This window comes from Thalassobius vesicularis, assembly GCF_004799325.1.
Taxonomy (GTDB): Bacteria; Pseudomonadota; Alphaproteobacteria; order Rhodobacterales; family Rhodobacteraceae; genus Thalassobius; species Thalassobius vesicularis.
On record NZ_SSMD01000011.1, the window covers coordinates 1 to 57,472 of the forward strand.

Sequence of the window (57,472 nt, forward strand, 5' to 3'; positions counted from 1 at the left end):
AAGCGCTTTTTTCATATTTCCCAATCTTTTTTCAAAAAACCGTCACAACACAATAAAATCAATAACTTACACCAAACCAACACCCCAAAATCACCGCAATGCCGCATTTGCATTGCCGCATCGCGGCGATTCCGGTCGATTCAGTAGATCAGCACCTGGAACGGGCTGCCCGTCAGCTCTTGTCCGCCATAGCCGAAATTGCAGCCGTTGAACCCGGGGCGGGTTTTGCCCAGCTGCCAGTCGCCGTTGTATTCAGTCCGGCAGGCATAGAGCGGGGTGCCGTCCGCCTCGTTGCCGATGGCCATCGCGGTGTCGGGAATCGAGTTGAACAGAGCCGGCAGCCAGCGCTGTTTGCCGATGATCATGCGGTAGGTCGGGTTCTTCCATTCCTGACCGCCATAGCCGAAGAAGCAGGCCTTCAGATCCCAGGACACTTTACCGGGGTGGCTGCCACCGTTGTGATCGACCGTGCAGACATGCAGGAAGCCCACGTTCAGATCAAATCCCGCACGGGGCGAGCGCGGATCGATAGAGCCGTTCGACAGCGTGACCCAATCCCACCAGTCCTGCGGCAGGTCGTCGGTCCGGGCCGGTTGACCCCAGGCGCATTGCCACAGCAGGTCCAGCATGGACGCAGACCCGCCCAGCGTATAGGGCAGCATGTCCTCGGCAAATCTCAGGTCCAGAGAGAAGCCATTGCGGATCGCCTCTTCGACATCCATGCCGACGTGTGCGGCGATCCCTTGGGGGCTGCGCTGGAAAAACAGGTCATAGGTTCTGTCGTCGATCTGGGCGGGAATCGTGGTGGCGTCCATCAGCCCGTCGGTGACGATGCTCAGGCTGCCATTGATCACCTGGAACCGCAGCATGCGGCCACCGCGATCCGGCTTGGTCACGTCAATCAAGTCGGCATGGCACATGCCGGGGCCATCGCGCGTGATGACCCAGGGCAAGGTACGGGCAAAGACGTTATCCCCTGCCGAAGCGATCTGGGGGGTGACCATCAGGCCAGCCGCAACCGAAGCGGCCGAAAGCGCACGCCAAAGCGCGCCGGAAAGTTTGTTGAACATAGGGTATCCTCGAAGTGAAAAAGGCGGCCGCATTGGCCGCGCACAGCCGGACTGCAAAGCGGGCCGCCCCTGAGGACGGCCCGAAACGTTATCGCGCGGCGCAGATGGTGGCGCGGGCATTCACCCAGCAGCCGCCTGTGGATTGGCGGAAATCCTCGCCCAGAAAGGCCTGCGCATGGGTCGATCCGCGCATCCCGTTCCAGTGACCACCCGCAAAGCCATTCCCGAACGGAGAGATCTCGGCAAAGTATTCACCCAGATAGGTGTCGCGGTTGGTGTTGATCCAGAACGTGCCGGTGCCGTCATTGGCCATCCAGATCGGGCAGTTGTTCGGCATGTTCACATAGGTCTGCCCGTCCACGATCAGCTTGCACGAGCCCAGAAGCACGTAGGGCTCTTTGGCCGGTTTGGGCTGGTTGGCCAGACCCGCGCATTCCAGCATCGAGTCGATGGCCCGCGACGACCCCGACAGCGTGTATTCCGGGCCTTCAGGATCAAAGTTCAGGTTCAACCGGTTGCCCCGTTGCACCGCGGCCAGGAAATTCCGATCGACCGGGGTGCTGGTGGTGTCGCCGATGATCGACAGGGTCATCGGATAGAACTGGCCGTCGATCAGAGCGGCTGCGGGGAAAGTGTCGGACAGCTGGTCCGACAGCAGCCAGAAACCGTTGTAGTCAGCGTCAAAGCGCAGCATCCGGCCGCCGCCTTGGCCCTTGGAGTAATCGGTCAGCTGGGCGCTGCAGGCGCCGGTCGGCCAATAGATGACCTCCCAATTGCCGAATTGCGCGTAGGTCCGGCTGCCTTCCGGGCGCGGCTCGGGCGCGGGATTGCCACCGGCATTGCCATAGCCGTTGCTGTTGCCATTCCCCTGCCCCGAGCATTGCGCGGCCAGATTGCGGATATGGTCGGCAGCCCCCCAAACGGTGTCGCGGCTGTTGCGCAGGCACCAGTCGTAATGCATCGCGTAGATGCCGTGAACGCCACGGCTGAAATCCTGACATTCCGGATTGCGAGCGATCGCCTCATTGGCGACGTCGGCGGTCGAGCTGGCGTATTGCTTGCAGAACCGGTCATCGGTTCGCTGGCTGTCCTGTGCATAGGCTGCGCTTACGCCGCAGACCGTCAGGACAAGGCCCACAAGGGCGGATTTGAAATGATGTGCTCTATTAAACATAGATGAACCTTCATGGTACTAAGGCCGCCGCTTTCCGAAGCCTGCGCAAAGGTCAGTTGCGCAATCCGGGTTACTGCGACCGTTACTGGGAACAAGTTACTCTGGTGTCGCAAACGACCCCCATAGCCTATTAAAAGTAAAGAGAAAAACTTTGACCGAGGTTAAGAAACTCGATCTGACGTAGGGTGAGCTTCACCTGCCGGAACACCGAGTGGTGAAAGATTGGGCAATTGATCTGCCCTCGCCTGCCCTTTGGTGCGAATCCGGGAACGGGCCGCTCAGCGCAGCCCGTTTCGGGCGATGAAAACCGCCAGATCCTGCACGATTTGCCCCCGTGCGGCGGCCATCGCCTGCGCATCCCCAGGTGCTGCAATCGGCACCGACAGCGAGAAGAACCGCGCACGCGGCCGCCCGCCCTCTTCGGTTGGCGAGACGAAGATCTGCCCCGACAGGCGGAACATGTTCTGGCGGTCCGCCAGCATCTGCTCGATCCGGACATCGACGCGGGCGTCTGGGGTGCTTTCGAACGGCCAGGGCTGCGAGGCCACGGTCAGCCCGGTGATCTGGCTCAGGTGGCGGGTCAGCTCCAGCGTGACCGCGCGCACCGGGTTATCGGCCCACAGTTGGGTTTTCTGGGTGGTGATCCCGCCCTCGGGGGTTTCGACCGCCATCTCGGCCAGGGTCGCGTATTCCGGCAGCGACACCTCGCGCAGCTCGACCGAGCCATAGGCCCCCACGCGCACCTTTTGCGCCGGTTGCAGGTCCGGCACCGGATAGCGCAGCGGATCGCCCTGCAAGGCAGAACAGGCGGATAGGCCCAGCACGGCCAGAAACAGCGGAAAGCGGGTCAGGTTCAGCATGGTTCAGCGCCCTATAATGATCGAGTTGGGCCGGCGCTCCAACGCGCGGGCCAGGCTGGCGACCGCATCCGCGGCCTCCTGTATCTTGCGCATGGCGCCGCGCACGTCGCGGTTCACGCCCGAGTTCTCGCCAAAGCCCGCCAGCGTCGCGTTGGCCTGATTGACCAGATCGTTCAGGCGGGCGGCGATTTCCGGCAGATCCTTGGTGGCCTGCGCCACCGCATCCGCCGCACTGGCGGTCGAGGCCAGCGTCTTGTTGGCATTGTCGATCAGCCCGCCGTCGCGCAATTGCGCAAGGGTCTGCTGCAAGTCGGCCAGCGCGGCATTCAGCGACTTCGGCAGGCTCTTGGCCCCGTCCGACGCCAGCAAGGTGCTGGTCGAGGCGGCCACCGCCTCCAGTTCTTTCAGCAAGCTGTCCAGCGGGAGAGAGTTGATCTTGGCGGTCAGGCCGGACAACTGGTCCACCAGCTGAGGCACACCGGCGACGGAATTGCCCGCCTGCTCCGACGCAGCCCCCACCGCATCAATCGCGGCCAACAGCCGGTTGATCGCGTCAGCCTCGTTCAGCTTGGCCAATGTGGCGCGCAGATCCTCGGTCGTGGCTTGCAGGCTGACCAGCAGCGCATCGACGCTGGCAGGCAGTTTCTGAACCTGCTCTGACCCGACCACGTTGCGCGCATCCGACAGCAGCCCGTTGACCTGGCCGGGGATGGATTTGACATCCTTGTCGTTCAGCAGGCTGGACGCGTTGTCGAGGAAGTTGATGGTGGAGGCCATCACCTCTTCGATCGGCAGATCGTTGACGCGTTTCAGCACACCCTGCGCCGTGGCGGCCACGTCCTGCACATTATTCGCGGTGGTCGGCAGCACCGGCACACCATCGACCGGAGCCTCCAGCGTAGCGGGCGGCGCGTTCTCGACCTGCAACAGCTCGACCTTCAGGCCGCCGGTCAGGATGCTTTCGGTGGCCAGACGTGCGCGCAGCCCTTCGGCAACGCGGTCCGCCAGAAAGGCCATCGCCTCTTCGGGCAGGATCGCGGCGTCCAGACCCAGGCGTTCGGGCTTGATCTCCAGCGCCACCAGCAGGCGCACGCGGGCATCGCCAAAGCGCGCCTCGTCCACCAATCCGCGCAGGCTGGTGACCTCACCGACGCGCACGCCGCCATATTCGACGGGGGCATGGGTGGTCAGCCCGCTGATGTTTTCACGGAACACCACGGCCAGTTGCAGCCCCGGCGCCGAGGCATCACTGAACAGGCTGGCGCGGGCGGTTTCCTCGTCCTCATAGACATCAAAGGTAAAGCCCTCGGTCACCGGCATCCCGCCCGAGACGATGGTCTCGAAGGTCAGCCCGCCGGAAATCAGCGTGGCGAGCGAGGTAAAGTCCAGCTCGGCCCCGTTCGCGCCCAGCGAAAAGCTGAAGCCGGACGTATCCCAGAACCGCGTCGCGCTGTTGATCAGCGTGTCATAAGGCGCGCGCACGATGGCGTCGGAGGTCACCTGCGCACCGTCGGGCGACAGGTGCGGCTTGCCGGTGCGGCCGACCTCGATCCCTTTATACAGTAGCGGGGTGTTCTCACTCAGGATCGTCTCACCGCTGGCGCGCAGGGTGATGATCGTGCCCGTCTCGCCCGCGCGTTGCAGCGGCGCGTCCTTGCGGCCCAGATGGTCGCGCTGCAAGCCATCTGCGGTGGTGTTCCAGATGCCCTCGATGAACACGCCGGACAGCACGGTATCCAGCCCCGACACGCCCTGAACCGAGACTTCGGGCCGCACCACCCAGAACTGGGCGTCCGCGTCGATATAGGGGGCGATGTCCTTGTCGACCCGCACCGTCACCTCGACCTGTTCCAGGCTGGGGGAAAAGCCCACCGTCTCGACGATGCCGACGGTGACATCGCGATAGCGCAGCACGGTTTCCCGCGCCTTGACGCCCGAGGCACTGTCAAAGGTGATCACGATCACCGGGCCGCGATCCGTCCACGATTGCCAGCCCACGCCCAGCGCGATCAGCAACGCGGCGACCGGCACCAGCCAGACGACGCTGACGCGTTCCCAGATGCTGCGCCGGATCGGGCGGATCGGAATTTCGGGGGGATTGGTCATTCGGGATCACCGTTCGTGGCGCGGTCTTCGTCCCAGATCAGTCGCGGATCAATGGATTGGGCAGAAAACATCGTGAAAATGACAGACAGGGCAAAGGTCAGACTGGCAGGCCCCGGCTTGATCGAGGCAACCACACTCAACTGGACCAAAGAGGCCAGGATTGCCACGACAAAAACGTCGATCATCGACCAGCGGCCCACGTATTCGACGATTTCGAACAGACCGTGGCGCTGATGCTTCGGTAACAGGCCGGGGCGGTCCACGCTGATCGCCAGCAGGGCGATGGACAGGAACTTGCCGATGGGAATCAGGACGCTGGCCACCAGGATCACCACCGCGATGCCGACCGAGCCATGATGGATCAGCTCGATCGCGCCGCCGACGATGGTCGCGTCACTGGTGAACAGCAGCGTGCGCGTTTCCAGCATCGGATACAGGTTGGCGGGCAGATAGCACATGATCCCCGCCAGCCACCACGCCCAGACACGTTGCAGGCTTTTGCGGTCGCGCGACACCAGCCGGGCGCCACAGCGCGCGCATTCCGTCGCCTCCCCCGGCCAGACCGAGGAGCAGCGGCGACAGGCGACCAGCCCGGCCTCGCGCACGGTGATCACGCGCTCTGACTGTCCAGGGATTTCCATATCGACCAACTGCAAATGAAGGTTTCCTGTACCACGACGACGATCACCAGCCCGATGAACATCCAGAAGGCGGGGCCCATCTCGACCCGCGCCAGATCGCCGACCTTGACCAGCGCGACCGCACAGCCGATGGCAAAGATCTCGGCCATCGACCAGGGTTTCAGCACCTCGGACCAGCGGAACGCCCGGCGTGCGCCCGCCAGCGCGGGGCGGTCGAACACGATCGGCACCAGCACGTAGAGCAACAGACCCATCCGCAGCGCCGGGATCAGCAGGATGAACGCGGCCGTCAGTACCGACAGCACAGACAGGCGCACATCCGCAAAGGCGAACACCGCATCCATGATCGAGGCCGAATGCGCCAGCCCCTGCACCTCGACCCGCAGGAAGGGAAAGTAGATCGCACCGACCATCAGGATCAGCATCGTCACCGCCATCATGATGATGCGCATGCCTGCGAACCGACGCGGGCGGATCATGACGTGGTGGCAGCGCGCGCAGACTCCCAGCTCTCCGGGGTTGGGATCGACCACGTGATACAGCGCGTCGCACTCGGTGCACGCGATCAGATCTTTCGTATCATGGTAGGTCGGGGCGGCCACGCATCACTCCTTGCGGGCGCGCTCAGGGCTGCCCAAGAAGGCTGGACCATACCGGGCAGGCGCGGATTCGGAAAGGGATCACATTGCCGCCACCCCGCGCCCAGCGGGCGGCCGCCTTCCCTCGCCGCCGCGAACCTGCTTTAGTGGCAGCAACCCAATCGGCGGAGGCCCCCTTGGCATTCACCCTCAGACAGCTTCAGTTCTTTGTCGCCGCGGCCGAGCACGGCAGCGTTCTGGCCGCCTCCAAGGCGCTGTCGATTTCGCAATCCTCGGTGACCGAGGCGATCAAGGCGCTGGAGCTGGACCTGGGCGTGACCCTGTTTGAACGCCGCGCCCGCGGGATGGAGATCACCGTCGCCGGCCACCAGTTCCTGCGCCACGCCCGCAAGATCCGCGATGATGTCTCGGACGCCCGCCGCGCCTTCATGGTCCCGTCCGAGGCCCGCAAGGGCGAGATCAAGCTGGGCGTGACCTCGCTGGTGGCGGGCTACGGGCTGTCCGACGCGCTGGGTCGGTTCAAACGCACCTTTCCGGGCGTCCAGCTCGAGGCGATCGAGGACACTGGCGAATATCTGGAACACCTGCTGATCGGCGGCGAGATCGACGTCGCCTTTCTGATCGTCTCAAACCTGCACAATCGCGCGGCGTTTCAGGTCGAAAGCATCGCCGCCTCGGCCATGCGCCTGTGGCTGCCCTTGGGCCATCCACTGGCCACCCAAGAGGCCGTCAGCCTAGAGGATGTCGCCAAGGAACCGCTGATCATGCTGTCCGTCGAAGAGATCGAGGCAAGCACCCAGACCCTGCTGGCCTCGCTGGGCACGCGGCCCAAGGTGGCATTCCGCACCCGCTCGGTCGAGGCGGTGCGCGCGCTGGTGGCCACCGGAATGGGCGTCGCGATCCTGCCCGACCTGATCTATCGCCCCTGGTCTTTGGAAGGCGACCGGATTGAAATCCGCGACGTATCGGGCGATCTGCCCACCGTTCAGGTCGGCATGGCCTGGCGCCGCGGTGCGCCGCTATCAGATAATGCACGCGATTTCATCCGCTTGGCGCGTAGTTCGTTTCAGGGCACGACCTGAGGTATCGGAAAAACCGAAAATACTAATTTATATTTTGAGATTGCGAATTGTCCGGTGCAGACTGATTGTTTGTGCAACCCCGGCTGGCCGGCGTGGCGGCCTATGCCGGAGGCAAACAAGAACCAACTGGGAGTATAAAAATGTCTGCACGTCTTTTGATGACTGCCGCAGTTACAGCACTGGTCGCGGCGCAGCCCGTTCTGGCGCAGCAAACCTCGCTTGGAAAGGGCGAAGGTCAGGTCGATATCGTTGCCTGGCCAGGCTATATCGAACGCGGTGAAACCGACAAATCCTTTGATTGGGTGACCAAGTTCGAAGAGGCCACCAGCTGCAAGGTCAACGTCAAGACCGCGAACACCTCGGACGAGATGGTGGCGCTGATGAACGAAGGCGGCTTTGACCTTGTCACCGCCTCGGGCGACGCCTCCTTGCGTCTGATCGCGGGCAAGCGGGTGCAGGCGATCAACACCGACCTGATCCCGTCTTGGGGCTCGGTCGATGACCGCCTGAAAAACGCGCCCTGGCACACCGTCGACGGCACCCATTACGGCACGCCCTACATGTGGGGCCCGAACGTGCTGATGTACAACACCGACGTGTTCGGCGACACGCCGCCCACCTCGTGGAACGTCGTGTTCGAGGAAATGACCCTGCCCGACGGCAAGTCGAACAAGGGCCGCGTTCAGGCCTATGACGGCCCGATCCACATCGCCGACGCCGCGCAATACCTGATGGCCCACAAGCCCGAACTGGGTATCAAGTCCCCCTACGAGCTGAACCCCGACCAATACGCCGCCGCTCTGGACCTGCTGCGCCAGCAACGCGGTCTGGTCGGCCGCTACTGGCACGACGCCTTCATCCAGATGGACGACTTCAAGAACGAGGGCGTGGTCGCTTCCGGCTCGTGGCCGTTCCAGGTCAACATCCTGAAAAGCGAAGGCCAGCCCATCGCTTCGGTCATCCCGCAAGAGGGCGCGACCGGCTGGGCGGACACCACGATGATGCACGCCGACGCCGCGCACCCCAACTGCGCCTACATGTGGATGGAGCACACCCTGTCCTCGAACCTGCAATCGGACCTGTCGGTCTGGTTCGGCGCGGTGCCCTCGGTTCCGGCGGCTTGCTCGGACGGGCGCGGGATGCAGACGCAGGAAGGCTGTGACGCCAACGGTCTGGCGGATTTCGAGAAGATCAACTTCTGGACCACGCCGGTCAGCAAATGCGAAAGCCAGGGCGAATGCGTCCCCTACTATCGCTGGGTGTCCGACTACATCGGCGTGATTGGCGGCCGCTAAGCCCCGCCACCACCTGAATGACCAAACCAAACCGGCGGCGCTGACGCGCTGCCGGCCCACCGAGGAATTCTCATGTCATTTGCTGTCGAATTCGACAGGGTTGCCCGCCATTTCGGACAGGTCCGCGCCGTAGACGATGTCTCGTTGCAGATCGCCGAGGGCAGTTTCTTTGCCATGCTGGGGCCGTCCGGGTCCGGCAAGACGACCTGCCTGCGCCTGATCTCGGGGTTCGAACGCCCCACCGCCGGGCAGGTGCGCATTTTCGGGGATCGCGCCGACACGCTGCCCCCCAACCGCCGCCCCGTGAACACGGTGTTCCAGGACTACGCGCTGTTCCCGCATCTCAGCGTGCGCGACAACGTCGCCTACGGGCTGATGGTGCGTGGTCAGAACAAGGCCAGCCGCCGCGACGCCGCCGAAAACATGCTGACCCTGGTCAAGCTGGACGGCTACGGCGACCGCAAGCCCGCACAACTGTCCGGCGGCCAGCGTCAGCGCGTCGCCCTGGCCCGCGCGCTGGTCAACAAACCCAAGGTGCTGCTGCTGGACGAACCGCTTGGCGCGCTGGACCTGAAGCTGCGCGAAGCCATGCAGGACGAGCTGAAAGCCCTGCAGAAATCGCTGGGCATCACCTTTGTCTTCGTCACCCATGATCAGGGCGAGGCGCTCTCGATGGCTGATACCGTGGCCGTGTTCAACGACGGCAAGATCGTCCAGCTGGGCACCCCCGAAGATATCTACCAACGCCCCCGTACCCGGTTCGTCGCCGATTTCGTCGGCTCGGCCAACGTGCTGCCGCCCGAATTCTGCTCCTCGCTTGACCTTGCCCGCAGCTGGGCCAGCCTGCGGGCCGAAGCGATCTCGCTCACCGCACCCGGCCGTGGTCAGGTCGACGGCACCCTCACCGGCACCCGCTATCTGGGCGCGGTGAACCGTCTGTCGGTGCGCGTCGGCAAAACCGAGCTGTCAGCGGACATCCCCGCGCATGCGCCCGTCCCCGCCCCCGGCGCAACAGTCGGTCTGACATGGGACGCACGCGCCCTGCACCGGATGGAGGAAGGATGATGGCCACCCATCGCCTGACCAATCCCCTGTCCGACATGTTCTGGCGACGCCCTCGCGTGTTGCTGGCGCTGCTGCTGGCCCCGCCGCTGCTGTGGCTGGGGGTCGTCTATATCGGCTCGCTCGCCGCGCTGCTGCTGCAAAGCTTCTTTTCCATCGACGAGTTTTCGGGCCTCATCAACTACGAGTTCACCCTGAAAACCTATGGCGAACTGCTGCGCCCGGCCAATTACGACATCGTTTTGCGCACCACGCTGATGGCCGCCGCAGTGACCGTCGCCTCGGCCGTGATCGCCTTTCCGATTGCCTTCTACGCTGCGCGCTATGCAAAGGGCCGGATGAAGGCGTTCTTCTACCTGGCCGTGATGCTGCCGCTGTGGTCCAGCTATCTGGTCAAGGTCTACGCCTGGAAACTGATCCTGGCCAAAGAGGGCATCCTGACCTGGGCCGTGGACGGTATCGGGGCCAGTGCTGCGCTGAACGCGCTGCTGTCGCTGCCGGTGATCGGGGGCAACTCGCTGTCGGTCAGCTATATCGGCACCTTTCTGGTGTTCCTCTATGTCTGGCTGCCCTACATGATCCTGCCGCTTCAGGCGTCGCTGGAACGTGTCCCCGCCAACTTGCTCGAAGCCTCGGACGATCTGGGTGCTTCACGCGGGCAGACCCTGCGACATGTGATCCTGCCGCTGGCAATGCCGGGGATGATTGCCGGCTCGATCTTCACCTTCTCGCTGACGCTTGGGGATTACATCATCCCGCAGATTGTCGGCTCGTCGCGCAACTTCATCGGTCAGGCCGTCTATGCCCATCAGGGCACCGCGGGGAACATCCCGCTGGCCGCAGCCTTTGCGGTGGTGCCCATCGTCATCATGGGGGTCTACCTGTGGATGGCCAAACGGAAGGGGGCGTTCGATGCACTCTGACCGCGCCTCTTTGCTGCTGAAATCGGCGGCCTTTGCCGGGCTCTTGTTCCTGCATCTGCCGATCCTGCTGATCTTTGTCTACGCCTTCACCACCGAGGACCGCACCTACCAGTGGCCGCCGCCCGGCCTGACGCTGAAGTGGTTCGCCGTGACCTGGAACCGCCCCGACGTGTGGGAGGCAATGGCCCTTTCCGTCCGCGTGGCCTCGATCTCGACCGCGATCGCGCTGGTGCTGGGCACCCTGTGCGCCGCCGCCGTCAGCCGGGCCAAGTTCTTCGGGCGCGAGGCCGTGTCCCTGCTGGTGATCCTGCCGATCGCCCTGCCGGGGATCATCACGGGCATCTCTCTGCGCTCGGCCTTCAACATCGGGGGGATTCCCTTCTCGACGCTGACCATCATTCTGGGGCACGCGACCTTCTGCATCGTGGTTGTCTACAACAACGCGGTGGCGCGGTTCCGGCGCATCTCGGGCTCGATGCTCGAAGCGTCCTCCGATCTGGGGGCGAACGGGTTCCAGACCTTCTGGCATGTGGTGCTGCCCAATATCGGCACCGCGCTGCTGGCGGGCGGGATGCTGGCCTTTGCCCTCAGCTTCGACGAGGTGATCGTCACCACCTTCACCGCCGGACAGCAGGCCACCCTGCCGATCTGGATGCTGGAGGAGCTGGTGCGCCCCCGCCAAAGACCCGTCACCAACGTGGTCGCGATGATCGTCGTCCTGGTGACCTTCCTGCCGATCCTCGGCGCCTATTACCTGACCCGCGGCGGCACCGAGACCGCCGGGGGCAGCAAATGACCTGAACAAGCGGAGACCAGACATGGATACCCAACTGCTGATCAACGGTGCCTTCAGCACTGGCACCGGAACCCCGGAAAAGATCGTGAACCCGCGCACCGGCGAAATCATCCTGGACCTGCCCGAAGCCTCGCTCGAACAGGTCGATGCCGCCGTGGCCGCCGCGAACGAGGCGTTCTCGGGCTGGGCGCGCACCACCCCGGTGGAACGCGCCGCCGCCCTGCTGCGCATCGCCGACCGGATCGAGGCCGAGGGCGACGCCTTTGGCGCGCTTGAGGCGCTGAACTGCGGCAAGCCGATCAACGCCGCCACCGGCGACGAGATCCCCGCCATCGTGGACACGTTCCGCTACTTCGCCGGTGCGGTGCGCAACATGCACGGCCCGGTCGCGGGCGAATACCTCGAAGGGTTCACCTCGATGATCCGGCGCGATCCGGTGGGGGTGATCGCCTCGGTCGCGCCGTGGAACTACCCGCTGATGATGATGGCCTGGAAACTGGCCCCCGCCATCGCGGGCGGCAACACCGTGGTGTTCAAACCCTCGGAACAGACCCCGCTGACGGCGTTGAAATTCGCCCATATCCTGGCCGACGAGCTGCCCAAGGGCGTGGTCAACATCGTCACCGGGCGCGGTGAAACCGTCGGCAACGCGCTGGTCACGCACAAGGGCGTGGACATGATCTCGCTGACGGGCGACGTGGCCACCGGCAAGAAGATGCTTCAGGCGGCATCGCGCACCGTCAAGCGCACCCATCTGGAACTGGGCGGCAAGGCCCCCGTCATCGTGTTCGACGACGCCGACATCTCTGAGGTGGTCGAGGGGCTGCGCGCCTTTGGCTATTACAATGCCGGTCAGGATTGCACCGCCGCCTGCCGCATCTACGCCTCCAAGAAGAACTACGACAATCTGGTCGCCGACCTGACCGCCGCCGTCTCCTCGATCGTCTACGACAATGCCGACGACACCCTGAACGAGATCGGCCCGCTGATCTCGGCCCGTCAGCGCGACCGCGTGGCAAGCTTCGTCGAACGCGCCCGCGAGCTGAACCATGTCGAGATCACCACCGGCGGCAGCGTGATGGGCGAGCGTGGCTTCTACTACGCACCCACCATCGTGGCCGGCGCCCAACAGCACGACGAGATCGTCCAGCGCGAGGTGTTTGGCCCCGTCGTGTCCGTCACCCCGTTCAGCGACGTGGACGAGGCCGTCGCATGGGCCAATGACAGCGATTACGGGCTGGCCTCATCGGTCTGGACCAAGGATATCGGCCGCGCCATGTCCACCGCCTCGCGCCTGCGCTACGGCTGCACGTGGATCAACACCCACTTCATGCTGACCACCGAAATGCCCCACGGCGGGCTGAAAGCCTCGGGCTACGGCAAGGACATGTCGATGTACGCGCTAGAGGATTACACCGTCGCCCGCCACGTCATGCTGAAGCACTAAACCCAACAGCGCCTGCCCCCACCGGGGCGGGCGCCCCCGTCCAACGGCTCAGAGCGTCTCCAGATTCCCAAGGAACCGGCGCAGGAAGTCGTTGAACATTTCCACCTCGGCTTCCGAAAATCCCTCCAGCAGCTTCCGCTGCCGCTCCAACGCGGTGTGCAGGATGCGTTCGTGCAGCGCGCGCCCCTTGTCGGTCAGCGTCCAGTCGCGTCGGCGTGGATCGGGCAGCGGGGTCTCTGCCACCGCCAGCCCCGCCTGCTCCAGCCGTGTCAGGCTGCGGCTGACGGCGGCCTTGTCGATGCCGATGGTCTTGCTGGCCAGCGCCACGCTGCATCCGGGCACCCGCGTCAGCATCACCAGCATCCGCCAGTCCATCGCGCCGATCCCGTACTCTTGCTGATAGACCCGCGCCGCGCTGCGCGTGAACCGGTTCGCCGCAAAGGTCAGCAGCACCGTCGGCGAGCGCGAAAAACTCAGCGTCGCCCGCGCCTCGGGCGTGTCATCGTCGGGAAAGGCCAGGAACATCTCGTCCGGCAGCGGGGATGGGGCGTCTGTCACGGGGTCTGTCCGGGCTGCGTTATGTGTTGACATGACAACAGGGAATCGGCTGTCCTGTCAACACATCCACAGGCAGGTATGACATGTCCAACGCCCCGGTATTTCAGATCGACCCCCGCGCCTTCTGGCACGACCCCTACCCCAGCCTGAAACAGATGCGCGCGACCGCGCCCATCGCCTATGTCCCGCAGCTGGACGCCGTGCTGATCACCCGCCGCGACGACATCTTCGAGAATGAAAAGAAGATCGAGGTGTTTTCCTCGGACCAGCCCAACGGGCTGATGACCGTGCTGATGGGCCAGAACATGATGCGCAAGGACGGCGCCCCCCACATGGCCGAGCGTAAGGCGATCTTCCCCACCGTCTCGCCACGCACGGTCAAGGACGTCTGGAAAGCCGCGTTTCAGGCCGACACCACCCGCATTCTGGACGAGCTTGCCCCGCAGGGCCGCGCCGACATGGTGGCCGACATCGCCAAGCGGATCTCGGGCGAGGCGCTGAAACAGGTCACCGGCCTGACCAACATCACGTGGCAGGAAATGGATCGCGTCAGTCAGGGCATGATCGACGGCTGCGCCAATTACGCCGGCGATCCCGCGATCGAGGCGCGCTGCCACGACTGCACCGCCTCCATCGACCGGGCGATTGACGGGATGATCCCGGTGCTCTCTGCGCAGCCCAACCACTCGCTTTTGTCCGTACAGATGCAGGCGGGCCTCAGCGACGCACAGATCCGCGCCAATATCAAACTGGCGATCTCGGGCGGGCAGAACGAGCCGCGCGACGTCATCGCCGGGCTGGTCTGGGCGCTGCTGACCCATCCCGCGCAGCTGCAACTGATCCGCGACGGTCAGGCGACATGGCTGCAAGCGTTCGAGGAATACGTCCGCTGGAACGCCCCTATCGGCATGTCCCCGCGCCGCGTCGCGCAACGGCACGAGTTGCACGGCATCACGTTGGAGCCGGACGACCGCGTTTTCTTCATGTTCGGATCGGGAAACCGGGACGAGCAGGTCTTTGCCCGTCCCGATGAGTTCGACATCACTCAGGATGTCGGCCCCTCGATCGCCTTTGGCGCGGGGCCGCATTTCTGTGCCGGGGCCTGGGCGGCCCGCAGCCTGATCGCCGATGTGGCGCTGCCGATGATCTTTGACCGCCTGCCCGGCCTGCGCCTGGATGGCGAGGCACCGTTCGGCGGCTGGGCGTTCCGGGGCCCGCTCTCCATGCCGGTGGCGTGGTCGGCGGACTGACCGGACCCGATCAGCCCTTGCGACGCGGAGGCGTATCCCCGCCCTTGCCCTTCACCTTGAAGGACGGCTTGTCACCGAATTTCCCCGGAGCGCGATCAGCCTGCTTGCCCTTGCCATAGGGCTTGCTGTCCGACTTGCCGTAGGGCTTGCCTTCCGACTTGCCGTATCCCTTACCCTCGGACTTTCCGTAAGGCTTACCCTCGGATTTCCCGTAAGGCTTACCCTCGGACTTGCCATACCCTTTGCCGTCCGACTTGCCATACGGCTTGCCGTCCGACTTGCCATAGCCCTTACCCTCGGACTTGCCGTAGGGCTTGCCTTCCGACTTCGCGTACGGCTTGCCCTCGGATTTCCCGTAGGGTTTGCCCTCAGACTTGCCATAGGGCTTGCCCTTGCCAGCAGGCTTGTCGCCTGACTTGCCATAGGGCTTGGCCCCCTTGTGCGCGACGCCATCGGCCTCACGCGGGCGGCTGAATCTCCGGTCGTCCGAGGACCGCTCGGCATCGCGACGCGCGCGATCTGCCCCGGTGTGGCGCGGTTTGCGCGCGGGGCGCTCCTCGCCGTCAGCGGCATCCACGGGCTTCGGCTTGGGGCGTTCCATCCGGTCGACACGGCCCGTACGCATTGCAGCGGGCTTGGGACGATCGCCAAAGTCCTTGCGGGCCGGACGCTCGGTACGCTCGGCGCGGGCCGGACGTTCCACAGCCTCGACCGGAGCTTCGACGCGCTCGGCCACGGCGGGCATCTCGGGCGCTTCGGCCGCGGGTTTCGAGGGGCGATCCCACTTCGCGGGCTTGTCGTCGCTTCGCTCGGCACGGTCAGCGCGCGGGCCCTTGCGATGCGCAGCACCGCCAGCAGCACGCGGCTTGCGCGCGGGCGGCGGCAGGTCGGGCTCACCCTCGATCGGGCGCGCCTTGATGCCGTCCTCCAGCACCCCGTCGGCCCCAATGGCCGCCAGGAAGCCGGGGCGCGCGGCCTCGGTCAGCTCGATGAACGTCTCGGTATCCGTCACGCGGATCTTGCCGATCTGGGTCTTTTCCAGATCGCCCGCCCGGCACAGCATCGGCAGCAGCCAGCGCGCCTCGGCGTTGCGGTCGCGGCCCACCGACAGCGCGATCCAGGCCGAGGGCCCGAAATCCGCGCGCGGTGCGCGATCCGACGGTTTGGGCGCGTTCGGCGCGTTCAGCTCTTCGGGGGCGGACAGACGGCCCTGATACAGACGCAGGCAGGCCACGGCGATCTGCTCGGGCGAATACTGCCCCAGCAGGCCGGTCGCAAAGGTCGCCTCATCCGGGGTCGCCTCGTCGGTCCATGCGCTGTCGGACATCAGGCGTTCCTGATCCTTGGCGCGGATATCCTCGGGCGAGGGCGCATAGCCCCATTTCGCTTCGATCTTGGCCCATTTCAGCAGGCGCTCGGCCTTCTTGGTGGCCTTGTCCGGCACGATCAGCGCCGAGATCCCCTTGCGCCCTGCCCGGCCAGTCCGGCCCGAGCGGTGCAGCAGCGCCTCGGTGTTGGTCGGCAGGTCGGCATGGACGACCAGTTCCAGGTTCGGCAGGTCGATGCCGCGTGCGGCCACATCGGTGGCCACGCACACCCGCGCACGTCCGTCGCGCAGGGCTTGCAGCGCGTGGCTACGCTCGTCCTGGCTCAACTCACCCGACAGCGACACCACCAGGAACCCGCGGTTCGAGAAGCGCGCCGTCAGGCGGGCCACTGCCGCGCGGGTATTGGCGAACACGATTGCGGTTTGCGCATCATGGAATCGCAGCAGGTTGATGATCGCATGTTCCACGTCATGCATGGCGACCTGAACCGCTTGATATTCAATGTCCGAATGCTGCTGGCCCTTGGTCAGCGTCGTCACCCGCACCGCGTCGCGCTGATAGCTTTTGGCCAGCTCCGCGATCGACGGCGACACCGTGGCCGAGAACATCAGCGTCCGGCGATCTTCCGGGGCGGCGCCCAGCATGAATTCCAGATCCTCGCGGAAGCCCAGGTCCAGCATCTCGTCGGCTTCGTCCAGCACGATGGCGCGGATATCGCCCAGATCCAGCGCGCCGCGCTCGATATGGTCGCGCAGACGACCCGGAGTACCCACGACGATATGCGCGCCGCGTTCCAGCGCGCGGCGTTCGTTGCGCGCGTCCATCCCGCCGATGCACGACACGACCCAGGCGCCGGTGCCCTTGTACAGCCACGCCAGTTCACGCTGGACCTGCATCGCCAATTCGCGCGTCGGCGCCACGACCAGCGCCAGCGGCGCGGCGGGTGCCCCCATCATCTGTGCATCGCCCAGCAGCGTCGGCGCAATCGCCAGACCAAAGCCCACGGTCTTGCCCGAACCCGTCTGGGCCGAGACCAGCAGGTCAGCATTCGTCAGTTCAGGCGCGGTAACGGCCTCTTGCACATCGGTAAGCGAGGTATATCCGCGCTCGGCCAGCGCATCGGAAAGGGCGGTAATCATTGGGGGAGTGTCCTGGGTACGCACGCCGCAAGGGCGGCTGAAAGGCCGCTCAGTACCGCAAAGCAAGGGATTTGTCCACCGATATTCTGCGTTGCGGCCCAAACGAAACCGGCCCGCGCAGGGCGGGCCGGTCAGTGTCACTTTGCGGGGGTCGTCATCCGTAAACCAGACTTGGCAACCACGTGATGATGCCCGGGAAGAACATGCACAGCAGCAGCCCAACGATCTGCAGCGCCAGGAACGGCAGTGCCGACTTGAAGATGTCGGACATCGGGATTTCCGCAGGCGCCACGCCGCGCAGATAGAACAGCGCATAGCCAAACGGCGGGCTGAGGAAGCTCATCTGCATGTTCACCAGGTACAGCACGCCGAACCACAGAACCAGATCATCGGCCGACTCCAGACCAAAGGCCTGCGCGCCCATCGCCTTGATGATCGGCACGAAGATCGGCACGCACAGCAGCAGGATGCCAACCCAGTCCAGGAACATGCCCAGGATGATCAGCACGATCTGCATGATGATCAGGATGCCCCAGGGGCCAAAGCCCGTGGATTGCAGCGCGTTCTGCACGAATTGCTGACCGCCCTCCAGCACGTAAAGGCCGACAAAGATCGTCGCACCGAACATGATCCACAGCACCATCGCCGAGGCCTTCAGCGTCCCGATCGAGGCTTCGCGGATCGTCTGCCAGTCCAGCTTGCGGTGGATAGCCGCCACGATGAAGGCGCCGAAGGTGCCGATGCCTGCCGCCTCGACCGGGGTGGCCACGCCGGTGAAGATCACCCCCAGCACTACCGCGATCAGCGCGATCGGGGCCGCCATGTTGCCCATCAGGCGCATCTTCTCGGCGGTCGAGATCCGCTCCTCCATCGGGATGGGCGGGCCAAGGTCCGGGTTGATGTAGCTGCGCACGACGACATAGACCACGTACATGCCCGACAGCAGCAGGCCGGGAATGACCGCGCCGATGAACAGCTCGCCCACCGATTGTTCGGCCACCACGGCGTAGATGATCGCCAGGATCGACGGCGGGATCAGGATGCCCAGCGTACCGCCGGCCATGATCGAGCCCATCGCGATCTTCGGATCGTAGCCGCGCTTCAGCATCGCCGGCAGCGCGATGATCCCCATCGTCACCACTGCCGCGCCGATCACGCCAACCATCGCCGCCAGCACCGTCGAGGCGATGATCGTCGCCGCCGCCAGGCCGCCCTTCACGCCGCCCAGGACCTTGTAGATCACATCGAACATGTCGTTGATGATCCCCGCCCTCTCAAGCATTGAGGCCATGAAGATGAACAGCGGGATTGCCGACAGCTGATAGTTTGTCATCTGCGGGAAAATCCGGCTGGGCACGATGTTCAGCGCGCGCTCATCACCCAAGATGAACAGGAACACGCAGGCCAGACCGCCGGTGACAAACGCCAACGGCAGACCCGCCATCAGCAGCACCAGCAACGAGCCGAACATGATGAGTGTCAGCCACTCGATTCCGATATCAAGTCCCATCGGTTACGCCCCCTTCACCACGGCGCGCAGATCCTGCGCCAGTTTGGACACGCCCTGCAGCACCAGCAGCAGGCCACCGATCACCATGACCCATTTCATCGGCCAAAGCGGAATCTCCCATTCGTTGAAGCTGATCTCGCCCCAACGGATCGCCGGATCGGTCCATTGCGCCAGGTTCAGGCTGGTCAGCATCTCTCCGAAACCGATCTGCCCACGCGCCCAATCCGAGATGACCGAGTTGCCCGTGGGCACCGCGATCGCGTCGAAGGCAAAGATGTAGGATGTCACCAGCAGCGTGCCGGCGAAGATAAAGAAAAACACCGAGGTCAGCAGATCCGCCCAGGCCTTTTTCGGACGCGACAGCGGGGCATAGAAGATGTCCACGCGCACATGGCTTTCGCACAGCATCGCGTAGGCGCCCGCGATCAGGTATTGCATCCCGAACATCAGGTACATGGATTCATGCGCCCAGCTGGTCGGGCTGTTGAACACGTAGCGGCTGATCACCTCGAAGTAATAGACGAAGACCGCGATCACCGCCCAGTAGCTGACGAACTCGCCGCAGATCAGCGACAGCCGGTCGATCCAGCCAGTCCAGCCCGAGGAGACATGGCGGGAATCGTCCTTAAGCTCTTCTTCTTCCAGCGCTTTCAGGGCCTTCTCGGTCTCCGTCAACTCTTGCTTCGGCGGGATCGAGGCGTTGGCCTTTTTCAGCATCCCCGGCAGCAAAACCGCGTCCAGGATCATCGCCGCCAGCAGCAGGTAGAACGCATAGGCCGACACGTTATGCCACTTGTCATAGCGCGCCTTGGCCTCGGTTTCGGCGGGCAGTGCCGCGTCACGTTCAGCCTGCGCGCGGGTGACAGTCTCGGTGCCCTTGGTCAGGCGTTCCTCGGCGCGGGCGACCTTCTTCTCGGCGCTGCGGCGGGCAAAACTGCCCTCCTCGGTCGCGGCCAGATCGGCGCGCAGGCCGGGCAGGCTGTCCTCGGCGGCCTTCATCCGCTCGGTCTCGCGCTGGATGGTCGTTTCCGCCATCCGCACGATATTCGCGGCATCCGACAGGTCCGCGCGGGCGCCGGCGCTTTGGTTGTTGCCAACCAGGATCGCCAGGAACACCGGGATGAACAGCAATCCCCACAGGTTTTTCAGATAGAACCGATGCAGCCCCATCATGCCGCCCGTCACCAGGATCATGTATCCCAGCGGGGCTGAATATTTCGGGTTCTCGGTCTTGGGTCGCTTGGCCAGCGACATCGCAATGAGCGGGAACAGGATCAGCCCTGCCCAGTACGCCCAATGCGGCAAGGTGAATTCGAGACTTGGCATGCCACCCCTCTCGGTCTCAGTGTGCTAAAGTCGGAAAGGGCCTGCACCCCGCCGGGGGGCACAGGCCATGCGCGGTTGTCCCGCGTCTCAGAGATCCAGTTCCAGGCCCTGAATCTGCTCTTTGGTCACGTAGCCCAGCGAACCGGACATCATGTAATCCAGCTGGATCTTGAACACGCGCGCGGCGTTCTTGTCGCGGTTGGCGTATTTGAACCAGATCGGCACGGCGACCTCGGTCATCAGTTCCACGTCGTCCTGGCTCAGGCGGGTCACTTCGGTGCCGTCGGCCTCGAACTTGGCCCAGGCTTCCTGGTCGGCCTTCTGGATCATCGCGTGGTGATGGATCGAGTACGACTGCGTCTCCATTTCCACGAACTGCTTCATCTGCGGGCTCAGCTTGTCCCACGACGGCTGCCCCACGGTGATGTCCATGATGTCGACCGGCTGGTACACCGACATGAAGCCCGGAGGGCCCATCGAGATGTACTTGGTCACCTGGCTGAAGCCGAGCGAGTAGTTGACCGCCGGGCCCACGTAGTCGGCCACGTCGATCGTGCCCTTCTCCAGTGCCGGGAAGATTTCCGAGCCGGGCAGAACCGTGGTTTCAGCACCCAGTTCAGTGAACAGTTCGGCCACCATGCCGCCGGGCATGCGCATCTTGCGCCCACGGAAGTCGTCGACCGAGCGGATCGGCACCTTCGAGTGGATGATGTTCGGGCCGTGGTGCACGGGGCCGACGAAATGCATCCCCTGCGCGGCGTACAGCTCGCGCGCGATGTCCAGGCCGCCCAGGCCATAGTAGAACACGTCGAATTCATGCGGGTTGCGCATCGCCAGCGGATAGCTGGTCAGGAACGTCGCCGCCGGGATGATGCCCTGCGCGTAGATGGTGAACGGGTTCACCGCGTCCAGCACGCCGTTCTTCACCGCGTCGAACAGCTGGAAATCGCCCACGACGTCATTGGCGCCGAACGGCTGGAATGCCAGCTCGCCCCCGGTTTTCTCGACGATGGTGGCGCACCAGTCCTTGAAGATCTGCAGGCCCGCGCCGCCCGGCCACGAGGTCTGGATCTTCCAGGTCGTGGTTTGGCCCGCAGCCGTCGCGATGGACGGAGCCGCCAGACCGGCCGCGCCCATGAACGCCATGTTCCGCAGCGCCGAGCGCCGCGAGAGTGCTTTCTTGTGCATGTTTTTCCTCCCATTTCATCCGGACGGCGGTGGGATGGCCGGCGGCCCTCCCCAAGGCCAGTCCGAAGATGCGCCCCTCAGCGCACCCTTAAATTGGTAACTTTAATTTTCCAATTTGCATAGAGATTTTTCACCTGCATGAAGATTCAAAAATAATCTCTTATTTGCCAATATGATACGGCAAATATCGAAAGATAATTCCCCCGTAATTGGTCGTTTTTTCTGCAAGTGCAAAATCGATCTGCATCGGCCGGAAACGAAAAACCCCGCAAGGCGGGGCCTTGCGGGGCGTCAGATCCGTGTGCGGCGCGATCAGACCAGGCGCGGGATCGCCGGTTCGCGCATGTCGCGTTCCAGCAGCTCTCCGGGCTTGCGGGTGGCCAGAATTTCGCGTGCGCGGGCGTATTCGGGGTCGTTCCAGAACATCAGGCAGCCATTGCAGCCGCGCCCACAGCACCCCTCTGCCCCCTTGCGAGAGGTCCGGGCGCGTTTGTCCATCACCTCCGACCCGATGGCCTCTTGCAGCATGCGGGTCTGGCGGCGATAGGCGGTCTCGCGCGCCTCGCCCAGTTCGATCTTCTGCGCGGTGCGGTCCAGCTTCAGGCGGCGCCATTCGTCCTCGGCCAGCAGGGTTTCCTTGCGCACGATGGTGTAGGGCGGGAACCGCCGACGCACCGAGTCCGGGTCTTCGCGGTCGAAGGCCGAGTACGGGATGAACACCCGGTCCTGACGGCTGCCATAAGCGGCCTCGCGCACCTCGTCGCCCACCTGGAATTCGTACAGACGCAGCAGCACCGGCTCGGCCCAGGGATCGGGCGGCAGGAATTCCAGCACTTCGCCCGCGTCCAGCTGGTTCTTGACCGCCAGGATCAGCCCGTCCTCGCGGGTTTCCTCGATGATGCCCGCGAATTCCCACGGCGCCATCGCCTTGGTGTGCTCGTACCCGTGGGCATAGTTCTGCAACCGCCCCTCGTGGAAGGCGATCGTGTAGCCCCGGTTCGTCGCGGCATCCAGCTCCTGCATATAGGTCGCCGCGTCCCAGCCCTCGGGGTCCGCGTAATAGGCGTCAATCGCGCGCCGGTAGGCCCGCGCCACGGTGGCCACGTAATAGGGGCTCTTGTTGCGCCCCTCCACCTTCAGGCTGTCGATGCCCGCGCGCAGCAGGTCGTCCAGCTTGGGCATCAGGCACATGTCCTTCGAGTTCAGGATGTACGAGCCGCGCATGTCCTCTTCGATCGGCATGAACTCACCGGGGCGCACGCCCTCCTCCAGCACGAACTCGAACAGCTCCATGTTTTCTTCGGTCAGGGGCAGCTCCTTGATGGTGCCGTCCTTCAGCTTCATGTGCACCTTGTACTGCCAGCGGCACGAGTTGGCGCAGTTGCCCTGGTTCGCCCCCCGCTCGGCCAGGAAGTTCGACAGCAGGCAGCGCCCCGAATAGGTCATGCACATCGCGCCATGCACGAAGGTTTCCAGCCGCACGTCCGGGCATTTCTCGCGGATCTCGACCATCTCGGCATAGGTCACTTCGCGCGCCAGCACGACCAGCTCGGCGCCCTGATCGGCCCAGAAATCCACCGTCAGCCACGAGGCCACGTTGGCCTGGGTCGAGATATGCAGCGGCAGCTCCGGCGCGTGTTTGCGCAGGAAGTGGAAAACCCCCGGATCGGCCACGATCACCCCGTCCGGCCCGATCGCGCGCAGCGTGTCCAGGTAGGCGTCCAGCTTGGGGACATCCTTGTTATGGGTGAACAGGTTCAGCGTCAGGTAGACCCGAACGCCGTGCTCATGCGCAAACTTCACCCCCTCCTGGATATCCTCCAGCGAGAATTTGGACTTGGTGCGCAGCGACATGTCCGGCGTGCCCAGATAGACCGCGTCCGCCCCGTACAGCACCGCCACCTTCAGCCGCTCCAACGAACCGGCAGGCATCAGCAATTCGGATTTGCGCGCAGGCGCGGTGGTCTGGGTCATCGTCGGGATCCGTCGGGTATGATGGGGTTAATCGCATCCCATTACAGCAAACCGCCCCCCCGATGCCAGTGCTTTCGGGCCCTTTTGGGAATCGTCTGACGGAAAGGGCCGACATGATCCGCATCAAGGAACACATCACTTTCCCGGCATAGAATCCCCTTGTTTCAAAAGGAAAGGGGGATCCTGATGAAGACGTTTTTCAAGATCATTCTGGGCTTGCTCGCCCTTGCCGGCGTGGCCGGGGTGGCGGTTGTTCTGCTGACCTCGGGGGCGCGGGATACGGCCCGCAATTTCGTGCTTCAGGCCACCTCTGGCCAGATCACGCAGGCCCATGCCCTGCTGCATCAGGAACTGCGCCGTCAGGTGCCCCTTGCCCAGCTGGACCAGATGTTCGCCGGGGCCGAGCCCTATGCCGATGTCTCGTTCTCCTCGGTCGAGGCCAGCGGCGGCAACACCACCCTGCAAGGCACCGCCCGCACCGCCGGGGGCTGCTCCAGTCAGGTCGCGTTCCAGATGCTGGACGACAGCATCATCAGTTTCGACATCACACCGCTTTGCCGGAAATAACCGGCCTCAGTTTTCATTTCCGACAGACAGAAGGACTTTACCCATGCGTCTTTTGACGAACGATTTCAAAGCGTTGGTATTGGGTATCAGTTTGGCGCTGGGTTTTGCGCCGCAGGTTTCGGCGGGCTCTTACACGGACCCGACCTATGGGTTCGAACTGACCACCCCCGACAGCTGGCACACCGAATCCGCGACCGAGGGCAGCGACAGCGTCCTCAAGATCCAAAGCCCCGACGGCAACGCCTATGGCGAGGTCCGCGCCATCCACCTCAACCGCGGCACCACGGTCGAACAACTGCTCGAGGCGTTCCGCGCCAATGTCGTGCCCAACGGCACGCTGGCGGGCAGCGCCGATGACACCCATGCCGGGCTGACCGGCAAGGTCGCGGCCTGGCGCCTGGCGATGGACGGCCAGCAACTGGCGATCGGCGGGTTCTTCACCGCCAACGGCCCGGTTGGCTACATCCTTCTGACCGTCACCGCCGAGGCGCAATTCGCCACCTACTCGCCCGAGTATGACAAGATCTTCGCCACCTTCCGTCCCGGCGCGCTGGTGACGGCCTATGCCGACGACGCGCCCAGCACGCCGCCCGCCAGCGACCCCGCAGGGGACGAGCTGTTCGCCGGTCTGGTCGCCGAACCCCACCCCGAACTGGGATTCGTCTTTACCCGCTACGACGCCTGGCACCCCGACATGCCGCAGCCATGGGTGCTGCGCGTGGGCCTGATGGAATACCCCGCCCACATGCGCCCCTCGATCGTGATCGAGGCACTGGCCGGCGACGCCTATGACAACCTGCAAGCCGGGGCGCAGGATCTGCGCGGGCAACTGTCGGACATGCAGAACGTGCAATTCGACCAGGACGGCCCGCAAGAAGTCGCCAACATGGCCGAGAACGGCACCCCCATGCCCGGCTGGTCCTTTGGCGCGACCTACACCCAGAACGGTGTGCCCTTCCGGCAGCTGACCTTCTTGTTCAAGCGTGCGCAGCCCAGCGTCTACTACGCGATCTACGTGACCGGACCGCAGGACATCCTGATGCAGCACCAACCCGAGATGATGCGGATGCTTCAGGCCATCCAGATCGTCCCCTTCTCGAACTGAAAGGGCCACGACCATGACATTCCTTCGCAACAGCCTGCTGGCTCTGGGTCTGGCCTGCCTGCCCCTTGGCGCGCTGGCGCAATCCTGTGAACCGCTGGGCACGCTGGAAACCGATGGCACCGGCGCGCCCTCGAAATACCGTCAGGGCGGCACTTACCTGCCCGTCGAGATCGGCAAGATCACCCCGGACAGCGCGATCCGCGTGGTTTCGCTGGTGGGGCCGTACCAGTACGTCACCCTGCACACCCGCGTCACCGGCGGCATCTGGGACACCGCCTATCAGGGCGACCGGGCCGAGTTTCCCGGCACCGACCCCGTGTTTGAAAAATGCCGCGGCATGGCCAATTGCACCCATATCGTGTTCTCGCTGAACGGCGCGCATGAGCGCTACGAGACCGTCCTCAGCAAGGCCCGGCTCGAGTTGTGCAGCGCCCCCGCCTCTGGCCCGATCACGCTGGACACCACCTATACCGCGCCGAAATCGGGCTGGCAGATCGACCTGCCGCACGACTGGGGCCGCGACGTGACCGACGACCCCGCCGGCGGCACCGGGCTGTTCACCTCGCCCGATGATGTGGTCGCCGTGGGCGTCACCACGCTGGACCACGGCCCGCAATATACCGACGAGCAACTCATCGGCATGTTGCAGGAAAACATGTTCGCCAACTCGCGCAAGACGCATGAACAAAGCGTCCTGCTGGGCGGGCTGACCGGCCTGCTGCACCGCTATGACATGACGGTGAACGGCGCGCCCTATGCCGCGATGGCCGCCTACCTGCCGATGGGCAAGACCCGGATGTACATCGTCTGGGCCATGCTGCCCGTCGATCAGGCACAGGCGCGCGGCAATGACGCGACCGCGATCATGAACACCTTCCGCATCATCGTGCCCAAGCAGATGGAGGACATCCCCCTTGGCCTTGGCCTGCTGACCATCGGCACCCAGCCCGGTCAGGCGCAGGACGTCATCCCCGCCTCGGCCCCGCAGCTGGTACTGAAAGCAGGCGTTCTGGGCACCGTCCGCAGCGACAGCATCCTGCTGACCCTGACGCATCTGGACAGCGGCCAGACCGTGTTCTCGAACGACTACCCGATCGGCAACTTCCCGGTGGACCGCGCGATCATGATCGACGCCACCATCCAGCGCCCCGCGTCCGGCTGGCAGCCCGGCGACTACCGCCTGGCCCTGACCCATGCCGGCAATGACCTTGGCAGCCGCATGTTCACCCTGGAGGCAAACCAATGATCCGTCTCGCACTCATCCTTGCCGCCGCATTTGCCCTGTTCGCCCCGGCGGCGCAGGCGCAGTTCAACACGTCCCCGATCGAGCGCCTGTGCGTCGGTGGCCGCAACCAGATGGGCAACCATATCTGCGCCTGCGATCAGACCCTGATCAGCGGCCGCGCCGCCCTGATCCTTGGCAACTCGACCCCGATGACCAACGACATGCCGCTTAGCGACTGTCAGGCATGGGCGGCCCGAATGAACGCAGGAACGCCACCGCCCCCCACTGCCCGCCCCGAGGTGCAGTGCTACGGCGGGCGCAACCAGATGAACTTCCACCTCTGCGCCTGTGACACGCCCCTGATGGACGGCCTCACCGCGCTGATCTCGGGCAAGTCCACGCCCCTGACCGGCCCCAGCACCAACGACGAATGCCAGGCATGGGCCAACCGGATGAACGGCGTCACGCCGCCGCCGGGTGGGGTCAAGCCGCCCAAGGTGGGCCTGCCCAAGATCGGCATTCCCAAGACCCCAACCAAGGTGGTCATTCCCGACCTGCCGGGCGTCTGTGGTTCGGCCTATACACAATGCCGCGCCGGCGTGGGCAGCGCCTGTCAGGCCGCCTACAACATCTGCGAGGAAAAACGCCGCGACGACGTCCGCCGTGATGCCGTGGACCGTGGCCTTCTCTCCCCGGACGAGGCCCGCTCCTGGGCCGATGCCTCGCGCAGCACGGGCGGCACGGGCGGCACCACCCCGGCGGGCAAACAGGCGATCAAGGTGTTTTCGGCCGTGCCCGACACCGCAAGCGAGACGTTCCTCGGCCATCTCAGCGCGCGCTTCACGATCGACGCTGACTCCTTCATCGGCAAGGTGCTGGACGTGACCCCCCCGAAATCGCTGACCATCACCCCGCAACCGGGGGCCAAGGTCTATTTCGCGGGCGATGCCGACGGCACCAAGCCGATCCATGTCGACAACATCATGGTCGTCTGCATCAACGACGCGCCCTGCCTGTCCACCGGCATGCGTGACGGCAAGGGCCTGCGCGAGAAAAACGGCCGCGAGATCGGCCAGTTGCCCGCAAACAGCACCTTCGACCCGGCCCCCTCGCAGTTGGACATCACCGGTCGTCTCAGCATGGGCCAACCCAACCGCGTGATGGTCTACGCGCTGGATTACGGCGGGCTTGGCGGCGTCTCGGACGTCTACCTGATCTCCGAAGGTGGCAGTCAGAACAGCGAGATGGGCGCAGCTTCGGGCGGCTCGGGCGGCTCTGCTTCCGGCTCCGGGACACCCGGCCTGATCAGCAGCAACTCGAATACAGGCCGCTGCGATCTGACCACCCAAGCACGTTTTTCTTTGAACAAACCGACGCTGGTGACCCACCTTAATACCTGGGTGAACTGGACAAAGACCGGCGGCAACTCCATGTCCGCCACCCTGCGTGGCCCGGTCCAGCTGTCGCTGAATTACCAGCGCGACGAATGCCACCCCAACATGCCCGACTGGTGCCGGGGTGTGGCGCAGGTGAACCAGGTGCTGCCCGCCGGCGATTACATGGTCGTGTCCTCGGCGCAGGCCATGTGCATGAATGCGGGCAGCAACAACAACGGCTATGTGGACGTCTACGGCAGCACCGTCGATCATGCCCCCAGCCCCTCGGCGGAACAGCGCATCCGCTCCATGCCGTTCAACTTCCGCTTCGACTGCCCGACCAACATCATGAACGGTCAGGTCGCCTGCGGTCAGGCCTACTGGGCGAAATACGACATGGCCACCAACACGTGGGAGGTCTGCGGACGTCTGGCCACCAAGTCCGAGAACATGTGCCAGAGCTACTCCAACGCACCGGCGCAAGGGGCCACCTTCTCGGTCTGGGGCGAGGTGATGACAGTGACCGGCGACGGCACGCTGATGTATCGCTCGTCCCGCGTGGGTCAGGTCGATCTGACCGACAATGTCGTGGCACCCCGCCGCGTCAGGCCCCCGCTCTCGAATCTGGGCTACAAACCGCCCGCATTGGGCCTGCCGGACAACCGGCAGGGCACTGGCGGCGGCTCGATCGGCCGCTGGGGCTATAACTGAGGTAAAAGGAACAGACATGACCCTGAAATCCCTGTTCAAATCCGCCCTGCTGGGGGCCAGCCTTCTGGCACCCCTGCCCGCGCTGGCCAACGACTCGGCCGCCGTGATGGAGGCCGGGGGCCTGCGCCTTGTGCGCGACGCCCCGGTCGAGATCCTGTCCGAGGTGCTGGAAATCCGCCCCGACGCGATCACCGTCGACTACGTGTTCCGCGCCGCCGACGACATGGGCACCACAACGCTGGTCGCCTTTCCGCTGCCGGAATACGATCTGGCCTGGTACGGCCCCGAATTGCTGGGCCAGGCCGGGGACACGGTGGCCAAGCGGCTGGGCTTCCGGCTGTGGATCGACGGTGTGGAACAATCCCCCAACCTGGAACTGCGCGCCCTGCGCAACGGCATCGACGTCACCCAGTACCTCGAAGGCTACGGCGTCCCCATCGGCTCGCTCGATTATGACATGGTGATGCAAAGCCTGCGCGCCCTGCCGCAAGAGATGAAGGACTGGATGGCCGCCGCCGATCTGGTGCGCTGGAACGGCAATTACGACCCCGAACCACGCTGGACCATCCGCGCCACCTATTTCTGGAGCCAGACCTTCCCGCCCTTCCGCGACGTGCGCGTGCGCCACACCTATACCCCGGTGGCGGGCGGGTTCATCCTGTCGGACCCGAAACTGCGCGAATTCAACCCGGCGGATTACTGCATGTCCGACGGCGAAAAGAACGCCGTCAGCAAGAAGCTCAGCACCACGCAATACGGGGCGATCGTGACCACGCAGGTGCGCTACGTGCTGACCACCGGGGCCAACTGGCGCGGGCCGATCCAGGACTTCACCCTGATCATCGACAAGGCCAGCACCGACGCGCTGGTCAGCCTGTGCTTTGACGGGCTGAAAAAGACCGCGCCCACGCGATTTGAATCGCACAAGCGCAACTTTACCCCGACGCGCGAACTGGACGTGCTGTTCTTCAACGCGCCCACGCCCTGACGGGTCAGATCCGGAACAGCGGCTGCAACAGCCGCGGCACGAAAGAGCTGAACCGAAGCGAGGCATCGGTCGCCGCAAGGCAGATGCACGGCTCGCCCGGTTCAGCCACCGGCGTATGCTCCAGCGCGTCGTCCGCGACCTCCAGATCACCGGGGCCAAAGCGGCCGGTTTCGTCGCGGAACGCGCCCTGCAGCACCAGCGTCAGCTCCAGCCCGTTATGGCCGTGATCCGGCACCGCCTGCCCGGCCGGGATATACAGCAACCGGACCGAACCTTCGGGCCCGTCGTGCAAAATCGTCTGCCGCGTGCCCAGCCCCATGCGTTTCCAGCGCGGCGGGGCGCCCTTCAGCGCCTCCATCACCGGGCCCGGATAGGGGCCGACCCGGCCCTGCGGACGCGCCTGCACACGCGGAGCATCCAGCAGCGCCAGCACGTCGCCCTTCAGCCCTTCGGACAGATCGCTGCCCGACAGCTCCTCCAGCACGGCGCCGCCGGCATGGTCGTGCGCCACGGCCTGCGCGCGGCATTCGTCACACAGCGAGATATGGCTGGCCACCACCAGCGCGAACGGATGCGGCAACGCCCCCGAGGCATAGGCCACCAGCAAAGGCTGCGGAATATGGTGCGTGATCCCGGTCGTCACGGGCGCGTTCCTTTCAACTCGTGCCTCAGCCGGTCCAGGCCAAGGCGTATTCTGGATTTGATCGTTCCCAGCGGCAGGCCGGTGCCTTCCTTGATCTGGGCATGGCTCAGCTCGCCCAGATAGGCCATCTCGACCAGTTGGCGCTGCTCGTCCGACAGCGCGGACAGCGCCTTGCGCAGCCGGGTTGTTTCCTGTTCCAGCGCGACGGCCTGCGCGGCGTCGGGTTCCGGTTCCTCCGGGGTCAGCAGGGCCTCGGGGACGGGGCGGAACTCCTTGCGCCGCAGGTCGGCCATCTGGTTGCGCGCGATCTGGTAGATCCAGGCCGAGACCTGCGCCCGGTCCGGATCGAACTGCGCCGCCCGGTCCCACAGCTTCAGCATCACGTCCTGCACGACCTCTTCGGCCTGCGCAGCCCCCAATCCGGCCCGCATCCCCATCGCCTTCAGTCGCGGGGCGTAATGGTCGAACAGCCGGGCAAACGCAGCCTTGTCGCGCGCATCGCGCACGCGCAGCATCCAGCCGGTCTGCTCGGACAGGGCGGACCGGTCGTCGCTCATTCGGGGGGTCGCGGCCGCAACGGGCACGCCTCCTTCGATGGGCTCATATGTCTGCTCACAGGTAAACATACCCCTTCTACGGACCTGCCCGCCGCTTGGATCATTTTTTTGATCCAAACCCGCGCCCCGCCAGTAATCCAGAAAAATCGCGGAGAAACAATGTCCTTCGACCTGCCCCATTCCAACGGCCAGCGCATCGCCATCATCGGCGGAGGCATCTCGGGTCTGGCCGCCGCCTGGCTGCTGCAAGGCCGCCACCACGTCACCCTCTATGAATCCGAGCCCCGCCTGGGCGGCCATGCCCGCACGGTCCTTGCGGGCCGAAACGGCGATCAGCCCGTCGATACCGGCTTCATCGTGTTCAACTACGTGAACTACCCGCACCTGACCCGGATGTTCGCGGATCTGGACGTGCCGGTGCACCGCTCGGACATGTCCTTTGGCGCCACCATCGACGGCGGCCGGGTCGAGTACGGCCTGCGCGATCTTTCCGCCCTGATCGGCCAGAAACGCAACCTGCTGCGCCCCGGTTTCGCCCGCATGGTCCGCGACATCCTGCATTTCAACGCGCAGGCCGAGGCCGCCGCCACCTCGGACGACCTGACCATCGGCGACCTGATCGAACAGCTGAACCTCGGCCGCTGGTTCCGCGACTACTACCTGCTGCCGGTCTGCGGCGCGATCTGGTCGACCCCTGCCAGCGGCATCCGTGATTTCCCCGCCCGCGCGTTGGTGCAGTTCTTCCGCAACCACGCCCTGCTGTCCGCCACCGGCCAGCACCAATGGTGGACCGTCTCGGGCGGCAGCATCGAGTACGTCCGGCGGCTCGAGGCGAACCTGCGCGCCCGCGGTGTCCAGATCCGCACCAAAGCCCCCGTCCGCGCCGTCACCCGCCTGCCCGGTCAGGCCACCGTGCACCTGCACGACGCCCCCGCCGAAACCTATGACCAGGTTATCTTGGCCTGCCACTCGGACACCGCGCTGAAACTGCTGGCCCATCCGACGACTGAGGAACGCCGCGCCCTCTCGGACATCCGCTATCAGGACAATCAGATGGTGCTGCACCGCGATATCACGCAGATGCCGCGCCGCCGGTCCTGCTGGTCATCGTGGGTGTACCAGGCCCAAACGGGCGAGCAGCGCTCGCAGATCGGCGTGACCTACTGGATGAACCGCCTGCAGGGCATCCCCGAAACCGACCCGCTGTTCGTCACCCTCAACCCCGCCCACCCGGTGCAAGAGGCCGCGATCTACGACGCCCACACCTTCCGCCACCCGGTCTTCGACCGCGCCGCACTGGCCGCCCAAACCCGCATCGCCGCGATGCAGGGCGCCAATAACACATGGTTCGCCGGTGCCTGGCTGCGCCACGGCTTTCACGAGGACGGATTTGCCAGCGCCGTCCGCGTGGCCGAGGCGATCGGCCAGCAAACCCCTGCCCGTCTGGCCGCAGAATGACCGCGCCCCAGCATATCCCCGGGATCACCACCCACGCCCGCCGGGGCGAGATCCGCAACGCCTTTCGCTACGGCGTGGATTACGTCCTGCTGGAGCCCGAGGACCGCTCGGGCCCCGCGCTGTTCTCGCGCAACCGCTGGAACCTGCTTTGCGTGCGTGACCGCGACCACGGCGGCCCGCGCGGCGCGGGTCTGGGGGCCGACTGGGCGCGCAACCAGCTGGCCCGCGCCGGTCTGCCCGGCCCCTACCGGCTGTACCTGCTGACCCAGCCCGCGATCCTGGGCTACGTGTTCAACCCCATCAGCTTCTGGCTGGCCTTTGCAGGCGATGACCTGCTGGCCGTGATCGCCGAGGTCAACAACACCTTCGGCGACCGCCACAACTACCTGTGCCACCTGCCCGGCTTCGCCCCGCTCACCGGCCAGACCCCGGTCGACGCGCAAAAGATCTTTCACGTCTCGCCGTTTCAGGACATCGCGGGCGGCTACCGCTTTACCTTCGACATATCGCCCGACCGCATCGCCATCCGCATCGCGCATCAGAACGGCGCGCAGGGTCTGGTCGCCACGCTGACCGGCCCACGCCGCCCGCTGACCAACGCCGCTATCCTGTCCGCCACCCTGCGCCGCCCCGCCGGGGCCATGCGCACCGTCGCGCTGATCTACTGGCAGGCGCTACGCCTGAAACTCAAGGGCGCGCGCTACCGCACCCGCCCCCTGCCCCCGCAATCGGAGATCACCCCATGCACCTCCTCACCCGACGCGTGAAGCACGACTTTCTGGACAGCTGCGCCCGCATCACGCGCGGCACCCTGACCCTGCGCACCCCCGAGGGCGACACCCACCGCTTTGGCGCCGGCACCCCCGAGGCCGAGATGCAGATCCGCGACTGGGCCGTCGTCACCGCCCTGGCCGCGCGCGGTGATATCGGTCTGGGCGAAAGCTACGTCGACGGGCTGTGGGACTCTCCGGATGTCGAGGCGCTGGTGCAAGTCGCCCTGCTGAACCTGTCCGCGCTGACGGCCTATGCCTATCCGGGCTTCTGGGCGGGGCTGAAATACCGGCTGGCCGACCGCGTGCTGCGCGCCAATTCGCGCCGGGGGGCCTCGCGCAATATCCGCGCCCATTACGATGTCGGGAACGAGTTTTACCAGCTCTGGCTGGACCCCGGCATGACCTATTCGGCCGCCCTGTTCGACCGCCCCGGCCTTGACCTGCACAGCGCGCAGGCCCGCAAGAACGACCGTGTGCTGGACGCCATGACCGGCGAATCCATTCTGGAAATCGGCTGCGGCTGGGGTGGCTTCGCCGAGGCCGCCGCCCGCCGGGGTCACGCCGTCACCGGCATCACCCTGTCGCCCAGCCAGAAGGGCTATGCCGACGCCCGCCTCGACGGCCGCGCCCGGATCGAGCTGCGCGACTACCGCGCCCAGACCGGCCGCTTCGACAACATCGTCTCGATCGAGATGATCGAGGCCGTGGGCGAACGCTACTGGCCCACCTATTTCCGCACCCTCAAGGACCGACTGGCCGAAGGCGGCACTGCCATGATCCAGGCCATCACCGTGTCCGACGACTACTTCCCAACCTACCGGACCAGCTCGGACTACATCCGCCAGCACACCTTTCCCGGCGGGATGCTGCTGTCGGACGGGGTGATCGCCGATCAGGCCCGCCGCGCCGGGCTGCACGTCGCCGACAGCTTTGCCTTCGGGCCGGATTACGGCCAGACCTGCCGCCTCTGGGCCCAGCGCCTGACCGAGGCCGCGCCAAAGCTGCAAACGCTGGGCTACGGCCCGCGCTTCCTGCGCAGCTGGCGCTATTACCTGGACATCTGCGCCGCCTCTTTCGCCACCGGCCAGACCGACGTCGTTCAGGTCCGCCTGACCCACGCCTGACACCCGAGACACCCATGACCGCCCTCCTCCTCACCCTTGTCCTGTTGCTTGTGCTGGCGCTCTGGCGCCCCGGCCTTGGCTTTCGCAACCAGCGCCCCGCCGATTACACCGGCACCGGCCCCGCGATGGACATCCGCTACGCCCTCAGCGGCCCGATCCAGTGCGAGGGCATGATCCACGGCCCCACCGGCCGCCTGTCCGCCCGGTTTACCGCCCGGATGCACGGGGACTGGCAGGGCGACCTCGGCATCCTGTCCGAGGATTTCACCTACGCCACCGGCCGCACCCAGCACCGCGAATGGACCCTGCGCATGGGTGAAAACGGCGCTTTCACCGCCACTGCCCCCGACATCATCGGCACCGCACACGGCCAGCAATCCGGCTGCACCGCCCGCCTGACCTACCGCATCCGGCTGGAGCCCGACGCCGGCGGCCACGTCCTTGACGTCACCGACTGGCTGTATCTGCTGGACGACGGCACCATCCTCAACCGCTCCGAGCTGCGCAAGTTCGGCCTGAAAGTGGCCGAACTGACCGCCGTCATGCGACCGATCCCGCACGGGCCGGGCCAATGACCCAGCCCTTCGCCGGGCAAACATGGTGGATCGTCGGCGCGTCCGAGGGGCTGGGCCGCGCCCTCGCCCAAGCCCTGAATGCTCAAGGCGCACGCCTGATCCTGTCGGCCCGCAACGCCCAGCGCCTGACCGATCTCGCCAACACGCTCGACAACGCCCAAGCCCTGCCGATGGACGCGACCGACCCCGCCTCGGTCGCCGCCGCCTTTGAGCAGGCGGGCGACTGGCACGGCCTGATCTACTGCGCCGGCACCTACGCCCCGATGACCGCGCAAGACTGGGACGCCCCCGCCGTCACCCGGATGTGCCAGACCAATTTCATGGGGGCCGTCCATGTGCTGAACCACGCCGTCCCGCACTGCACCGCCCGCGATGCCGGGCATCTGGTGCTGATCGGCTCGCTTGCCGGGCATCGCGGCCTGCCGGGGGCCATCGGCTACGGCGCCTCGAAATCCGCGCTGATGCATCTGGCGCAAACGCTCTACGCCGACCTGCGCGGCACCGGCACCCGCGTCAGCCTGATCAACCCCGGCTTCATCCGCACCCGCCTGACCGCGCTGAACGATTTCGACATGCCGCAGATGATGGAGCCTGAAACCGCCGCCCGCCACGCCCTGCGCGCGATCCGCTCGGGCCGGTTCCAGACCGATTTCCCCGCGCCTTTTTCATGGGTATTCACATGGGGCCGTTTCCTGCCCTACCGGCTGTTCCTGCGCCTGTTCGGCTAGCCCTTCATCCGCGCAAAACTCAGCGAGATATGCGCCCGCCGGATATGCCCCACCGCGTCCAGATCGCCCAGTTCCAGCGCGTTCAGGATCTCGGCCGCCTCGCGCGCGTAGATCCGGCATTCCTGCATCAAGTCGATGTGCGAGGCCGTCACCTGCTGCAACCAGATCCGCGCCGTCCGGAAATACAGCCGCTCCGACATCTGCCTGAGCGGCGCATTATCGGTCAGCTCCAGCAGCGCCAGGAACATGTCCCGATCCATCCGCATGAATTCGCGGGCCGAGGGCGCGCTCTCCAACCCCTCCGCCCGCTGCAAAATCGCCCGCACCCGCGCCAGCAAAGCGTCACTCACCGGCACCGGGTCCAGCCGGGTTTGCAGCAGCACCAGCTCCTTGCGCAGCCGGTAGACCTGCGCCAGTTCCGCGTAATCCACGTCGGTGACCATCGTCCCCACCCCGTGGACCGAGCGCAGCAGCCCCTCGTCCTCCAGCCGCGCCAGCACCCGCCGCAACGGGGTGCGCGAGATGCCGAATTCCTGCGCCAGCTCGGTTTCCGACAGCCGAGACCCCGGCAAATAATCCAGCAGGCAAATCCGGTCGCGGATTTCCTGATGCAACAGGTCCACCCGGTCCCGCGCCGTCATCGTATCAAGTGCCGCGTCGTCCATACTCGGCCCCCAGCCGGTCCAGCATTTGCAGGCACTGGGCCAGCTGGTCCAACGCCACGTATTCGTCAGGCTTGTGCGCCTGCTCGATCGAGCCCGGCCCGCAGATCACCGCGTCCATGCCGATCTGCTGGAACAGCCCCGCCTCGGTCCCGAACGGCACCAGCCCCGCGCCATTCGCGCCGGTCAGCTTGCACATCAGATCCCGCGCCGCGTTTTGCGCCATCGGGGTCAGGCCTGCAACCTCTCCGATTGTCTGGGTGGTGATGTCCGCATTCGGCGCCACCCGCCGCATCTGCGGCAGCAGCACGTCGCCCACAAAGGCCTCCAGCTCGGCCTTCACGAAATCCAGATCGTCCCAGACCACGGGCCGCATTTCCCAGTCCAGCACCGCCTTGCCGACGATCACGTTGTGCGAGTGCCCGCCATGCAGCCCGCCCACGTTCAGCGTGGTGAACGGCGGCTCAAACCGAGACCCCGGCGGGCAGCGATCCATCAGCGCCTGCCGCAGCTCCAGCAGCCGGTTCACATACCGCGCCGCGTATTCCACCGCGTTCACCCCGCGCGCCGGGTCCGATCCGTGCCCCTCGGCCCCCGTGAAGGTTACCGTGTATTCGCAGCAACCCTTATGCCCCTCGACCACCTGCATCATCGTCGGTTCCCCGATCACGGCCAGCGCCGGGCGCACGTCGCGCGCCTTCAGCACCTCGACCAGATCGCGCGCACCGACGCAGCCGATCTCCTCGTCATGGGTAAAGGCGAAATGGATCGGCCGCTCCACCGCAGCCGCCTTCAGCACGTCCAGCTTGGCCAGACAGGCCGCCACGAACCCCTTCATGTCGCAGGCCCCGCGCCCGTAAAGCCGCCCGTCGCGCTCCTCCATCCGCCAGGGGTCCGTCGTCCACGGCTGGTCCTCGACCGGCACCACATCCGTATGCCCCGACAGCACCAGCCCGCCCGAGCGTTCCGGCCCCAGCGTGGCGAACAGGTTCGCCTTCTGCCCACTCGGGTCAGTCAGGATTTCCACCCGCGCCCCTGCCTCGCCCAGCTTTTCCGCGATATAGGCGATGCAGGCCAGATTGCTGTCGCTGGTCACTGTCGGAAACCCGATCAGATCGCCCAGAATATCCCGACACCGCGCCAGATCGTCCATGCGCTACCCCTTCACGAACAGCTTGCGCGGCACGTTGCACAGCGCCTCGGCCGCGCCATCCTCGCGGATCAGGATCGTCTCGGTCGTCTCCAGCCCCCAGCTGTCCATCCACAGCGCCGGCATGAAGTGGAACACCATCCCCGGCTGCAACACCGTCTGGTCCTCAGTGCGGATCGAGGCCGTCCGCTCGCCCCAATCCGGCGGATAGCTCAGGCCGACGGGATAGCCCGCCCGCCCCTCGCGCTTGATCCCGTGACGGCGCAGCGCATCCATGAAGGCGTTGGCGATATCGCAGGTCCGGTTGCCCGCCCGCGCGGCGTTCAGCCCCGCCTCGATCCCCTCCATCTGCGCGACCTCCGCCGCCCGCATCTCGTCCGGCGGGGTGCCCAGATACACCGTCCGGCACAAAGGCGCGTGATAGCGGCGATAGCAGCCCGACAGCTCAAAGAAGGTCGCCTCGCCCGCGCGCATCTTCTCGCCGTTCCACGTCAGGTGCGCGGCGGTGGCATCCAGCCCCGAGGGCGTCAGCGGCACGATCGCCGGGTAATCGCCCCAATCCTCGCCCACGCCCGTCAGCGCGGCATGGTAGATCTCGGCCACCAGTTCGTTCTTGCGCAGCCCCGGCTCGGCCTTTTCCACCGCCGTGGTGATGACCTTTTCGGAGATCCGCGCCGCCTTGCGGATGAATCCCAGCTCCTCCTCGGATTTCACGATCCGCTGCCAGTTCACCAGTGCCGTCGCATCCACCAGTTCGGCATTCGGCAGCTCTTGGGCCAGCACCGCATGGGCCTTGGCCGAGTAATAGTAGTTCTCCATCTCGACCCCGATCCGCGCGGTTTCCAAGCCCAGACGGCGGATATGTCCGGCCAGATCCTGCATCGGGTGGCGCTCGGTCGATTGCACGTAATTGTCGGCATAGCCGTGGATATGGGTCGTCTCCATCCAGCACGTCCGCCCCGCGCCGACGCTGTCCATGTAGCGCCCCCACCAGATCGGATCGCCCTGCATCGGCAGCAACACGCCCTGATGCACGTAAAAGGACCAGCCGTCATAGCCCGTCAGCCACGCCTGGTTGGACGGGTCGGTGACGAACATCAGCTCGATCCCCCGGCGCGCCATCTCGGCGCGGGTCAGGGCCAGGCGGCGGGCATATTCGGCGGCGGTAAAGGGGGCAGCTCCGGCGGGCATGTGACCTCAACTTGTGTACATATGATGAATGCATCCCGGCCCGTTTCCCCGCTATCAGGCATAATTCCGCATTTGCCGGGTTGCGACTCGAGGCCAGTTGTGCACAACTCTGCGCAAACCGGGCCCGCCCCGTCAATCGAAATCCACGCATCACCGCACGAAAGGACAGCACATGCTGACGAATGACCAGCTGGCACAATGGGACCGCGACAGCTTCTTCCACCCGTCCACGCACCTGGCCCAGCACGCCCGCGGCGAGACCCCCAGCCGCATCATCCGTACCGCCCGCGACTGCACCATCACCGACCGCGACGGCAATGACCTGCTGGACGCGTTCGCCGGGCTTTACTGCGTCAACGTCGGCTATGGCCGCCCCGAGATCGCCGAAGCCATCGCCGATCAGGCGCGCGAACTGGCCTATTACCACGCCTATGTCGGCCACGGGACCGAGGCCAGCATCACCCTCGCCCACATGGTTCTGGACCGCGCCCCCAAGGGCATGAGCAAGGTCTATTTCGGCCTCTCCGGCTCGGATGCCAACGAAACCAACATCAAGCTGGTCTGGTACTACAACAACATCCTCGGCCGCCCCGAGAAGAAGAAGATCATCTCGCGCTGGCGCGGCTATCACGGCTCGGGCCTGATGACCGGCTCGCTCACCGGGCTTGGCCTGTTCCATGCGAAATTCGACCTGCCCCTGTCGCAGGTCATCCATACCGAGGCGCCCTATTACTTCCGCCGCCCCCGCCCCGACATGACCGAGGCGCAGTTCACCGCCCATTGCGTGGCCGAGCTTGAGGCCCTGATCGAAAGCGAAGGCGCAGACACCATCGCCGCCTTCATCGGCGAACCCGTCCTTGGCACCGGCGGCATCGTCCCCCCGCCCGAGGGCTACTGGCCCGCGATCCAGGCCGTGCTGGACCGTCACGACATCCTGCTGATCGCGGACGAGGTCGTGACCGGCTTCGGTCGTCTCGGCTCCATGTTCGGCTCCGATCATTACGGCATCCGCCCCGACCTGATCACCATCGCCAAGGGCCTGACCTCGGCCTACGCGCCGCTCTCCGGTTCCATCGTCGGGGATCGCATGTGGAAGGTGCTGGAACAGGGCACTGACGAAAACGGCCCCATCGGGCATGGCTGGACCTACTCCGCCCACCCGGTTGGCGCCGCTGCCGGGGTCGCCAACCTGCGCCTGCTGGATCAGCTGAGCCTGATCGACAACGCCGCCACCGTTGGCCGCTATCTGAACGACACGATGCGCGCCGCGCTGGCGGATCACCCGAACGTGGGCGAGGTCCGCGGCGAGGGCATGCTCTGCGCGGTCGAGTTCGTCGCCGACCGGGACGACCGCACCTTCTTTGACCCCGCGCAAAAGGTCGGGCCGCGTCTGGCCGCCGCACTGCTGTCGCGTGGCGTGATCGGGCGGGCGATGCCGCAGGGCGACATTCTGGGCTTCGCCCCGCCCTTCTGCCTGACCCGGCCCGAGGCCGACCGCATCGTCGCCGCCACCGTCGAGGCCGTGGCCGAGGTGCTCTGACCCCGCAAAAACGGGCGTACGATTTTCGCCCGTTTTCTTACGATTCGGCTGGTTAAGCCCGTGTGAAACCCTCGTTCCGGCGGGGGTTTCTCAGGATTTGATCGAAAAAATCGAGCATGTTTCGACCCCATGCGCCAGCAATTTGCCAGAGGCATCGGACAGCCGCGCTTCGCTGGTCGCGGTGGTCCGGCCAAAATGGATCACGCGCCCTTCGCAGGTGACGCCTCCGGTTTTCACGGTCAGCGGACGGACCAGATTCACCTTATATTCCAACGTGGTAAAGCCCATGCCGACGGGCAACAACGTATGGATGCAGCTGGCCATCGCCGCGTCCAGAATGGTGCCGATCCAGCCGCCATGCACGGTCGAGATGGGGTTATAGTCGCTTTCATCCGGCCGCCCGACATGGCGCGTCAGCCCGTCCTCGGCGGCCGTCATTTTTAGATTCATTTTTCTGTAAATAGGCGGAGGATCAATCTCTCCGGCCATCATTTTTCGGAAAATCTCTCTTCCGGGCAATGACATAGCCAGCTCCATCGGAATGCAGCCAAAGGTCTGGTCGGGCGAGTAAAGCGAGGACATGCGCGGTTTCCGTCTGGCAAAAACAAAGATACTCGGGCCAGCCTATCCATCCGGGGCCCATCGCAAAGCGGAACGTGGCGCGCGTTCATCTGGTGACGCCGCAGGGCCCGCATACCCTTGTTTTCAGGGATATTTTTTCGCCAATAGCGCGAAAGTCCAGGCCGAAATCCTGCGTGAAAATTGGGCAAAACGGGGTTGAGGGGCCGGGTTTAACTCCGGTTACGCGGACAAAAACCTTGCCAGAAAGGCCCCACCCCCGCATCATTTGATCAAATAACGCGCCAAAAAAGGAGCCCCCCCCGTGCCCACCCCCCCCGCCGTCGAGGCGATTTCGGCCCGTAAAACCTACGGCGATGGCCAGGCTGCCGTCGTGGCGTTGAAGGACGTTTCCGTCCAGATTGGCAAAGGCGAATTCTTCACCTTGCTGGGGCCATCGGGGTGCGGGAAAACCACCCTTTTGCGTCTGATCGCGGGCTTCGAGACGCCCACCGCCGGGCAGATTTTGCTGGACGGAAATGACATCACAGCCGACCCTCCGAACCTGCGGCCGATCAATACCGTGTTCCAGAATTACGCGCTGTTTCCGCATCTCACGGTCGCCCAGAACGTCGGATTCGGGCTGGAAATGCAGGGACGCCCCAGGCGCGAAGTCGAGGAAACCGCCGCCGAGATGCTGGCTCTGGTCAAGCTGGAGGCGATGGCCAACCGGCGCTGTTCGCAGCTGTCGGGCGGGCAGCAACAACGCGTCGCGCTGGCCCGCGCGCTGGCCCCTCGCCCCAAGGTTTTGCTGCTGGACGAGCCGCTGTCCGCGCTGGATCTGAAGCTGCGCAAAGAGATGCAGAGCGAACTGAAGCGCCTGCAAACCGAGACCGGGATCACCTTCATCTTCGTCACCCATGACCAGGAAGAGGCGTTGACCATGTCCGACCGGATCGGCGTGATGAGCGCGGGGAAAATCCTTCAGATCGGGTCGCCCCGGGATATCTACACCAAGCCCGCCAACCGTTTTGTGGCTGACTTCATTGGGGAAACCAACTTCCTTTCGGCCGACCTGTCCGGCCAGACCCTGACCCTGCCCGGCGGATTTCGCATCGATCTGACCCCGGCGCAGACCAAGGGGCGGCAGGGTCAGGTGACCGTCGCCCTGCGCCCCGAGCAGATCCGGCCCGCCGATCAGGGCCTGTCCGCGACCGTCACGCAACTGGTATATTTTGGCACCGACATGCACAGCCACGCGCGGCTGTCCGACGGCACCGAGGTCGTGGCACGGATGCAAACCTCGCCCTCTGGCGAGGCGGCGCTGCACGAAGGCCAGGCGATCACCCTGGGCTTTGCGCCCGAGGCGATCCAGGTGCTGGAGGACTGAAGCATGGCCTCTCAAGCGGAAGAAATCGCCGAAGCGGCGCGGGTCCGGCGCAACTGGTTGCTGTCCGCCCCCGCCCTGACGGTTCTGGCGCTGGGGGCGCTGGGGCCGCTGATGGTGGTGCTGATCTATTCCTTTCTGGAACCGGGCGATTATTCCGGCGTGAGGTGGAATTTCTCGCTGGATGGTTGGTTCCAGATTTTCTTTCAGCGCGACATCTTCGATGACACGGTCGGGCTGGCCGATGCGCATTTGCGGATCTTCTGGCGGTCGGTGAAACTCAGCCTGCTGACCACGCTGACGACCTTTGTCTTCGGCTTTCCGACGGCCTGGTTCATCGCCACGCAGCCGCGCGGGCGACGGGCGCTTTGGCTGTTTTTGATCACAATTCCGTTCTGGACAAACCTGCTGATCCGCACCTTCGCGATCATGGAGGTGATCCGCAATCAGGGATTGCTGAACTCGGCCCTGATGGCGCTGGGTCTGATCGAGCAACCCCTGCAAATCATGTACACCGACACGGCCGTTTTGATCGGCATGACCTATGTCTATCTGCCGCTGATGGTGCTGCCGCTATACGCCTCGATCGACCGGTTCGATTTCACCCTGATCGAGGCCGCCTATGACCTCTACGCCTCGCGCTGGCGGGTGTTGCGGCGGATCGTGCTGCCGATCGTGAAGCCGGGGATCATCGCCGGCTCGATCCTGGTCTTCGTGCCCTCGCTGGGTGCCTATGTCACCCCGCGCGTGCTGGGGGGCGGCAAGAACATGATGATCGGCAATTTCATCGACCTGCAATTCGGACAGGGCCGCAACTGGCCGCTGGGCTCGGCCCTGTCGATGCTGTTGCTGCTGATCGTGGGCGCGGCATTGCTGGCCTATGTCCGCGTCTCGAACCGGGAGGGGCCCCATGGCTAAACGCAAGGATTTCTCGGTCACGCGCCTGCCGGGCTTTGCGACGATCGCGCTGACGGCCTTTGTCGCGCTGTACCTGCCGATCGTGACGCTGGTGGTCTATTCGTTCAATGGCTCGGAAACCGTGGCGATCTGGGGCGGGTTTTCGCTGCGCTGGTACGGCATCGCCTGGGACAACACCCAGGTGCAGGAGGCGACGCTGCGCTCGCTGATCATTGCGGCCTCGGCGGCGGGGATTGCCACGACGGTGGCGACGATGGCCGCGCTGGCGACCACGCGGACCGGGCGGTTCAAGGGCGAGACGCTGATCTACGTGATGATCAACCAGCCGCTGATGGTGCCCGAGATCGTGACCGCCGTTGCCCTGCTGATCGTGTTTGCCGCCGTCAAGGTGGCCACCGGCTATACCGGGTTGGGCTATCTGATCCTGGCCCACGCGGCGTTCTGCATCCCTTTCGCCTATCTGCCGATCCGTGCCCGGCTGGAAGGGATGGACCTGTCGCTGGAGATCGCCGCCTCTGACCTTTACGCCACGCCCTGGCAGACATTCCGCCGGGTGACTCTGCCCCTGATGATGCCCGGCGTGATCGCGGGGGCGATGCTGGCCTTCGTCATCTCGCTGGATGACGTCATCATCACCGAATTCGTCAAATCCGCCGGTCAGGACACTCTGCCCACCTACATGCTGGGCCAGCTGCGCCGCGCCGTGACCCCCGAGGTCAACGCGATCTCGACCGCGCTACTGGGCCTGACCGTGCTGATGCTGACTGCGTTTTTCATACTGACCAGAACGCGGGACTAACCCGCGCATTTCACGACCAAACAAGAGAGAGGACCAAGAATATGAAGAAACTGATCCAGACCACCGCGATCCTGGCGCTGATGGGCAGCGCCGCCGCCGCCGATGGCGCGCTGAACATTTATAACTGGGGCAACTATACCAACCCCGATCTGATCAAGAAGTTCGAGGACACCTACAACGTCAAGGTCACCATCACCGACTATGACAGCAACACCACTGCCCTGACCAAGATCGAGGCCGGCGGCCACGGTTTCGACATCGTGGTGCCGACCCACAGCTACATCCCTATCTACGTCGAAAAGGGCCTGCTGATGAAGGCGGGCATCCCCGAGATGGAGAACTACAAGAACATCGCCCCCGAGTGGAAAGACGTGGTCTGGGATCCGGCCCGCGAATACTCGGTTCCGTGGCAGTGGGGCACCACCGGTGTCGCCGTGAACACCACGGTCTACAAGGGCGACGTGAACACCGCCGCGATCTTCATGGACCCGCCCGAGGAACTGATCGGCAAGGTCAACGTGGTCCCTGAAATGCAGGACGTGATGTCGATGGCGCTGATGTATGTCGGCGGCGAACCCTGCACCACCGACAAGGCCAAGCTGAAAGAGGCGCGCGATGCCCTGCTGGCGGCCAAGCCGAAATGGATGTCGATGGACTATGGCATGACCGAGAAGATGTCGAACAACGACGTGATGGCCTCGGTCAACTGGAACGGCTCGACCTTCCGTATCCGCAAGAACAACCCCGACGTGGTCTATGGCTACCCCAAAGAGGGCTATGTCGTGTGGATGGACAATGCCGCGATCCTGAAGGACGCCGCCAACGTGGATAACGCCAAGCTGTTCATCAACTTCATCATGGACCCGGAAAACGCCGCGATGATCTCGTCCTTTGCGCGCTATGCCAACGGGATTTCGGGGTCCGAGGCGTATATGCCCGAGGACATGAAGACCGCGCCGGAAATCGTCGTTCCGGACGAGCTGAAATCGGCGGGCCGGTTCAACCTGTCCTGCTCGGACGAGGCGCAGTCCTACTACACCGCGATCTGGACCGAACTGCAGAAGTAAGCGCCACTGGCGAAACAGAACGGGGCCCTGCGGGGCCCCGTTTTTTTGTGCGTGCGGGGGCGCTTACGCCCCGTTGAACCCTTCCAGCACGTTGACAGTGTTGATCCCCACTGCCTCGATCGCATAGCCGCCCTCCATGCAGAATACGGTGGGCAGGCCCAGCTTGGCGATGCGCCGCCCTGCATCCATGAAATCGGGGCTGTCGAGCTTGAAGAAGCTGATCGGATCGTCCTTGTAGGCATCCACCCCCAGCGACACGACCAGCGCCTCGGCGCCATAGGCGCGGATGCGGGCCAGCGCGTCCTCCAGCGCCTCGGCCCAGGGGGCGTAGGGCGTTCCGGGGGCCATCGGGTAGTTCACATTGGCCCCTTCGCCGTCGCCCGCGCCGGTTTCATCCGCGTAGCCCAGATAGTAGGGAAAGGCATCCTCGGGCGCGCCGTGCAGCGAGGCAAAGAACACGTCCCCCCGGCCATAGAAAATGTCCTGCGTGCCGTTGCCGTGGTGGAAATCGATGTCCAGCACCGCCACACGCCCCGCCCCCTGATCGCGGAACATCTGCGCCACGATCGCGGCGTTGTTGATGAAGCAATAGCCGCCGTACATGTCCGCCGTCGCATGGTGTCCCGGCGGACGGCACAGCGCGAAAGCCGCCCGCGCGCCCGCCGCCACCGCCCGTTGTGCCGCCTGGGCCGAGGCCATCGAGGACAGCGCCGCCTCCCACGTGCCAGCGGTGATCGCGGTTTCCGAGGCCAGGCTGTAATAGCCCACCTTACCGTCGATATTGCGCGGCGGTCGGCTGATTTGCATCCGCCGGGCCGGGAAGTTGCCGGCGATGATCTCGCCCGCCATGCCTTCGGCGACCCATTCGTCCCAGCAGGTCTCCAGGAACTCCAGATAGCCCGGATCGCACAGCCCGCGCAGCACGGTCATATCCGGGGTCTGCGGGGCGATGGGGGTGTCGAACCCGCGCTCGTTCAGGCGGCGCAGGATGTATTCGACGCGGCTGGGCCGTTCATACGGGGTGACGAACTGGCCGCCGCTCAGCTCGGCCTGGGGGAAATGTTTGCGGTGCTCCTCCGAGAAAAACGTCTGCATGTGGCCTCCTGCTGGCGCGGCATTTGATCAAATTATCCAAGTGTTCGCAGCCCGCGCCCCGTCGGTCAAGACCCGTCGCATTCGACCGTCAAACGACCCCAAGGCAACGCCGGGATTTCGGGCAAGCGGTGCGCGAGCGTGATGCTTTTCCCGAGGTGCACGCGATTTTTCACACCTTCTCGCGTCAACTCAGCGCCGAGTTCGACCAGCGTCTAGCCGCGATCCTGAGCCAGCAGATCCCGCCCGCCAACGCCGAATTGTTGCGCTCTTTTATCCACGGATTGCAGCGTCAGGCCTTGCTGGGTCTGGCCGCGCCGGTAGACCACGCTCAGCTAACGCACTGGGTGCAGCGTGCCAGCCAACTGTCCCTGACCGGAGGCCAAAATGACCTTTCGCTCCTCTGTGGTCGAGCTGTACGGGGCGGCCTTTCCGGCATGGATATTCCCCGCTTTGGTCGGGCTGGCCCTTACGCTGGTCCTGCGCGAGGCGTTCATCCTGACCGGCCTGTCACGCAACCTGCCCCTGCCCGCCGTGTTCTACAGCTCGATCGCCGTTCTGGCCGGGATCGGTATCTACGTTCTCTGGATCGGAGGCTTACGATGAAATCGCGCAAACTGGCCAGCGTACTGGTACGTGCCGTGGCTGCGGCAGCTGTCGGAACCGCCTAGTGGGCCTATTCGCAATCCCGCAACGGACGCCGCCGAAATCGCGGCGCCGGTCGTCAACATCTCGGCCATCATCCCCGGTCAGGTGACCGAAGTTCTGTGCAGAACAGCCAAGCCGTCGCAGAGGGCGACCCGTTGTTCCGGATCGACCCCGAGCCCTATCAGCTGCAAATGCAGCAGGCGCGCGCTGGCCGAGCGCAATCTGCGCAACACCGAAATCCACGCGGCCCGTGATGGGGCGGTCACTGGGCTCACCCTGACGGCTGGCGAATATGTCGTCACCGGGGCCGCCCTGCTCACCCTGGTCGACACGCATCATAGGCACGCCGATCGCAGGCCGTGTGACCGGCATCGGCTGGGGCACCCGCTCCTCAGAAGAGCTGCAATTCATGGGCATGCCGCTGGTCGCCAACAAACTGGACTGGGTCCGCACCGCCCGCCGCTATCCCGTCGAGATCGAGCTGGAAGACGCCCCCGAGGGGTGATCCGTCTGGGAGCCACCGCGTCCGTCCGCATCATCGGGGCGCATGAATGACCCTCGGCGTGCCCGAGGCCCCGCTGTCGTGCTACATGCTGTTCTTCGCGTTCCGCGACAACGCGGGCGGCATGGTGTTCACCGGGATCAAGCTGATCGTCGCCGCGACTGTGGCCATCGGGCTGGCGATCCCGCTGCTCAACGCCCTGATCGACGCGCCGATGGGGCGGGTTCTGGCCATCGCCGCGTTCACCCTTGGCGGGATGTTCCTGAGCCAGGTCAGCAAGCTGGGGCCGCTGGCCGGAACGATGGGCTTCGTGTTTGCCTTCGCCCTCACATTGGTCGACGTGATCCCCATCCCCGAGCTTCTGACCCGCGGCATGGCGTGGATGTGGGTCGTCATCGCTCTGCCGATGTTCGTGATGGCGGTCGTGGCTGCGCTGATCGCGCCGTGCCCCGTCGATCTGTCGCAGGCACAAATCCAGCGGCTTCGGTCCGCCGCGAACCACCCCCATTCACCCAAAGCGCGCGCCCTGCTGGACGAGGGGCTGGAGAACTCCGCCGTCTACATCCGCTTTGCCAGCCTGATGGGCCAAACGCGCGGTGCCGCGTCCCTGACCTTGGCCGCCCTGCAGCGCCGCCCGGATCTGTAGGCAGCCTTTCCCGCGCCCGGCCCTCTCAGGCCGGAGTGGCCGCCGCTGTAGCCATGTATCGCCCCAAGATCGTCGCCAGCGCGTCGCTTGGCCGAGCGATCCTGTCGGGCACCGTGGATGACAAGGCCCGCAAGCCCGGCCGCTCCAGCAACCGCTAAGCCCCGCCCGCACAAAAAGGCCCCCCGATCACCTCGGGGGGCCTTTTTCGTTTCAACGCCCACAACGGGGCCAGCCCGAAGGCCAACCCCGCCCGCGGGAGCGTTCCTTACTGCGCCGCAGTATATTTCGCGATCAGGGCCTGCGCCTCGGCCAGCAGGGCCGCGCCGTCGACACCCTTGGCGGTCACGTCCGCGACCCAACGCTCATAGACGGGCTGCGCAAAGGCTTTCCACTTTTCGCTGTCTTCGGCCGAGATGGTGATGATCGTGTTGCCAGCATCCTGCGCCTTCTGGCGGGCGGGGCCATCGGCACCGGCTTGCTGCGCCCCGGCAAAGGCCGAGAATTCCAGACCGGAGTTGGCATCGAACACCGCCTTCACGTCGTCGGGCAGGCTGTCATACTTGTCCTTGTTCATCGCCAGCGTGAAGGTGATCGTGTAGAACGCATAGCCGTCCGCGAATTCGGTGTGGTTGTGCACCAGTTCGGGCACTTTCAGCGCCGTGGTCACTTCCCACGGGATCACCGCGCCGTCGATCACGCCCTTGGACAGCGCCTCGGGGATTGCCGTCACCGGCATGCCCACCGGCACCGCGCCCAGGTTTTCCAGCAGGAAGCCCGCCATCCGGCTGGGGATGCGGAACTTCATACCCTTCATGTCTTCCATCGTGTTGACGGGCTTGTTGGTGTGCATCATGCCGGGGCCGTGCACCCATGCGCCGATGATGTGGACATCCTTGTAATCGGTGTCCTTCATCTCTTTCTCGAACAGCTCCCAATAGGCGCGGCTGGTCGCTTCGGCGTTGGTCATGATGAACGGCAGCTCGAACACTTCCGAGCGCGGGAAGCGACCGGGGGTAAAGCCGTTCACCGTCCAGGCCAGATCAACGATGCCGTCCTGCACCTGATCCATCAGCTCTGGCGGCTTGCCGCCCAGCTGCATCGAGGGATAATGCTCGATCTTCACCTTGCCGTTGGTGCCTTCTTCGATGCGTTTGATCCATTCGTCCAGCACCAGCTTGGGCACGTTGGCCTGTTGCGGCAGGAACTGGTGCAGTTTCAACGTGATCTCTTGTGCCAGGGCCTGGCTGCCCAGCAGCGCGCCCGTGGCGGCGATGCCCGCCATCAGCGTACGGCGAAGTTTGTTCATGGTTTCCTCCCTGAGTGAACTGGCTTCTGTGGTTATCCTAGGTACTCTTTTTGTAACTTCTAAACGTTTTCACGGCTTTGCAGCGCCAAAAGAGCCTGACGGTCGATCTTGCCCGTTCCGGTCTTCGGCAGCTCGGTCACGAAATCGAAGATGCGCGGCGCCTTGAACGGGGTCAACCGGGCCTTGACGAAGTCGCGCAAACCGTCGGTGTCCTGCCCCCGCCCCTGCTTGAGGCTGATCACCGCGCGCAGGGCCATCCGTTTGTCGGCCAACTCGACCGCCATCACCGCGCATTCGTGGATATCGGGGTGCTCGTTCAGGCAGCGTTCCACCTCCAGCGGCCAGACCCATTGGCCCGAAACCTTGATCAGCTCGTCCGCGCGGCCCTGGAAATAGTAATAGCCGTCGCGCTCGACAAAGCGGTCGCCGGTATAGATCCAGTCGTCGCGCATCGTGTCCGCCGTCTTGTCCGGCCGGTTCCAGTAGCACGGGGCCGAGGAATGGCCGCGCACATACATCACGCCTTCCTCGCCCGGGGTGGCCAGTTGGCCCTCGGGCGTGACCAGCTTCACCTCGTAGCCCGGCACGCGCGCCCCGGCGGCACCCAGACGATGATCGTCCAGCCGGTTGGACAGGTAGATGTGCAGCAACTCGGTCGAGCCCAACCCCTCGGTCGGGCCATGCCCCACCTGCGCCTTCCACGCGTCGTAGACATCCGCCGACAGGATTTCCGCCGCCGACATCGACTGGCGCAGGCTGGACAGGTCGCGATGCGCGATTGCCTCGGCCCGGGCCAGCGCCGTGTAAAGCGTCGGCAAGCCGAACAGCACCGTCGGGCGGTAGGTCTCGATCGCCTCCAGCACCGCCTCGGGTTTGGGCTGGCCGGGCATCAGCAGCACCGTCGCCCCGACCGAATACGGGAAGGTGACCGAGTTTCCGAACCCGTAGGCAAAGTAGATCTTCGGCACGGAAAAGCTGATGTCATCCGCGCGCAGCTTCAGCACGTTGTCCCCGAAACTGGCCTGCGTATAGGCCATGTCGTGATGCAGGTGCACGATCCCCTTGGGCCGCCCCGTAGAGCCGGAGGAATACATCCAGAACGCCATGTCATCCGGCCCGGTATCGGCGCAATCCAGCTCCGACGGCTGATCGGCAAGCAACGCCTCTGCCGCCAAGCATCCCGCCGCCGCACCATTCACCGTCACGATGGTCTGCACCAACGTTCCGGCCAGAGTGTCCGCGTCGAACGTGCCGGCCAGCTCGGCCTCGGTCACTACGACCCGCGCGCCGGAATCCTTCAGGAAGTAGTTCAGCACGTCCGGCTTGGTCTGGATGTTCAGCAGCACCGGCACAAAGCCCGCGCGCACCGCCCCAAAGAACGCCGCGGGCGTGCTGGGCGTGTCGTCCAGGAAGAACGCGATCCGCTCGCCCCGTTGCAGACCCGCCGCCGCAAAGGCATTGCCCCAGCGGGCGGCCTCGGCGATCAGCTGGGCATAGCTCAGCGACCCCAGCGGGCCAATCACGGCCAGCTTGTCGGGGTTGCGCGCCCCGTTTTGCCACAGGATGTCCGAGCAGTTGCGATGCGCGTCCTTGTCAAAACCGATTTCCTCCGCCCCCGGTGCGTCGGCAGGCACCGGGTCAGCGATAGGGTCCGGGTTCACCGCCTTCCAGGCGTCATACTGGGCCATGAACTCGGGCGTCAGCTTGCGCATCCGCTCCATGTCCACCCGGCCCGAGCGCGTCAGGTAGTTGAACGCGAAATCCAGCGGCGCCAGCTTCATCTTCTCGCCGAAACTCTCGTACCACGTGGCCGAGGTATTGGCCGCGTCCACGATCTTCTTGGCAATCGGCGGGCGTTCGCGCTGATAGGCGGCAAGTGCCTCGTCGATGTCATCATGCGCCACCAGCGACTGGATCAGCGCAATCGCGTCCTCCATCGCCAGACGCGTGCCCGACCCGATCGAGAAATGCGCCGTGTGCACCGCGTCCCCCAGGATCGCATAGCGCCCGTGCACCCAGCTTTTGCACCACAGGCGCGGGAACTGCCGCCAATGCGACTTGTTCATCACCAGATCGGTGCCCTTCAGCACGTCCTTGAACAGGTCCGAGCACACCCGCGCGCTTTCCGCCTCGCTCATCTGGTCAAAGCCATAGGCGCGGTGCACGGCGTCGCTGCATTCCACGATGAACGTGCTGCGATCCGGGGCATAGCGGTAATGGTGCGCGTTCAGCGGGCCCTTGTCCGTCTCGATAAAGGTCTGGGTCAGCGTGTCGAACGGCACCGTCGCGCCGAACCAGGCGAAGTGGTTGTCGAAATGCTCGATCACCGGCTGGAACCCGTCCTCCAGCTCGCGCCGCACCAGCGAATTCAGCCCGTCCGCCCCGATCACCAGATCGGCCTCCAGCTCGTCCAACGAGGCGATCTGCGTGTCGAACCGGATCGGCACGCCCAGCGATTGCGCCCGTTCGCGCAGGATCTCGATCAGCTCCAGCCGCCCGATGGCCGTGAACCCGACGCCGTCCAGCGTGACCTGCCCGCCCGGCAGGTTCAGCGTCATGTTCCGCCACCGCTCCATGTGCGGGACGATCATGTCATGGGTCTCGGGGTCGTCCGCGCGCAGGAATTCCAGCGCCTGATCCGAGAACACCACCCCAAAACCAAAGGTCGCGCCCTGCGGGTTCTGCTCGGTCACGCGCACCTTCACATGCGGCAACAACCGGCGGATCAGGATCGCGGTGTACAGCCCGGCCGGGCCACCGCCCAGGATTTCGATGGTTTGCAGCTTGGACATGATACCTCCCCTATCTGTCTGGATGACATCTAGGATATTTTTCCATATTGTGCAAATGATTCCGCAATATGGAAATCATACCCTTGCAAAAACAAGTGCCAAGCCCGGCCAAACCCCGTATGCACGACACAGAACAACACCCGGAGGAGACATGAGCGAAGACGCAGCAGGCGGGATCAAGTCCCTCGATTCGGCACTGTCGGTCCTTGCCGCACTGGCCGCGCGCGGCGGTCCCGTCACCCTGTCCGAGCTGGCCCGCGCCTGCGACATGCCTCCCAGCAAGGTGCATCGCTACCTCGCCTCGTTCATCGCCGCCGACCTGGTCAAGCAAGAGGGGCGCTCGGGGCGTTACGATCTGGGCACTGGCGCGATGCAGCTGGGGCTCGCCGCGATTGCCCGGCATGATTTCGTGAACCACGCCGCCGACGGGCTGGCCGGGCTGGCCGCCGAAACCGGCATGACGGTGCTGCTGTCGGTCTGGGGCACCGGCGGGGCTACGGTCGTGCGCTGGGAACGGGGTGCGACGCCCACGGTCACCTCGATGGGGCTGGGCACCACGCTGCCGCTGCTGAACTCGGCCACCGGGCGCGCATTCCTGTGCTGGGCGCCCCCCGCCGCCATCGCCGCCACCCGCCGGATGGAGCTGTCGCGCGCCGCGCTGAACCCCGGCCTGTTGCACGACGTCCCCGCGACCGAGGCCGGTCTGACCGACCTGTGCGACCGCATCCGCGCCGCCGGTTTCGCCTTTGTCGAGGGGCGCTACATCCCCGGCCTGGTCGCCGCCGCCGCCCCGATCCAGGACTGGCAGCACGAAGCACAGGCCGTCATCACCATCGTCGGCACCGATCCGGCCAGCGTGCTGCCCGACGCCCCGACCATCCGCGCCTTGCAGGACTACTGCCGCGAAAAATCGGTCCAGTCCCTGCAAACGTGAAAACGGCGCCCCCTTTCGGGGACGCCGCCAAATCCGTGTCAGGCAGGGTCACGCCAGATCGAAACGATCCGCGTTCATCACCTTGGTCCAGGCCGCCACGAAATCGCAGACGAACTTGCCCGCGTTGTCATCCTGGGCATAGACCTCGGCATAGGCCCGCAGGATCGAGTTCGAGCCGAACACCAGATCCGCCCGCGTCGCCGTCCACTTCACCGCACCGCTCTTGCGGTCCTGGATTTCATAGACGCCCTTGCCCGCCGGAACCCACTTATAGGCCATGTCGGTCAGGTTGACGAAGAAGTCGGTGCTCAGCGTGCCGACGCGGTCGGTGAACACGCCATGCTTGGTGCCGCCGTGGTTGGTGCCCAGCACGCGCATCCCGCCCAGCAGCACGGTCATTTCCGGCCCGGTCAGCCCCATCAGTTGGGCGCGATCCAGCAGCATTTCCTCGGCGGTCACGACGTAATCCGCCTTCTGCCAGTTGCGGAACCCGTCCGCCAGCGGCTCCAGCACGCTGAACGAGTCCGCGTCCGTCATCGCCTCGGTGGCATCGCCACGGCCCGGGGTGAACGGCACCTCAAGGTCAAACCCCGCGGACTTCGCCGCCTGCTCGACGCCCAGGTTACCGGCCAGCACGATCACGTCAGCCACGCTGGCACCATGCTTGGCGGCAATCGGCTCCAGTGCGGCCAGCACCTTGGCCAGACGCGCGGGTTCGTTGCCGTCCCAGTCCTTTTGCGGGGCCAGACGGATGCGCGCGCCATTGGCACCGCCGCGCATGTCCGACTGCCGGTAGGTCCGGGCCGAGTCCCACGCCGTCGCCACCATCTCGGCGCCGCTCAGGCCCGATTTGGCGATGTCGGCCTTCACGGCAGCCACGTCATAGCCGGTCGCACCAGCCGGGATCGGGTCTTGCCAGATCAGATCCTCTGCCGGGGCATCCGGCCCGATATAGCGCACGCGCGGCCCCATATCGCGGTGGGTCAGCTTGAACCACGCGCGGGCAAAGCAATCGTCGAAATAGGCCGGGTCGGCCATGAATTTCTGGCAGATCGCGTTATAGGCCGGGTCCACCTTCATCGCCATGTCCGCGTCTGTCATCATCGGCATCACGCGCTTGGTCGGGTCCGACGGATCGACCGGCATATGTTCTTCCTTGATGTCGATCGGACGCCACTGGTTGGCACCGGCGGGCGATTTGGTCAGCTCCCAGTCATAGCCGAACAGCAGGTCGAAATAGCCCATGTCCCACTTGGTCGGGTTGGTGGTCCATGCCCCCTCGATCCCCGAGGTCACGGCATTCGACGCCTTCCCACCCATGTTCGGGTTCAGCCAGCCAAAGCCCTGATTCTCGATCTCCCCCGCTTCGGGTTCGGCCCCCAGTGCGCCTGCATCACCGTTACCATGCGCCTTGCCGACAGTGTGGCCGCCGCAGGTCAGGGCCGCGGTTTCCTCGTCGTTCATCGCCATACGGGCAAAGGTCTCGCGCACTTGCGCCCCGGTCTTCAGCGGATCGGGCTGGCCGTTCACGCCTTCGGGGTTCACGTAGATCAGGCCCATCTGCACGGCTGCCAGCGGGTTTTCCATGGTCGAGGGCTTGGCTACGTCCTCGTACCGGGTGTCCGAGGGTGCCAGCCACTCCTTCTCGGCACCCCAATAGGTGTCGATCTCGGGGTGCCAGATATCCGTACGGCCGAACGAGAAGCCAAAGGTTTTCAGGCCCATATCCTCGTAGGCCATCGTGCCCGCCAGGATGATCAGATCGGCCCAGCTGACCTTGTTGCCGTACTTCTTCTTCAGCGGCCACAGCAGGCGGCGCGCCTTGTCCAGGTTGCCGTTATCGGGCCAGCTGTTCAGCGGCGCGAACCGGATGTTCCCCGCACCACCGCCGCCACGGCCATCGGCCAGACGGTAGGACCCGGCCGAGTGCCACGCCAGACGGATCATCAGACCGCCGTAATGGCCCCAGTCCGCCGGCCACCAGTCCTGGCTGTCCTTCAGCAGGGCCTTCATGTCGGCCTTCAGCCCTTCGTAGTCCAGCCCCTTGACCGCCTCGCGATAGTCGAAGTCGCCCATCGGGTTGGTCTTGCTGTCATGCTGGTGCAGGATGTCCAGGTTCAGCGCCTTGGGCCACCAGTCCATGACCGTGCGGCCCGTTTCGGTGTTGCCGCCATGCATGACCGGGCATTTGCCTGCGCCCATATCGTTACCGTCCATGATTTCCTCCGTTAAAATATCCCGGTGACCCGAGTGTGTAATGTCGCGCAAGGAAGCGGCGGTATCGCACCGCCGCCTCCACGCCTGTTCGCTGAGTCGAAGGTAGTCTCGGATTATAATAATTCCAAATTGCAATTTTTTTATTTTTCGATAACCAAAAATTATCGCGCAAGCCGCTTGCATTGCTTTCAGCCCTGCCGCACCCTTTCGCCCATTCCAGGGGGTCGAAACCATGCGCCATTTCGATGAAATCCACGCCATCGCCGCCACCCGCAAAGGCGGGCCCGAGGCGCTGGAGATGCTGCTCTCCACTCCTCTGCCGACCGATCAGGTCGCCGCGCAACCGGCGGATCGCTGGCTGTCCTGCATGGCCGAATGCATCTTTCAGGCCGGATTCAACTGGAAAGTGATCGAGGCGAAATGGCCCGGATTCGAGGCCGCCTTTGACGGGTTCGATCCCATCCGCGTCGGCTTTTACCATGACGAGGATATGGACCGCCTCTTGTCCGACACCGGCATCGTGCGCAACGGCCAAAAGATCGCCGCCGTAATTGAAAACGCCCGCTTCCTCAATGAGTTGACGGCCGAGCACGGCTCTGCCGGGGCGTTCTTTGCCAACTGGCCGGACGCCGATTTCGTCGGTCTGCTAGAGCTGCTGTCCAAGCGCGGCTCGCGTCTGGGCGGCGCCACCGGGCAGCGCATGTTGCGTTGGATGGGGCGCAATGCCTTCGTGCTGTCCACCGACGTGACCGCCCGCCTTGTGGCCGAAGGGGTGGTCGACAAGGCCCCCAGTTCCAAGCGTGACATGGCCGCCGTTCAGGCCGCCTTCAACACCTGGTCGGCGCAATCGGGGCGCGGGCTGACCCAGATCAGCCAGATCCTGGCCTTCTCGGTCTGAACCTCAGCCCGCCGCGCAGTCGAACACCACCACTTCGCGTTCCAGGAACAGCCGTTTGCGCGGCTCGAACACCTGCAACCGACGGCATTGCTGCGCCATCTGCTGAAAGAAGCCCTGCCGCATCTGCGGCTCCGAGCGATAGGCGTATTCGTCGAAATCCTGCACCGCGAACACGCTGAACCCCTGTTCCAGCCAGTACTCCAGCTGCCATTCCTCGGGTTGCAGCGGCCAGGCGTGGGCCTTGACCTCGTAGTCGATCTTGCCGTCCTCGACGCCTTCCAGCCCGTACATCACGCCGGGCATGTTGACGTAGAACAGCGCCCCCGGGGCCGACTTCTGGATGATCCGTTCCTCGGCCATTTCGGGCAGCGTGATCTGGTATTTCTGCGCCAGCCGCTCCATCCGCGCCAGCTCGAATCCCTGCGCCTCTTTCCTCTGCGGCACCACCAGCGCCATCGAGGTCAGCACCTTGCGATCCCCAAACGTCCCCGCCAGATAGTCCCCGACCGAGCGTTGGATCGGCACCGCCGCCGCCTGCCACAGCACGATTGCGCTGCCTACGACCTGCAATCCCAGCGCCGCCGCCAGCAGCCCCGCCCCGACCAGCCGCGCGCCTTGCCGCGCATTCATCGCAAGCCCGGCCAGCACCAACCCGTCCAGCAGCAGGAACCCGGCGAAATTGGCGATCCACAGATGCTCGGGCTGGCGCGGGCCGGCCATCACCGCCACCATTACCGTCCCGATCATCAACGAGACCCAGATCACCCCCAGCGCGACCCGCCGTTGCAGCACCCCTCCGGGCCAGGCCAGCAGCAGCGGCGTCAGCAGCGCCACGGCGGTGAGCACCGGGTTCATGCCGAATATCAGCTCCATTCCGCGCCACAGCAGCACCAGCAGCCCCGCCTCGGCACCTTGGCCATCCGATTGCAGCGACATCACCGCCTGGATTTTCTGGTAGTCCAGAAAGTTCTGCAAATCCAACAGGATACCGATGTTCAGCACTGGCCACAGCAGCAGGATCACCGCCATCGCCCGGCCAAAACTGACCAGCGCGGTTTTCACACCTTCGGCCACCGCCAGCAGCACGATCACGCCCAGCGCCAGCGGGGCCAGCACAAAGACCGCCGAATGCTTGAAGCTCAGCGCCAGAACGACGGCCAGCCCAAGGCTCCAATCCCAGCCGCGCCCGCCCTGCAAGCGGCGCAGCATCACCCAGAACACCGCCACCAGCGCCGTCGCCAGCCCGGTGTCGCCCTTTGCGATATGCGCCATGAACACGCCCAGTGGGAACACCACCGCAATCGCGCCCACGGCCAGCGCCAGGGGCCGCGTCACACCCACTGCCCGCGCGACGCCGTAGAACAGCGGCGCCAGCAGCGCCCCGGTCAGCGCCGTCACCATCCGGGCGGTGACGTAGAACACGGTCGGATCGGTGAAATACTGCGCCCGGTACTCGGCCGTGCCCGCCCACCATCCGGCGAATTTGCCCACCACGAACAACAGCCCCAGCGCCACCGCGTTCAGGTAGTTGATGAAGGGTGGATAGAAATGCTGCCCCGGCACCAATTGCCCGGCCAGCACCTTGGCGGCCTCGTTGATGCGCTCGTCGCCGTGGAAATAGCCGTAATCCGCCGCGAAAAACCGCACCGCGAACGCGGCAACGAACAGAAGAAAGCACATTGCCGCCGAAGTTTTGTCTAATCTGTAGGTCAAAGTCACACTCGGTCTGGAAAAGGGCCACTGGGTGATTTGCAGGTTACAGGCAGAAGGGGCTGGTGCAAAGATAAGCAGACGGAAACGGTCCGGTCACGGATCGCCCTGCAAATCCTTGCCTTTGAAAGACGCATGACACAGACCGCACAAACCAGCCTTCCGTCCGCCGATGTGCCGCTGTTCGTCGATCTGGACGGCACGCTGATCCGCACCGACGTGGCCGAGGAAATGCTGGTGCGCGGCATGCGCTCGGCCAAGGCGATGCGTCAGGCGCTGGCGGCCTACCGCGCGGAC

52 protein-coding genes (1 of these 52 cut by a window edge) are annotated in these 57,472 nt (G+C 64.9%); 29 read left to right on the plus strand and 23 right to left on the minus strand.

Going from position 1 to position 57,472, the window contains the following annotated elements; all coding sequences use genetic code 11:
- Positions 1-140 precede the first annotated feature (140 nt).
- From E7681_RS17195 to E7681_RS17220, 6 genes are all read right to left on the minus strand, one after another.
- Complete coding sequence (locus E7681_RS17195) at positions 141-1,070, minus strand: DM9 repeat-containing protein (RefSeq protein ID WP_168733240.1); 930 nt, start codon at positions 1,068-1,070, stop codon at positions 141-143.
- 88 nt (positions 1,071-1,158) lie between these two features.
- Positions 1,159-2,244, minus strand: coding sequence for a hypothetical protein (locus tag E7681_RS17200; RefSeq protein ID WP_136340499.1), 1,086 nt, complete (start codon positions 2,242-2,244; stop codon positions 1,159-1,161).
- Positions 2,245-2,522: 278 nt separating this feature from the next.
- A complete protein-coding gene (locus tag E7681_RS17205) occupies positions 2,523-3,104 on the minus strand; it encodes a PqiC family protein (protein ID WP_211089817.1) in 582 nt (193 codons plus the stop codon).
- Between the two features lie 3 nt (positions 3,105-3,107).
- Complete coding sequence (locus E7681_RS17210; RefSeq protein ID WP_136340500.1) at positions 3,108-5,210, minus strand: MlaD family protein; 2,103 nt, start codon at positions 5,208-5,210, stop codon at positions 3,108-3,110.
- Entirely contained in the window at positions 5,207-5,851 is a 645-nt protein-coding gene (locus tag E7681_RS17215; protein WP_136340501.1) for a paraquat-inducible protein A, read from the minus strand. Before E7681_RS17215 ends, E7681_RS17210 begins: the two co-directional genes overlap by 4 nt.
- Positions 5,821-6,453, minus strand: a complete 633-nt coding sequence (locus E7681_RS17220; RefSeq protein ID WP_136340502.1) for a paraquat-inducible protein A — start codon at positions 6,451-6,453, stop codon at positions 5,821-5,823. The genes E7681_RS17215 and E7681_RS17220 overlap by 31 nt, the downstream gene beginning before the upstream one ends.
- A gap of 173 nt (positions 6,454-6,626) precedes the next feature.
- Here E7681_RS17220 and E7681_RS17225 point away from each other — a divergent pair, with 173 nt between their 5' ends.
- The 6 genes from E7681_RS17225 to E7681_RS17250 all read left to right on the plus strand — a co-directional run bounded on the left by E7681_RS17225 (position 6,627) and on the right by E7681_RS17250 (position 13,055).
- Positions 6,627-7,532, plus strand: a complete 906-nt coding sequence (locus E7681_RS17225) for a LysR family transcriptional regulator (RefSeq protein WP_136340503.1) — start codon at positions 6,627-6,629, stop codon at positions 7,530-7,532.
- Positions 7,533-7,672: 140 nt separating this feature from the next.
- Positions 7,673-8,827 carry an ABC transporter substrate-binding protein gene (locus tag E7681_RS17230; protein ID WP_136340504.1) on the plus strand — a complete coding sequence of 385 codons (1,155 nt, stop codon included), beginning with the start codon at positions 7,673-7,675 and terminating at the stop codon, positions 8,825-8,827.
- Between the two features lie 72 nt (positions 8,828-8,899).
- A complete protein-coding gene (locus E7681_RS17235) occupies positions 8,900-9,892 on the plus strand; it encodes an ABC transporter ATP-binding protein (RefSeq protein ID WP_136340505.1) in 993 nt (330 codons plus the stop codon).
- The gene (locus E7681_RS17240; RefSeq protein WP_246032529.1) at positions 9,892-10,812 is read left to right on the plus strand and encodes an ABC transporter permease; all 921 of its coding nucleotides are present in this window, start codon (positions 9,892-9,894) and stop codon (positions 10,810-10,812) included. The genes E7681_RS17235 and E7681_RS17240 overlap by 1 nt, the downstream gene beginning before the upstream one ends.
- A complete protein-coding gene (locus tag E7681_RS17245) occupies positions 10,802-11,608 on the plus strand; it encodes an ABC transporter permease (RefSeq protein ID WP_136340507.1) in 807 nt (268 codons plus the stop codon). Before E7681_RS17240 ends, E7681_RS17245 begins: the two co-directional genes overlap by 11 nt.
- A gap of 22 nt (positions 11,609-11,630) precedes the next feature.
- Positions 11,631-13,055: a gamma-aminobutyraldehyde dehydrogenase gene (locus tag E7681_RS17250; RefSeq protein WP_136340508.1), complete on the plus strand. Its 1,425-nt coding sequence runs from the start codon at positions 11,631-11,633 to the stop codon at positions 13,053-13,055.
- 48 nt (positions 13,056-13,103) lie between these two features.
- On the opposite strand, the gene E7681_RS17255 is transcribed toward E7681_RS17250, so the two are convergent.
- Positions 13,104-13,613 (minus strand): MarR family winged helix-turn-helix transcriptional regulator, encoded by a 510-nt coding sequence (locus tag E7681_RS17255; protein WP_246032530.1) that lies wholly within the window; start codon positions 13,611-13,613, stop codon positions 13,104-13,106.
- 83 nt (positions 13,614-13,696) lie between these two features.
- Between E7681_RS17255 and E7681_RS17260 the strand changes: the two genes are divergently transcribed.
- A complete protein-coding gene (locus E7681_RS17260; RefSeq protein ID WP_136340510.1) occupies positions 13,697-14,863 on the plus strand; it encodes a cytochrome P450 in 1,167 nt (388 codons plus the stop codon).
- Between the two features lie 10 nt (positions 14,864-14,873).
- Here the strand turns inward: E7681_RS17260 and E7681_RS17265 are convergent, their stop codons facing one another.
- The 5 genes from E7681_RS17265 to E7681_RS17280 form a co-directional block, all read right to left on the minus strand.
- The gene (locus E7681_RS17265) at positions 14,874-17,330 is read right to left on the minus strand and encodes a DEAD/DEAH box helicase (protein WP_136340511.1); all 2,457 of its coding nucleotides are present in this window, start codon (positions 17,328-17,330) and stop codon (positions 14,874-14,876) included.
- Between the two features lie 154 nt (positions 17,331-17,484).
- The gene (locus tag E7681_RS18985) at positions 17,485-18,840 is read right to left on the minus strand and encodes a TRAP transporter large permease (RefSeq protein ID WP_211089818.1); all 1,356 of its coding nucleotides are present in this window, start codon (positions 18,838-18,840) and stop codon (positions 17,485-17,487) included.
- A 3-nt stretch (positions 18,841-18,843) separates the two neighbouring features.
- Positions 18,844-20,166, minus strand: a complete 1,323-nt coding sequence (locus E7681_RS18990) for a TRAP transporter small permease subunit (protein WP_211089819.1) — start codon at positions 20,164-20,166, stop codon at positions 18,844-18,846.
- A gap of 87 nt (positions 20,167-20,253) precedes the next feature.
- A complete protein-coding gene (gene dctP / locus E7681_RS17275) occupies positions 20,254-21,354 on the minus strand; it encodes a TRAP transporter substrate-binding protein DctP (RefSeq protein WP_136340512.1) in 1,101 nt (366 codons plus the stop codon).
- 312 nt (positions 21,355-21,666) lie between these two features.
- Positions 21,667-23,328, minus strand: a complete 1,662-nt coding sequence (locus E7681_RS17280; RefSeq protein ID WP_136340513.1) for a U32 family peptidase — start codon at positions 23,326-23,328, stop codon at positions 21,667-21,669.
- Between the two features lie 186 nt (positions 23,329-23,514).
- On the opposite strand from E7681_RS17280, the gene E7681_RS17285 reads away from it, so the two are divergent.
- From E7681_RS17285 to E7681_RS17300, 5 genes are read left to right on the plus strand one after another with little or no spacing between them, the layout of a single operon-like run.
- The gene (locus E7681_RS17285) at positions 23,515-23,895 is read left to right on the plus strand and encodes a hypothetical protein (RefSeq protein ID WP_136340514.1); all 381 of its coding nucleotides are present in this window, start codon (positions 23,515-23,517) and stop codon (positions 23,893-23,895) included.
- A 43-nt stretch (positions 23,896-23,938) separates the two neighbouring features.
- On the plus strand, positions 23,939-25,000 hold the full coding sequence (locus E7681_RS17290) for a hypothetical protein (RefSeq protein WP_136340515.1): 1,062 nt from the start codon (positions 23,939-23,941) through the stop codon (positions 24,998-25,000).
- Between the two features lie 13 nt (positions 25,001-25,013).
- Entirely contained in the window at positions 25,014-26,246 is a 1,233-nt protein-coding gene (locus E7681_RS17295) for a hypothetical protein (RefSeq protein ID WP_136340516.1), read from the plus strand.
- Entirely contained in the window at positions 26,243-28,312 is a 2,070-nt protein-coding gene (locus E7681_RS18905) for a hypothetical protein (RefSeq protein ID WP_168733242.1), read from the plus strand. The genes E7681_RS17295 and E7681_RS18905 overlap by 4 nt, the downstream gene beginning before the upstream one ends.
- A gap of 16 nt (positions 28,313-28,328) precedes the next feature.
- Positions 28,329-29,300, plus strand: a complete 972-nt coding sequence (locus E7681_RS17300; RefSeq protein WP_168733243.1) for a DUF4424 family protein — start codon at positions 28,329-28,331, stop codon at positions 29,298-29,300.
- 4 nt (positions 29,301-29,304) lie between these two features.
- Here E7681_RS17300 and E7681_RS17305 read toward each other — a convergent pair whose 3' ends face one another.
- A complete protein-coding gene (locus E7681_RS17305; RefSeq protein WP_136340518.1) occupies positions 29,305-29,943 on the minus strand; it encodes a ChrR family anti-sigma-E factor in 639 nt (212 codons plus the stop codon).
- Positions 29,940-30,500: a sigma-70 family RNA polymerase sigma factor gene (locus tag E7681_RS17310; RefSeq protein WP_211089820.1), complete on the minus strand. Its 561-nt coding sequence runs from the start codon at positions 30,498-30,500 to the stop codon at positions 29,940-29,942. Before E7681_RS17310 ends, E7681_RS17305 begins: the two co-directional genes overlap by 4 nt.
- Positions 30,501-30,659: 159 nt before the next feature.
- Between E7681_RS17310 and E7681_RS17315 the strand changes: the two genes are divergently transcribed.
- From E7681_RS17315 to E7681_RS17335, 5 genes are read left to right on the plus strand one after another with little or no spacing between them, the layout of a single operon-like run.
- A complete protein-coding gene (locus E7681_RS17315) occupies positions 30,660-31,958 on the plus strand; it encodes an NAD(P)/FAD-dependent oxidoreductase (protein WP_136340519.1) in 1,299 nt (432 codons plus the stop codon).
- The gene (locus E7681_RS17320) at positions 31,955-32,725 is read left to right on the plus strand and encodes a DUF1365 domain-containing protein (protein ID WP_136340520.1); all 771 of its coding nucleotides are present in this window, start codon (positions 31,955-31,957) and stop codon (positions 32,723-32,725) included. Before E7681_RS17315 ends, E7681_RS17320 begins: the two co-directional genes overlap by 4 nt.
- Positions 32,701-33,855, plus strand: coding sequence for an SAM-dependent methyltransferase (locus E7681_RS17325; protein WP_136340521.1), 1,155 nt, complete (start codon positions 32,701-32,703; stop codon positions 33,853-33,855). The genes E7681_RS17320 and E7681_RS17325 overlap by 25 nt, the downstream gene beginning before the upstream one ends.
- Before the next feature lie 14 nt (positions 33,856-33,869).
- On the plus strand, positions 33,870-34,430 hold the full coding sequence (locus E7681_RS17330) for a DUF3833 domain-containing protein (protein WP_136340522.1): 561 nt from the start codon (positions 33,870-33,872) through the stop codon (positions 34,428-34,430).
- Entirely contained in the window at positions 34,427-35,158 is a 732-nt protein-coding gene (locus E7681_RS17335; protein WP_136340523.1) for an SDR family NAD(P)-dependent oxidoreductase, read from the plus strand. The genes E7681_RS17330 and E7681_RS17335 overlap by 4 nt, the downstream gene beginning before the upstream one ends.
- On the opposite strand, the gene E7681_RS17340 is transcribed toward E7681_RS17335, so the two are convergent.
- The 3 genes from E7681_RS17340 to E7681_RS17350 are packed head-to-tail and all read right to left on the minus strand — an operon-like array spanning position 35,155 to position 38,161.
- A complete protein-coding gene (locus E7681_RS17340; protein ID WP_136340524.1) occupies positions 35,155-35,823 on the minus strand; it encodes a GntR family transcriptional regulator in 669 nt (222 codons plus the stop codon). The two genes, E7681_RS17335 and E7681_RS17340, sit on opposite strands and share 4 nt — an antisense overlap.
- On the minus strand, positions 35,804-36,973 hold the full coding sequence (gene argE / locus E7681_RS17345) for an acetylornithine deacetylase (RefSeq protein WP_136340525.1): 1,170 nt from the start codon (positions 36,971-36,973) through the stop codon (positions 35,804-35,806). Before argE ends, E7681_RS17340 begins: the two co-directional genes overlap by 20 nt.
- Before the next feature lie 3 nt (positions 36,974-36,976).
- The gene (locus tag E7681_RS17350; RefSeq protein ID WP_136340526.1) at positions 36,977-38,161 is read right to left on the minus strand and encodes a M24 family metallopeptidase; all 1,185 of its coding nucleotides are present in this window, start codon (positions 38,159-38,161) and stop codon (positions 36,977-36,979) included.
- A 172-nt stretch (positions 38,162-38,333) separates the two neighbouring features.
- On the opposite strand from E7681_RS17350, the gene E7681_RS17355 reads away from it, so the two are divergent.
- Positions 38,334-39,701 (plus strand): aspartate aminotransferase family protein, encoded by a 1,368-nt coding sequence (locus E7681_RS17355; RefSeq protein ID WP_136340527.1) that lies wholly within the window; start codon positions 38,334-38,336, stop codon positions 39,699-39,701.
- Positions 39,702-39,791: 90 nt separating this feature from the next.
- Here the strand turns inward: E7681_RS17355 and E7681_RS17360 are convergent, their stop codons facing one another.
- The gene (locus E7681_RS17360; protein ID WP_211089821.1) at positions 39,792-40,151 is read right to left on the minus strand and encodes a PaaI family thioesterase; all 360 of its coding nucleotides are present in this window, start codon (positions 40,149-40,151) and stop codon (positions 39,792-39,794) included.
- A 433-nt stretch (positions 40,152-40,584) separates the two neighbouring features.
- On the opposite strand from E7681_RS17360, the gene E7681_RS17365 reads away from it, so the two are divergent.
- Genes E7681_RS17365 through E7681_RS17380 form a run of 4 tightly spaced genes read left to right on the plus strand, consistent with a single transcriptional unit; the run spans position 40,585 to position 44,430 of the window.
- The gene (locus E7681_RS17365) at positions 40,585-41,649 is read left to right on the plus strand and encodes an ABC transporter ATP-binding protein (protein ID WP_136340529.1); all 1,065 of its coding nucleotides are present in this window, start codon (positions 40,585-40,587) and stop codon (positions 41,647-41,649) included.
- 3 nt (positions 41,650-41,652) lie between these two features.
- On the plus strand, positions 41,653-42,564 hold the full coding sequence (locus E7681_RS17370) for an ABC transporter permease (protein ID WP_136340530.1): 912 nt from the start codon (positions 41,653-41,655) through the stop codon (positions 42,562-42,564).
- The gene (locus E7681_RS17375) at positions 42,557-43,363 is read left to right on the plus strand and encodes an ABC transporter permease (RefSeq protein ID WP_136340531.1); all 807 of its coding nucleotides are present in this window, start codon (positions 42,557-42,559) and stop codon (positions 43,361-43,363) included. The genes E7681_RS17370 and E7681_RS17375 overlap by 8 nt, the downstream gene beginning before the upstream one ends.
- 41 nt (positions 43,364-43,404) lie before the next feature.
- Positions 43,405-44,430 carry an extracellular solute-binding protein gene (locus tag E7681_RS17380; protein ID WP_136340532.1) on the plus strand — a complete coding sequence of 342 codons (1,026 nt, stop codon included), beginning with the start codon at positions 43,405-43,407 and terminating at the stop codon, positions 44,428-44,430.
- A gap of 63 nt (positions 44,431-44,493) precedes the next feature.
- Here E7681_RS17380 and E7681_RS17385 read toward each other — a convergent pair whose 3' ends face one another.
- On the minus strand, positions 44,494-45,525 hold the full coding sequence (locus E7681_RS17385) for a histone deacetylase family protein (protein WP_136340533.1): 1,032 nt from the start codon (positions 45,523-45,525) through the stop codon (positions 44,494-44,496).
- Between the two features lie 384 nt (positions 45,526-45,909).
- Here E7681_RS17385 and E7681_RS17390 point away from each other — a divergent pair, with 384 nt between their 5' ends.
- From E7681_RS17390 to E7681_RS19335, 4 genes are all read left to right on the plus strand, one after another.
- Entirely contained in the window at positions 45,910-46,128 is a 219-nt protein-coding gene (locus E7681_RS17390; RefSeq protein ID WP_136340534.1) for a hypothetical protein, read from the plus strand.
- A gap of 403 nt (positions 46,129-46,531) precedes the next feature.
- Complete coding sequence (locus tag E7681_RS17400) at positions 46,532-46,675, plus strand: hypothetical protein (protein WP_168733244.1); 144 nt, start codon at positions 46,532-46,534, stop codon at positions 46,673-46,675.
- Between the two features lie 46 nt (positions 46,676-46,721).
- Positions 46,722-47,318 (plus strand): hypothetical protein, encoded by a 597-nt coding sequence (locus E7681_RS17405; protein WP_136340537.1) that lies wholly within the window; start codon positions 46,722-46,724, stop codon positions 47,316-47,318.
- Positions 47,319-47,353: 35 nt separating this feature from the next.
- Complete coding sequence (locus E7681_RS19335) at positions 47,354-47,476, plus strand: hypothetical protein (RefSeq protein ID WP_281277668.1); 123 nt, start codon at positions 47,354-47,356, stop codon at positions 47,474-47,476.
- A gap of 107 nt (positions 47,477-47,583) precedes the next feature.
- Here the strand turns inward: E7681_RS19335 and E7681_RS17410 are convergent, their stop codons facing one another.
- The gene (locus tag E7681_RS17410; RefSeq protein WP_136340538.1) at positions 47,584-48,624 is read right to left on the minus strand and encodes a TRAP transporter substrate-binding protein; all 1,041 of its coding nucleotides are present in this window, start codon (positions 48,622-48,624) and stop codon (positions 47,584-47,586) included.
- A 59-nt stretch (positions 48,625-48,683) separates the two neighbouring features.
- The gene (locus E7681_RS19375) at positions 48,684-51,416 is read right to left on the minus strand and encodes a benzoate-CoA ligase family protein (protein WP_136340539.1); all 2,733 of its coding nucleotides are present in this window, start codon (positions 51,414-51,416) and stop codon (positions 48,684-48,686) included.
- 151 nt (positions 51,417-51,567) lie between these two features.
- Here E7681_RS19375 and E7681_RS17420 point away from each other — a divergent pair, with 151 nt between their 5' ends.
- Positions 51,568-52,350 carry an IclR family transcriptional regulator gene (locus E7681_RS17420; RefSeq protein WP_136340540.1) on the plus strand — a complete coding sequence of 261 codons (783 nt, stop codon included), beginning with the start codon at positions 51,568-51,570 and terminating at the stop codon, positions 52,348-52,350.
- Between the two features lie 48 nt (positions 52,351-52,398).
- Here E7681_RS17420 and katG read toward each other — a convergent pair whose 3' ends face one another.
- The gene (katG, locus tag E7681_RS17425; protein WP_136340541.1) at positions 52,399-54,567 is read right to left on the minus strand and encodes a catalase/peroxidase HPI; all 2,169 of its coding nucleotides are present in this window, start codon (positions 54,565-54,567) and stop codon (positions 52,399-52,401) included.
- 232 nt (positions 54,568-54,799) lie between these two features.
- Here katG and E7681_RS17430 point away from each other — a divergent pair, with 232 nt between their 5' ends.
- On the plus strand, positions 54,800-55,465 hold the full coding sequence (locus E7681_RS17430) for a DNA-3-methyladenine glycosylase I (RefSeq protein ID WP_136340542.1): 666 nt from the start codon (positions 54,800-54,802) through the stop codon (positions 55,463-55,465).
- 3 nt (positions 55,466-55,468) lie between these two features.
- Here E7681_RS17430 and E7681_RS17435 read toward each other — a convergent pair whose 3' ends face one another.
- Entirely contained in the window at positions 55,469-57,145 is a 1,677-nt protein-coding gene (locus tag E7681_RS17435) for an ArnT family glycosyltransferase (RefSeq protein WP_136340543.1), read from the minus strand.
- Between the two features lie 165 nt (positions 57,146-57,310).
- On the opposite strand from E7681_RS17435, the gene E7681_RS17440 reads away from it, so the two are divergent.
- Positions 57,311-57,472 carry the 5' portion of a UbiA family prenyltransferase gene (locus E7681_RS17440; RefSeq protein ID WP_136340544.1) on the plus strand. 1,308 nt of this gene lie beyond the right edge of the window, so only the first 162 of its 1,470 coding nucleotides appear in the window; the start codon lies at positions 57,311-57,313; its stop codon lies off the right edge, out of view.

Coding starts and splice junctions, on each gene's coding strand:
- E7681_RS17195 (WP_168733240.1), bottom strand. CDS start 1,070: ATGTTCAACAAACTTTCCGGCGCGCTTTGGCGTGCGCTTTCGGCCGCT.
- E7681_RS17200 (WP_136340499.1), bottom strand. CDS start 2,244: ATGTTTAATAGAGCACATCATTTCAAATCCGCCCTTGTGGGCCTTGTC.
- E7681_RS17205 (WP_211089817.1), bottom strand. CDS start 3,104: ATGCTGAACCTGACCCGCTTTCCGCTGTTTCTGGCCGTGCTGGGCCTA.
- E7681_RS17210 (WP_136340500.1), bottom strand. CDS start 5,210: ATGACCAATCCCCCCGAAATTCCGATCCGCCCGATCCGGCGCAGCATC.
- E7681_RS17215 (WP_136340501.1), bottom strand. CDS start 5,851: ATGGAAATCCCTGGACAGTCAGAGCGCGTGATCACCGTGCGCGAGGCC.
- E7681_RS17230 (WP_136340504.1), top strand. CDS start 7,673: ATGTCTGCACGTCTTTTGATGACTGCCGCAGTTACAGCACTGGTCGCG.
- E7681_RS17235 (WP_136340505.1), top strand. CDS start 8,900: ATGTCATTTGCTGTCGAATTCGACAGGGTTGCCCGCCATTTCGGACAG.
- E7681_RS17240 (WP_246032529.1), top strand. CDS start 9,892: ATGGCCACCCATCGCCTGACCAATCCCCTGTCCGACATGTTCTGGCGA.
- E7681_RS17245 (WP_136340507.1), top strand. CDS start 10,802: ATGCACTCTGACCGCGCCTCTTTGCTGCTGAAATCGGCGGCCTTTGCC.
- E7681_RS17250 (WP_136340508.1), top strand. CDS start 11,631: ATGGATACCCAACTGCTGATCAACGGTGCCTTCAGCACTGGCACCGGA.
- E7681_RS17260 (WP_136340510.1), top strand. CDS start 13,697: ATGTCCAACGCCCCGGTATTTCAGATCGACCCCCGCGCCTTCTGGCAC.
- E7681_RS17265 (WP_136340511.1), bottom strand. CDS start 17,330: ATGATTACCGCCCTTTCCGATGCGCTGGCCGAGCGCGGATATACCTCG.
- E7681_RS18985 (WP_211089818.1), bottom strand. CDS start 18,840: ATGGGACTTGATATCGGAATCGAGTGGCTGACACTCATCATGTTCGGC.
- E7681_RS18990 (WP_211089819.1), bottom strand. CDS start 20,166: ATGCCAAGTCTCGAATTCACCTTGCCGCATTGGGCGTACTGGGCAGGG.
- dctP (WP_136340512.1), bottom strand. CDS start 21,354: ATGCACAAGAAAGCACTCTCGCGGCGCTCGGCGCTGCGGAACATGGCG.
- E7681_RS17280 (WP_136340513.1), bottom strand. CDS start 23,328: ATGACCCAGACCACCGCGCCTGCGCGCAAATCCGAATTGCTGATGCCT.
- E7681_RS17285 (WP_136340514.1), top strand. CDS start 23,515: ATGAAGACGTTTTTCAAGATCATTCTGGGCTTGCTCGCCCTTGCCGGC.
- E7681_RS17290 (WP_136340515.1), top strand. CDS start 23,939: ATGCGTCTTTTGACGAACGATTTCAAAGCGTTGGTATTGGGTATCAGT.
- E7681_RS17295 (WP_136340516.1), top strand. CDS start 25,014: ATGACATTCCTTCGCAACAGCCTGCTGGCTCTGGGTCTGGCCTGCCTG.
- E7681_RS18905 (WP_168733242.1), top strand. CDS start 26,243: ATGATCCGTCTCGCACTCATCCTTGCCGCCGCATTTGCCCTGTTCGCC.
- E7681_RS17300 (WP_168733243.1), top strand. CDS start 28,329: ATGACCCTGAAATCCCTGTTCAAATCCGCCCTGCTGGGGGCCAGCCTT.
- E7681_RS17310 (WP_211089820.1), bottom strand. CDS start 30,500: ATGAGCGACGACCGGTCCGCCCTGTCCGAGCAGACCGGCTGGATGCTG.
- E7681_RS17315 (WP_136340519.1), top strand. CDS start 30,660: ATGTCCTTCGACCTGCCCCATTCCAACGGCCAGCGCATCGCCATCATC.
- E7681_RS17320 (WP_136340520.1), top strand. CDS start 31,955: ATGACCGCGCCCCAGCATATCCCCGGGATCACCACCCACGCCCGCCGG.
- E7681_RS17325 (WP_136340521.1), top strand. CDS start 32,701: ATGCACCTCCTCACCCGACGCGTGAAGCACGACTTTCTGGACAGCTGC.
- E7681_RS17330 (WP_136340522.1), top strand. CDS start 33,870: ATGACCGCCCTCCTCCTCACCCTTGTCCTGTTGCTTGTGCTGGCGCTC.
- E7681_RS17335 (WP_136340523.1), top strand. CDS start 34,427: ATGACCCAGCCCTTCGCCGGGCAAACATGGTGGATCGTCGGCGCGTCC.
- E7681_RS17340 (WP_136340524.1), bottom strand. CDS start 35,823: ATGGACGACGCGGCACTTGATACGATGACGGCGCGGGACCGGGTGGAC.
- argE (WP_136340525.1), bottom strand. CDS start 36,973: ATGGACGATCTGGCGCGGTGTCGGGATATTCTGGGCGATCTGATCGGG.
- E7681_RS17350 (WP_136340526.1), bottom strand. CDS start 38,161: ATGCCCGCCGGAGCTGCCCCCTTTACCGCCGCCGAATATGCCCGCCGC.
- E7681_RS17355 (WP_136340527.1), top strand. CDS start 38,334: ATGCTGACGAATGACCAGCTGGCACAATGGGACCGCGACAGCTTCTTC.
- E7681_RS17360 (WP_211089821.1), bottom strand. CDS start 40,151: ATGAATCTAAAAATGACGGCCGCCGAGGACGGGCTGACGCGCCATGTC.
- E7681_RS17370 (WP_136340530.1), top strand. CDS start 41,653: ATGGCCTCTCAAGCGGAAGAAATCGCCGAAGCGGCGCGGGTCCGGCGC.
- E7681_RS17375 (WP_136340531.1), top strand. CDS start 42,557: ATGGCTAAACGCAAGGATTTCTCGGTCACGCGCCTGCCGGGCTTTGCG.
- E7681_RS17380 (WP_136340532.1), top strand. CDS start 43,405: ATGAAGAAACTGATCCAGACCACCGCGATCCTGGCGCTGATGGGCAGC.
- E7681_RS17385 (WP_136340533.1), bottom strand. CDS start 45,525: ATGCAGACGTTTTTCTCGGAGGAGCACCGCAAACATTTCCCCCAGGCC.
- E7681_RS17390 (WP_136340534.1), top strand. CDS start 45,910: ATGACCTTTCGCTCCTCTGTGGTCGAGCTGTACGGGGCGGCCTTTCCG.
- E7681_RS17405 (WP_136340537.1), top strand. CDS start 46,722: ATGACCCTCGGCGTGCCCGAGGCCCCGCTGTCGTGCTACATGCTGTTC.
- E7681_RS17410 (WP_136340538.1), bottom strand. CDS start 48,624: ATGAACAAACTTCGCCGTACGCTGATGGCGGGCATCGCCGCCACGGGC.
- E7681_RS19375 (WP_136340539.1), bottom strand. CDS start 51,416: ATGTCCAAGCTGCAAACCATCGAAATCCTGGGCGGTGGCCCGGCCGGG.
- E7681_RS17420 (WP_136340540.1), top strand. CDS start 51,568: ATGAGCGAAGACGCAGCAGGCGGGATCAAGTCCCTCGATTCGGCACTG.
- katG (WP_136340541.1), bottom strand. CDS start 54,567: ATGGACGGTAACGATATGGGCGCAGGCAAATGCCCGGTCATGCATGGC.
- E7681_RS17430 (WP_136340542.1), top strand. CDS start 54,800: ATGCGCCATTTCGATGAAATCCACGCCATCGCCGCCACCCGCAAAGGC.
- E7681_RS17435 (WP_136340543.1), bottom strand. CDS start 57,145: ATGTGCTTTCTTCTGTTCGTTGCCGCGTTCGCGGTGCGGTTTTTCGCG.